General features: G+C 55.3%; 48 protein-coding genes and 1 tRNA gene. 29 read left to right on the top strand and 20 right to left on the bottom strand.

All coding sequences use genetic code 11. The annotated features are described in order from the left end of the window. Positions 1-108: 108 nt before the first annotated feature. Positions 109-1,368 (top strand): MFS transporter, encoded by a 1,260-nt coding sequence (locus B7444_RS03440; protein WP_007284299.1) that lies wholly within the window; start codon positions 109-111, stop codon positions 1,366-1,368. Between the two features lie 80 nt (positions 1,369-1,448). On the opposite strand, the gene B7444_RS03435 is transcribed toward B7444_RS03440, so the two are convergent. The 3 genes from B7444_RS03435 to B7444_RS03425 form a co-directional block, all read right to left on the bottom strand. After that, entirely contained in the window at positions 1,449-3,920 is a 2,472-nt protein-coding gene (locus B7444_RS03435) for a TonB-dependent receptor (protein ID WP_007284298.1), read from the bottom strand. Positions 3,921-4,057: 137 nt separating this feature from the next. Further along, positions 4,058-5,326, bottom strand: coding sequence for an MFS transporter (locus B7444_RS03430; RefSeq protein ID WP_007284297.1), 1,269 nt, complete (start codon positions 5,324-5,326; stop codon positions 4,058-4,060). Further along, positions 5,323-6,219 carry a LysR family transcriptional regulator gene (locus B7444_RS03425; protein WP_231136117.1) on the bottom strand — a complete coding sequence of 299 codons (897 nt, stop codon included), beginning with the start codon at positions 6,217-6,219 and terminating at the stop codon, positions 5,323-5,325. Before B7444_RS03425 ends, B7444_RS03430 begins: the two co-directional genes overlap by 4 nt. A 132-nt stretch (positions 6,220-6,351) precedes the next feature. Between B7444_RS03425 and ggt the strand changes: the two genes are divergently transcribed. Genes ggt through B7444_RS03410 form a run of 3 tightly spaced genes read left to right on the top strand, consistent with a single transcriptional unit; the run spans position 6,352 to position 10,227 of the window. Continuing rightward, on the top strand, positions 6,352-8,109 hold the full coding sequence (gene ggt / locus B7444_RS03420; protein WP_035729221.1) for a gamma-glutamyltransferase: 1,758 nt from the start codon (positions 6,352-6,354) through the stop codon (positions 8,107-8,109). A 28-nt stretch (positions 8,110-8,137) separates the two neighbouring features. Continuing rightward, positions 8,138-9,445 (top strand): lipase family protein, encoded by a 1,308-nt coding sequence (locus B7444_RS03415; protein WP_186810579.1) that lies wholly within the window; start codon positions 8,138-8,140, stop codon positions 9,443-9,445. Between the two features lie 47 nt (positions 9,446-9,492). Further along, positions 9,493-10,227 carry a copper homeostasis protein CutC gene (locus B7444_RS03410; RefSeq protein ID WP_231502784.1) on the top strand — a complete coding sequence of 245 codons (735 nt, stop codon included), beginning with the start codon at positions 9,493-9,495 and terminating at the stop codon, positions 10,225-10,227. 7 nt (positions 10,228-10,234) lie between these two features. Here B7444_RS03410 and B7444_RS03405 read toward each other — a convergent pair whose 3' ends face one another. After that, the gene (locus tag B7444_RS03405; RefSeq protein ID WP_231502783.1) at positions 10,235-11,074 is read right to left on the bottom strand and encodes a glycerophosphodiester phosphodiesterase family protein; all 840 of its coding nucleotides are present in this window, start codon (positions 11,072-11,074) and stop codon (positions 10,235-10,237) included. Between the two features lie 149 nt (positions 11,075-11,223). Between B7444_RS03405 and B7444_RS03400 the strand changes: the two genes are divergently transcribed. Beyond that, complete coding sequence (locus tag B7444_RS03400) at positions 11,224-11,583, top strand: ArsC family reductase (protein ID WP_007284291.1); 360 nt, start codon at positions 11,224-11,226, stop codon at positions 11,581-11,583. Between the two features lie 11 nt (positions 11,584-11,594). On the opposite strand, the gene B7444_RS03395 is transcribed toward B7444_RS03400, so the two are convergent. Continuing rightward, positions 11,595-12,500 (bottom strand): helix-turn-helix domain-containing protein, encoded by a 906-nt coding sequence (locus B7444_RS03395; RefSeq protein WP_007284290.1) that lies wholly within the window; start codon positions 12,498-12,500, stop codon positions 11,595-11,597. Between the two features lie 406 nt (positions 12,501-12,906). Between B7444_RS03395 and B7444_RS03390 the strand changes: the two genes are divergently transcribed. Further along, positions 12,907-15,378 carry a membrane-bound PQQ-dependent dehydrogenase, glucose/quinate/shikimate family gene (locus B7444_RS03390; RefSeq protein ID WP_035729215.1) on the top strand — a complete coding sequence of 824 codons (2,472 nt, stop codon included), beginning with the start codon at positions 12,907-12,909 and terminating at the stop codon, positions 15,376-15,378. Positions 15,379-15,457: 79 nt separating this feature from the next. Beyond that, positions 15,458-16,348, top strand: a complete 891-nt coding sequence (locus B7444_RS03385) for a transporter (RefSeq protein WP_035729212.1) — start codon at positions 15,458-15,460, stop codon at positions 16,346-16,348. 46 nt (positions 16,349-16,394) lie between these two features. Here the strand turns inward: B7444_RS03385 and B7444_RS03380 are convergent, their stop codons facing one another. Both B7444_RS03380 and B7444_RS03375 read right to left on the bottom strand, forming a co-directional pair. Next, positions 16,395-17,297 (bottom strand): delta(1)-pyrroline-2-carboxylate reductase family protein, encoded by a 903-nt coding sequence (locus B7444_RS03380; protein WP_007284135.1) that lies wholly within the window; start codon positions 17,295-17,297, stop codon positions 16,395-16,397. Positions 17,298-17,381: 84 nt separating this feature from the next. After that, a complete protein-coding gene (locus B7444_RS03375; RefSeq protein WP_007284134.1) occupies positions 17,382-18,857 on the bottom strand; it encodes an aminotransferase class V-fold PLP-dependent enzyme in 1,476 nt (491 codons plus the stop codon). Positions 18,858-18,967: 110 nt separating this feature from the next. Between B7444_RS03375 and B7444_RS03370 the strand changes: the two genes are divergently transcribed. Beyond that, a complete protein-coding gene (locus B7444_RS03370; RefSeq protein WP_007284133.1) occupies positions 18,968-19,429 on the top strand; it encodes an Lrp/AsnC family transcriptional regulator in 462 nt (153 codons plus the stop codon). A 23-nt stretch (positions 19,430-19,452) separates the two neighbouring features. Beyond that, complete coding sequence (locus B7444_RS03365) at positions 19,453-20,766, top strand: amino acid permease (protein WP_007284132.1); 1,314 nt, start codon at positions 19,453-19,455, stop codon at positions 20,764-20,766. Here the strand turns inward: B7444_RS03365 and B7444_RS03360 are convergent. Continuing rightward, positions 20,748-21,146 (bottom strand): DUF4186 domain-containing protein, encoded by a 399-nt coding sequence (locus B7444_RS03360; protein ID WP_007284131.1) that lies wholly within the window; start codon positions 21,144-21,146, stop codon positions 20,748-20,750. The two genes, B7444_RS03365 and B7444_RS03360, sit on opposite strands and share 19 nt — an antisense overlap. Before the next feature lie 141 nt (positions 21,147-21,287). Here B7444_RS03360 and B7444_RS03355 point away from each other — a divergent pair, with 141 nt between their 5' ends. Then, positions 21,288-22,277 (top strand): exodeoxyribonuclease VII large subunit, encoded by a 990-nt coding sequence (locus tag B7444_RS03355; RefSeq protein ID WP_007284130.1) that lies wholly within the window; start codon positions 21,288-21,290, stop codon positions 22,275-22,277. A 2-nt stretch (positions 22,278-22,279) separates the two neighbouring features. On the opposite strand, the gene B7444_RS03350 is transcribed toward B7444_RS03355, so the two are convergent. Together B7444_RS03350 and B7444_RS03345 are read right to left on the bottom strand one after the other, a co-directional pair. After that, complete coding sequence (locus tag B7444_RS03350) at positions 22,280-23,719, bottom strand: glycosyltransferase family 2 protein (protein WP_007284129.1); 1,440 nt, start codon at positions 23,717-23,719, stop codon at positions 22,280-22,282. A gap of 24 nt (positions 23,720-23,743) precedes the next feature. Next, positions 23,744-24,199, bottom strand: coding sequence for a hypothetical protein (locus B7444_RS03345; RefSeq protein ID WP_016737819.1), 456 nt, complete (start codon positions 24,197-24,199; stop codon positions 23,744-23,746). Positions 24,200-24,385: 186 nt separating this feature from the next. Between B7444_RS03345 and gap the strand changes: the two genes are divergently transcribed. Beyond that, positions 24,386-25,405: a type I glyceraldehyde-3-phosphate dehydrogenase gene (gap, locus tag B7444_RS03340; protein WP_007284127.1), complete on the top strand. Its 1,020-nt coding sequence runs from the start codon at positions 24,386-24,388 to the stop codon at positions 25,403-25,405. A 3-nt stretch (positions 25,406-25,408) separates the two neighbouring features. Next, the gene (locus B7444_RS03335) at positions 25,409-26,623 is read left to right on the top strand and encodes a phosphoglycerate kinase (protein ID WP_007284126.1); all 1,215 of its coding nucleotides are present in this window, start codon (positions 25,409-25,411) and stop codon (positions 26,621-26,623) included. A gap of 46 nt (positions 26,624-26,669) precedes the next feature. On the opposite strand, the gene B7444_RS03330 is transcribed toward B7444_RS03335, so the two are convergent. Further along, on the bottom strand, positions 26,670-26,858 hold the full coding sequence (locus B7444_RS03330) for a helix-turn-helix transcriptional regulator (RefSeq protein ID WP_007284125.1): 189 nt from the start codon (positions 26,856-26,858) through the stop codon (positions 26,670-26,672). Further along, the gene (locus B7444_RS03325) at positions 26,855-27,235 is read right to left on the bottom strand and encodes a hypothetical protein (RefSeq protein WP_007284124.1); all 381 of its coding nucleotides are present in this window, start codon (positions 27,233-27,235) and stop codon (positions 26,855-26,857) included. The genes B7444_RS03330 and B7444_RS03325 overlap by 4 nt, the downstream gene beginning before the upstream one ends. A 199-nt stretch (positions 27,236-27,434) precedes the next feature. On the opposite strand from B7444_RS03325, the gene B7444_RS03320 reads away from it, so the two are divergent. Beyond that, on the top strand, positions 27,435-27,887 hold the full coding sequence (locus tag B7444_RS03320) for a hypothetical protein (protein WP_007284123.1): 453 nt from the start codon (positions 27,435-27,437) through the stop codon (positions 27,885-27,887). 12 nt (positions 27,888-27,899) lie between these two features. Here the strand turns inward: B7444_RS03320 and B7444_RS03315 are convergent, their stop codons facing one another. From B7444_RS03315 to B7444_RS03305, 3 genes are all read right to left on the bottom strand, one after another. Next, entirely contained in the window at positions 27,900-29,336 is a 1,437-nt protein-coding gene (locus B7444_RS03315; protein ID WP_007284122.1) for a glycosyltransferase family 39 protein, read from the bottom strand. Between the two features lie 201 nt (positions 29,337-29,537). Further along, the gene (gene rpoH, locus B7444_RS03310) at positions 29,538-30,431 is read right to left on the bottom strand and encodes an RNA polymerase sigma factor RpoH (RefSeq protein ID WP_016737817.1); all 894 of its coding nucleotides are present in this window, start codon (positions 30,429-30,431) and stop codon (positions 29,538-29,540) included. A 225-nt stretch (positions 30,432-30,656) separates the two neighbouring features. Beyond that, positions 30,657-31,643 (bottom strand): RluA family pseudouridine synthase, encoded by a 987-nt coding sequence (locus tag B7444_RS03305; protein WP_007284120.1) that lies wholly within the window; start codon positions 31,641-31,643, stop codon positions 30,657-30,659. Between B7444_RS03305 and B7444_RS03300 the strand changes: the two genes are divergently transcribed. Together B7444_RS03300 and B7444_RS03295 are read left to right on the top strand one after the other, a co-directional pair. After that, positions 31,642-32,010 carry a hypothetical protein gene (locus tag B7444_RS03300; RefSeq protein WP_016737816.1) on the top strand — a complete coding sequence of 123 codons (369 nt, stop codon included), beginning with the start codon at positions 31,642-31,644 and terminating at the stop codon, positions 32,008-32,010. The two genes, B7444_RS03305 and B7444_RS03300, sit on opposite strands and share 2 nt — an antisense overlap. 54 nt (positions 32,011-32,064) lie before the next feature. Then, positions 32,065-32,541, top strand: a complete 477-nt coding sequence (locus tag B7444_RS03295; protein WP_007284118.1) for a TspO/MBR family protein — start codon at positions 32,065-32,067, stop codon at positions 32,539-32,541. On the opposite strand, the gene B7444_RS03290 is transcribed toward B7444_RS03295, so the two are convergent. Further along, complete coding sequence (locus B7444_RS03290) at positions 32,514-32,846, bottom strand: ArsR/SmtB family transcription factor (RefSeq protein ID WP_007284117.1); 333 nt, start codon at positions 32,844-32,846, stop codon at positions 32,514-32,516. The genes B7444_RS03295 and B7444_RS03290 overlap by 28 nt on opposite strands. A gap of 95 nt (positions 32,847-32,941) precedes the next feature. Between B7444_RS03290 and B7444_RS03285 the strand changes: the two genes are divergently transcribed. Continuing rightward, positions 32,942-34,015: an alkene reductase gene (locus B7444_RS03285; RefSeq protein WP_035729207.1), complete on the top strand. Its 1,074-nt coding sequence runs from the start codon at positions 32,942-32,944 to the stop codon at positions 34,013-34,015. A 57-nt stretch (positions 34,016-34,072) separates the two neighbouring features. Here the strand turns inward: B7444_RS03285 and B7444_RS03280 are convergent, their stop codons facing one another. Beyond that, positions 34,073-35,794 carry a Hint domain-containing protein gene (locus B7444_RS03280; protein ID WP_231502782.1) on the bottom strand — a complete coding sequence of 574 codons (1,722 nt, stop codon included), beginning with the start codon at positions 35,792-35,794 and terminating at the stop codon, positions 34,073-34,075. A 668-nt stretch (positions 35,795-36,462) separates the two neighbouring features. Beyond that, entirely contained in the window at positions 36,463-37,305 is an 843-nt protein-coding gene (gene rlmB / locus B7444_RS03275; RefSeq protein ID WP_186810578.1) for a 23S rRNA (guanosine(2251)-2'-O)-methyltransferase RlmB, read from the bottom strand. A gap of 34 nt (positions 37,306-37,339) precedes the next feature. Between rlmB and B7444_RS03265 the strand changes: the two genes are divergently transcribed. Together B7444_RS03265 and B7444_RS17335 are read left to right on the top strand one after the other, a co-directional pair. Next, positions 37,340-37,425 (top strand) — tRNA-Tyr (locus tag B7444_RS03265). Positions 37,426-37,560: 135 nt separating this feature from the next. Continuing rightward, positions 37,561-37,695, top strand: a complete 135-nt coding sequence (locus tag B7444_RS17335) for a hypothetical protein (protein ID WP_261766715.1) — start codon at positions 37,561-37,563, stop codon at positions 37,693-37,695. A gap of 235 nt (positions 37,696-37,930) precedes the next feature. Here the strand turns inward: B7444_RS17335 and B7444_RS03255 are convergent, their stop codons facing one another. Beyond that, a complete protein-coding gene (locus B7444_RS03255) occupies positions 37,931-39,004 on the bottom strand; it encodes a bifunctional transcriptional activator/DNA repair enzyme AdaA (RefSeq protein ID WP_007284108.1) in 1,074 nt (357 codons plus the stop codon). A 285-nt stretch (positions 39,005-39,289) separates the two neighbouring features. On the opposite strand from B7444_RS03255, the gene B7444_RS03250 reads away from it, so the two are divergent. The 4 genes from B7444_RS03250 to B7444_RS03235 all read left to right on the top strand — a co-directional run bounded on the left by B7444_RS03250 (position 39,290) and on the right by B7444_RS03235 (position 44,007). Next, complete coding sequence (locus tag B7444_RS03250) at positions 39,290-40,648, top strand: NAD(P)-dependent oxidoreductase (RefSeq protein WP_007284107.1); 1,359 nt, start codon at positions 39,290-39,292, stop codon at positions 40,646-40,648. Further along, positions 40,641-41,909 (top strand): NAD-dependent dihydropyrimidine dehydrogenase subunit PreA, encoded by a 1,269-nt coding sequence (gene preA, locus B7444_RS03245; RefSeq protein ID WP_007284106.1) that lies wholly within the window; start codon positions 40,641-40,643, stop codon positions 41,907-41,909. The genes B7444_RS03250 and preA overlap by 8 nt, the downstream gene beginning before the upstream one ends. A gap of 62 nt (positions 41,910-41,971) precedes the next feature. Further along, entirely contained in the window at positions 41,972-43,213 is a 1,242-nt protein-coding gene (locus tag B7444_RS03240) for a M20 family metallo-hydrolase (protein ID WP_007284105.1), read from the top strand. Positions 43,214-43,296: 83 nt separating this feature from the next. Next, positions 43,297-44,007 carry a TetR family transcriptional regulator C-terminal domain-containing protein gene (locus B7444_RS03235; RefSeq protein WP_231502779.1) on the top strand — a complete coding sequence of 237 codons (711 nt, stop codon included), beginning with the start codon at positions 43,297-43,299 and terminating at the stop codon, positions 44,005-44,007. On the opposite strand, the gene B7444_RS03230 is transcribed toward B7444_RS03235, so the two are convergent. Then, on the bottom strand, positions 43,919-45,373 hold the full coding sequence (locus B7444_RS03230) for an NCS1 family nucleobase:cation symporter-1 (protein ID WP_007284103.1): 1,455 nt from the start codon (positions 45,371-45,373) through the stop codon (positions 43,919-43,921). The two genes, B7444_RS03235 and B7444_RS03230, sit on opposite strands and share 89 nt — an antisense overlap. Positions 45,374-45,507: 134 nt before the next feature. On the opposite strand from B7444_RS03230, the gene hydA reads away from it, so the two are divergent. The 7 genes from hydA (at position 45,508) to B7444_RS03190 (ending at position 57,623) form a co-directional block, all read left to right on the top strand. Beyond that, positions 45,508-46,920, top strand: coding sequence for a dihydropyrimidinase (gene hydA / locus B7444_RS03225; RefSeq protein ID WP_007284102.1), 1,413 nt, complete (start codon positions 45,508-45,510; stop codon positions 46,918-46,920). Then, positions 46,917-48,275: an aspartate aminotransferase family protein gene (locus B7444_RS03220; RefSeq protein ID WP_007284101.1), complete on the top strand. Its 1,359-nt coding sequence runs from the start codon at positions 46,917-46,919 to the stop codon at positions 48,273-48,275. Before hydA ends, B7444_RS03220 begins: the two co-directional genes overlap by 4 nt. A 214-nt stretch (positions 48,276-48,489) precedes the next feature. Then, on the top strand, positions 48,490-50,829 hold the full coding sequence (locus B7444_RS03215) for a TonB-dependent receptor (RefSeq protein WP_035729206.1): 2,340 nt from the start codon (positions 48,490-48,492) through the stop codon (positions 50,827-50,829). Between the two features lie 330 nt (positions 50,830-51,159). Beyond that, entirely contained in the window at positions 51,160-53,718 is a 2,559-nt protein-coding gene (locus tag B7444_RS03210; RefSeq protein WP_035729204.1) for a TonB-dependent receptor plug domain-containing protein, read from the top strand. Then, positions 53,693-54,673 carry an ABC transporter substrate-binding protein gene (locus tag B7444_RS03205; protein WP_231502778.1) on the top strand — a complete coding sequence of 327 codons (981 nt, stop codon included), beginning with the start codon at positions 53,693-53,695 and terminating at the stop codon, positions 54,671-54,673. The genes B7444_RS03210 and B7444_RS03205 overlap by 26 nt, the downstream gene beginning before the upstream one ends. A gap of 14 nt (positions 54,674-54,687) precedes the next feature. Next, positions 54,688-56,004 carry an LLM class flavin-dependent oxidoreductase gene (locus tag B7444_RS03200; RefSeq protein ID WP_007284096.1) on the top strand — a complete coding sequence of 439 codons (1,317 nt, stop codon included), beginning with the start codon at positions 54,688-54,690 and terminating at the stop codon, positions 56,002-56,004. A 503-nt stretch (positions 56,005-56,507) separates the two neighbouring features. Next, positions 56,508-57,623, top strand: coding sequence for a Fic family protein (locus tag B7444_RS03190; RefSeq protein ID WP_007284094.1), 1,116 nt, complete (start codon positions 56,508-56,510; stop codon positions 57,621-57,623). The last annotated feature ends 48 nt before the right edge of the window (positions 57,624-57,671 follow it).

Raw genomic sequence — 57,671 nt, 5'->3', positions numbered from 1 at the left:
GTGGAAGAGGCGTTCCTGGGCCCAACGGCAGATTTTTCAATGTCTGGGATATGACAAAAAGAAACCAGTCACGAGCATTGCTTCTTTCGTTTTATTCTTGCGGGAAGCATGGCAGAAGGCGATTTCGCCCCGCGTGATAGCTTCATCACAGTGGTCAGGGAAATTATGCTTTTCAAAACTCTTCCCACACAGACCGTTATTGGACTGTGTGCACTATTCGCGTGTACTTTTACCGCACTGACCAGTGAAGTCGCGCCCGTTGGTCTGCTGATCGACATGGCGCAGGCCTTTCATATTGCCGAGGGTCAGGCAGGACTGGCCGTCAGTGCGTTCGCCCTGATGGTTGCTTTCGGGGCCGTGCCTTTGACCATTCTGACAGCCGCGATCGATCGAAAGAGACTGATGCTGCTTTCCCTGGGCGGCTATGTTCTTTCCAATCTGATCGTCGCTCTTGCCCCGACATTCCTGGTCTTGTGTGCAGGGCGGGCGCTCGGTGGAATCGCACATGCGCTGCTGATGTCGATTGTCTCAGCCTACGCCGCGCGGCTGGTGCCGCCGAAGATGACCGGACGAGCCATCTCGTTTGTTTATGGTGGAACGTCTCTGGGCTCTATTCTGGGCGTGCCTGGCGCGGCCGCTATCGGGCACTTTGCAAGCTGGCGTGTTGCGATGCTGGTGATGACAGGTATTGCCGTGCTGCTGACGGCCTGCATTGCTTTTTTCCTGCCCCCAGTCGCGACGTCCGGAGACGCGAGCACCAACCTGCCCGCCATGGGATCCCGAAAGGCCATGCGGATCTTCCTGATGGTTGTGGCTATTGATGCGATCTTCTTCGTTGCTCACAACATGCTCTACACATACGTCACGCCTCTGCTGCTGGCTCATGGCCTTCCCAAAGGGGTTCTCAGTATTGCGCTTCTTCTGACCGGCGCTGTGAGTATTCTTGGACTGTGGGGCGCGGGTCAGATTGTTGATCGCTGGCCTGCCGCAGGAATGTTCGCAGGGGGAATGGCCATGCTGATCGGCATGGGCCTCATGTATGGGCACATTCTCTCTGGATGGTGGTCTGTAGCGTCAGTCGCTCTTTGGTGTAGCGGCTATTCGGCCATCATTCCTTTTGTCATGTCAGGCGCAATTCGCGCGCGGGCAACGCGACCGGACGTGGCTGGAGCGGCCATCAATGGGGGTAGTAATCTTGGTATTCTTCTGGGGTCCGCGCTGGGAGGTCAGATTCTGACCTGGAGCGGTTTCAACACGCTTACCCCCATTGCGATCGTCATCACGCTGACTGCCATTCTGCTGGCAGTTCTCAATCCTGGATCGTTTCCTCGTACCCTTCACTCCTCTGAGGATGAAGCGGTGTCCTGAAAACGAAAAAGGGGCCGGATGGAAATCCGGCCCCTTTTTTAATGCGGTGATCCAGTCTTGTCGGACTGAATTTCCCGTTATCAGAACGAGGTGGACAGTGTGCCCATCATCGCGAACGGCGGCATGATGTAATAGCTCGGTGCCGTGTCAGCACTGATCTTGTGGCCATACACACCTGTTGTGGCTCTGGCATTGTTGGAGAAGTAGTAAACGCCACCCAGCTTGTACTGGCCTGTCAGGTTGGTGAAGTTCAGCTTGAACACCGGGGACTGGGCGATGAAGAATTTCGGCAGATGATAGCCAAGCGTCAGAGAATCCGAGAAGTAGGATGGCATGTACTGATCGTTCATGAAGGACGATGCCTGCTTGGACGTGTAATGCACGCTGGCGTTCAGGAAGAACGGGCCTTCGTTATAGGTCAGACCAACGCTGCCTGAGAACTTCGGCGACATAACAGCCGTTTTGCCCTTGGTCCGCATATAGTCGACGGAACCATCATCGGCCGTTGTCTGCAGATTGTTATCCATCGTCGTGTGCAGGTATTCAAACGCGAAATACGGGCTGAAACGATGGAAGAGCGGTCGGGTAGACAGCATGACGTCCACACCGCGGATTGTTTCGCCGCCTGCGTTGATGGTCTGGCTGACCTGAACGTCGTTGCTGAACATGTTGACCGACAGCAGACGGTTGGAGACGTTCATGTTGAAGAGGCTGATATCCGCCAGGAACAGATCATCGTTATAGCGGTAACCCAGTTCTTCCTTGATGGAATACTGGGGCTTTGCCCCTGCGCCGGATGTCGTCATGACGCCGGTGCTCGTGCTGTAGCGTGAGATCATGTTGATCGGGGAAGGCGCGCGGAAATCACCCTCAGCATTGATGTAAAGCTGATGATGAGGGGCGAAGTTGTATGACCATGAGAAACGCGGCGTTGGCGAGACATAGGTGTGATTGGTGCGCCCTGCCGTGCTGGGAAGGTAATCCTGTCCCTCCAGCGTCATGGACGTCACCTTGATGCCGCCTGTGATGGACATCTTGCGATCCAGAAGATGAACAGTGTCTTCCAGGAAGCCCGAGTTCAGACTGTAGGAGCCCAGGTAATCTACGGAATAGTAGATGCTGCCGCTTGTGGTTCGGTAATAGGATGACTTGTCTGTATCAGCTGGCTGTGCGCCAGTTGTCTGGTTCATTCTCGACAGGGGGGTGCGCAGGGAATAGCGATATTCCTCGTGCCAGTAACCGATCTGTCCGTCGTTGTTCTCGGAATGCCAGCCCAGTGCCGCAACCACGCCTCCCTGCTGGGTCACGGACATGGAGTTGGTGGAGACCGCTGCACGTGTTGAGGTGCTGATTCTGCCGTCGCCGTTCAAATCAACGCGCTGGAGGGCTGTTCCTGCGTACGTGCGGCCTTCCTGAAGGCGGGATGCACTGTTCAGCGTGATGTCGGAGCGCTCGTAGTAGGGGGAAATGTTCAGCGTGAAGGTGTTGTTCAGCGCGAACTTCATGGGCATGGACAGATAGAACTGGTCTTTGTCCGTACCGCGTACGCCATAGTAATTGCCCGGAGATACCGCGTTGAATTCAGCTGTATAGCTCAACGGGGTCGAGACCGGCCGCCCATGCTTGTCATTCTGGAAGTTGGCCAGTGTCGGGTAGCGATTCAGGTAGTAATGTGAATGGTTGTAGCCTGCAAACAGGTCAATGGAACTGCGTGTGCCAATCTGTTTCTGGGCACGGAAATCCATATGCTTGCGATCACTGTCGCCCGAACCGCGCCATGCATCGGAATGGGTGTTGGAAAACGAGGCATAGCTGGTGATGCCGGTGTGGCCAATCTCGCCTGAGTCCAGACGGATGAAACCGCGTGTCCGGTTGAAGGAACCATAGCTTCCGGAGATCAGGCCACCAAACTTCTTGGAAGGCGCGCGCGTGGTGATGCTCAGAGCGCCAGCACCAGCGGAGGTCAGTGGATCTTCAACGGAAATGGAGCCGGGGCTCATGCTTTCGGCGGCAATATTGTTGCTGTCGATATAGTTCTGCACGAAATTGGATGCGGAGGACGTGCCGCCGTTTGCGATTGGCATGCCGTTCAGCATGATGCCGATGTCGTTGTCATACAGACCACGGCTCTGCATGGAGCCACCTTCGTTCCCGCTCGGGTCCGGCGTTGTGATGTTCACGCTTGGCAGATTGGCGATCAGGTCGAGCGGGCTGCTCGTGGGGCTTTGCATCTCGATATAGTTCTGCGTCACGGTCTGTACGGCGCGGGAGGCTGTTTCGACACGCATCATGCCGCCACCTGGCTGATGGCGCGTTCCCGTCACACTGATGGACTCCTTGCCAGCCTCAACGGTGGGCGCGGGGTGAGCACGGTGCTTGGCAGGCTCGGTCGTGGGGGAGGTTGCCGCATAGGCGGTGGGGACAGTGATGGACAGACCGCTCAGAAATGTCGCTGCCGCAAGAGTTTTCTTTCCCTGCCCGAAAAGAGCGTTAAGCGGAACGGAGAGTCCGGAACGGCTGGAGCGGCTGGGCGGGAAAGAACAGGATGACATGTCGAGGACTCGTTTTGCAGAATGACAACGCTTCGATAGCGTTATGAAGTGGGTAAACTAAGATAAAGGAGACAATTATAAGAACATTCCAAAGAAAAAATTGATAGTTTCAATTTCTGTCAAGGAAATGCTGTCGTTCAGGACGCACGTCGATCCAGAAGGGACCGGGCTGAAAAGACGCTGATGAACGAAATGACCGCTGTCAGGATCATGTAGAGGGCGGGGGCGTGAGAAAGACCGGTCCAGGAAATCAGGGCTGCATTTGTCAGAGGCGCAAGACCGCCGAACAGAACCACTCCGAAAGAATATCCCATGGTAAGCCCACGCCCTCTGCGTTCACTGGGGAAAATCTGGCCGATGAAGCCGTCGAGGGCAGCGAAATAGAACAGTCCGCTCAGATTGAACAGAAGGGGCATGAGCAGAACTGCTTCCGGCACCGTCTTGATCAGTTCGAAGGCAGGAATAGGCAGAAGGGTCAGAAACGCGCAGGACCAGAGCATCGGCGCTACGCTGTGGGTCCTGTCAAAACGGTCTGCCAGTTTCCATCTCAGCGGGGTGAACAGGAGCTGGCCACCATAGGTCAGAAGAGGGGCCAGCGATGTGCTGAGGCCGGAGAGACTGTACTGGCTGCGCGCATAATGAGGCATGTAAAGCCCCAGATAGGTGATGCCACTGCCAAGAGCGACGGAGCCCATGATGAGGGCCGTCCGGAGAACCGTATCGGGTTGCAGGAATGGCGCCGGGGCTGAAAGGGCACGGGTTGCTGTCTCGGCGCTTTCCGGGGGCAGCATCATGCGCAGGATCAATCCACTGATGCCTGCCGCAGCTCCCAGACCGGTTGCAATACGGAAGCCATAGGTCTCGAATGTTGTTGCAGGAAGCGCGAGACCGAGAATTAGCACGACCGTTGCGGCACACAGGGAGGCGGTGATCTGCCCAATAGCCTGCCAGCTTGCTGCCCGGGCCTCATGCCTTGGGGCGTGTTCGATCAGATAGGATGTGGCGCTTCCAAATTCTCCGCCCAGTGAAAAGCCATGAAGAAGTCTGGCCAGAATGACCAGCCCAGGCGCAGCAATGCCAATCTCCTGATAGGACGGTGTGAGGGTAATCAGCAGACTGCCCAGGGCCATCAGCAGGATGCAGACCATCATTGTGGAGACGCGGCCACGCCTGTCTGCATAGTTTCCCAGAACGACGGCGCCGAGCGGTCTTGCCAGAAGTGTCAGGCCAAAAGTCGCGAGGGAGAGGCCGAGTTGGGACAGTGGCCAGTTGGCGGGGAAAAACGTACGGCCTATCGACGCTGAAAAATACGCGTAAATGACGAAATCATAATACTCGACGATATTGCCAATGATGGAGGCAATCACCGCCTGATTAGGTTTGTGGAACGGCCATACGCCCATCATCCGGCTTGTGTGTTGCCAAGAGACTGGATCAGGAACTGGATGAATGATCGCAGTGTCGGAGCGCTATAGCGCTCCTTGTGGTAGAGCAGATAGATCGGGCGGGAAGGAAGGGTGTAATCCGGCAGCAGTGCCGAGAGTTTTCCTTCCCGGATGTCTTCCCGCACCAGATCGGACGGCAGCATGGCAATCCCCATGCCCGAAAGGGCTGCACGACGCATGGCCTGCGTGTTGTTGAACAACCCTTTACGCTGCATTTCGACAGAGATGTGTCCCTGTGGCCCTTCAAAACGCCATTCACGCCGGGCCCAGTGCCAGGGAGATGCGGGCGTGTAGGAGAAGGCAAGGGCATCGTGCATGGCGAGCTGATGGGGAGACAGGAGTTCTTCCCGCTGGGACAGATAGGCCGGGGAGGCGCAGAGCGTCATGGTGTAGTCGGACAGACGGCGGCAGATCAGGGAAGATGGCTCTGGAACGCCCAGTCGGATGGCAATGTCGAATTTCTCATGCGTCAGATCGACGCTGCGTTCCGTCAGGACAAGATCTACGTCCACGGCGGGGTGTTCTTTGAGATAAGCCGCGATGCAGGGGGTGATGCTCTGGGTGCCGTAAGTAACAGGAGCTGTAATGCGGAGAGTTCCTGCAGGAAGGCTCTGGGCGGCTTCGGCCATACGCTCGGTTTCATCGAGCATGCTGAGGATTTTCTGGCATTTGGCGAAGTAGAGGGAGCCGAAGGCCGTGAGGCTTTGGCGTCTGGTGGTGCGACGCAGCAGACTGGTGCCCAGCCGCTCTTCAAGCAGGCGCACGTAGTTTCCCACCATTGTGGGTGAGATGCCGCAACGCTCTGCAGCGGCTGTCATGCTTCCTGTTTCGACGACGGCAATAAAGGTCGTCATGGCCTGAAAAACGTTCATTGCAAACCGAAGGTTGATAATTATCGCACCATAACAGCATTTATCGCGAAGATCGAAGACCGTAACGGTTTGATGTAGATGCTCCCTGTCAGGAACTGAAAGTTGATATTGTCCATGCGTATCAGAAGTGCGGCTCTCCCCCAACGAAAGGTTTACGCCCGGACCCCCGTTCTTGTGGGCCTGTTGGGAGCAACCGCACTTGGTCTGAGCGCCTGTGCGCATTATTTGCCACCTGCGGCACCTGTCTCGCAGCCCTCTGGTGCCAGTACGTTCATGGCGGCAACAGCCAATCCCATGGCTTCCAAAGCGGCTTCGGATGTTCTCGCGAAAGGTGGAAGCGCAGTGGATGCTGCCATCGCTGCGCAGATGGTTCTGGCCGTGGTGGAGCCTCAGGCATCTGGTCTGGGTGGGGGGTCAACCATCCTGTACTGGGACCGCGCCGCTGATCATCTGAGTTTCTTTGACGGTCTGGCCAGTGCTCCAATGGGCATGCAGCGGGACTTCATGCATGACCAGAATGGCGTTCGTATTCCGGAAGCGAAGCTCCAGCGGAGTGGGCGCGTCGTTGGCGTTCCTGGCACTTTGCGAACGCTGGCCCTTCTGCATGACCGCTATGGCAAGCTCCCATGGGCGGATCTGTTCCAGCCTGCGATTGCTGCAGCCCGCGATGGCTTTCCACTGGCAGGGTATCTCCATCTTGTCCTGACGGAACGCCCAGAGCTGGCTCACGAATCTCAGTTCTCCGCCTATTTCGATGCAGAGGGCCAGCCGCTTCCCAAGGGTACGATTCTGCATAACGCCGCCCTTGCTGGCACACTGGAGCAGGTGTCGAAGCAGGGAGCTGAGTATTTCTACACGGGCGACTTTGCGAAAAAGCTTTCAGCCGCCGTGGCCAGTGGCACGTATCCGGGCAAGCTCACACCTGCGGATCTGAAGGCTTACAAGGTTCATGAACGCACCCCACTGTGTGTGACGGCTTTCAATCGCCGGATCTGTTCTTCTGCCCCGCCTGTGGCGGGCGGCCTGTCCGTATTGCAGCAACTGGTCATTCTGGATCGGTTGAAGATCGGTCAGTATGCGCCAGGCAGCGTTGAGGCAGCACATCTGCTGCTGGAAGCGTCACGTCTGGCTGAGGCCGACCGCCGGAAATATGCAGCTGATCCAGACTATACCCGCGTTGATACAGCGGCTCTTCTTGACCCGGCTTATCTGGATCGGCGCGCGGCGCTGGTCGCTAAGGGCGAAGCCGCAAATCGTGTGACGGCGGGGCAGCTCAAGGGAAAACTGGCTCTTCTGCCGTCCTCCGATCCGATGACAGTACCGGCCACAACGCATCTTTCCATTCGTGATGCGTCTGGCAATGCGCTGTCTTTCACGACGACGATCAATCTGAATTTTGGTTCGGATATCGTGGTGGACGGTGTGGTGCTGAACAATGCCATCACGAATTTTGCCAGCCATCCTTTCGTGAATGGCTGCCCTGCCGCCAATATCGCAGCTCCAGGGAAACGCCCGATAACAACCATGTCTCCGACAATCGTGTTCGGCCAGAATGGTCAGCCTGAGGTGATAGTGGGTGCTGGCGGTGGCGCGCGGATTATTGACTCCGTTGTGCAGACACTGGTGGGATATCTGGCCTGGGGACAGAATATCCGCACAGCGATTGAGCAGCCGCGCATTGGCGCCCAGAACCATGCTGAAGAGCTGGAACAGGGAACATCTGCCGCCGGGCTGGCTTCGGCGCTGAGTGCCATGGGGCATCATCCGAAAATCGACGTCATGAACGCAGCCGTTCAGGGCATCACCATTGGGCCAGATGGCCTCAAGGGGTGGGGCGATCCGCACCGTGACGGCGTTGCCGTCGGTCAGTAATATCCGCCTCGATCTGCTGGAGACATTCATGAAGCTTTCATTCCGTTCGGTGCTTTGCGCTGCCACCCTCCTGTCCCTCTCGGCCTGCGCGACACCGTCCCAGCCGGAAAAGCCTCAGGTCGCGGCGGAGGTTGATCGTAATCTGGGCGATGGGGGAGTTAGTGACTTCTACACGCCTCCAGCGCAGGTTCCCGCAACGGTTGGCCAGATGATCCGCACGCAGGACATCACCGACCGTCCTCTGCCGGAAAACGCCGCCACGGCTGTGCGGACGCTCTATACGTCCATTAGTGGCGTGAATGCGCCCGATCCGGTCACGGTCTCCGGGCAGATCATTTTCCCAAAAGGGACGCCGCCGAAAGGTGGCTGGCCGGTTGTGGCTTGGGAGCATGGCACGACGGGTATTGCAGATATTTGTGCTCCTTCATGGAGAGGCTACCTGTCGCGTGACCGCGCCTATCTGGATCACTGGCTGAAAGCTGGTTTCGCGGTCGTCGCCAGTGACTATCAGGGATTGGGCACGCCGGGTCCGCATCCGTATCTGATGTACCGTCCAGAAGGATACAGTGTTCTGAATGGCCTGCGGGCTGCGCTGACGCAGTACAAGGGAACGCTTCAGAACCGCATTATTTTGGTCGGCCAGTCTCAGGGTGGCGGTGCAGCACTCGGAACGGCCTGGCTTGCTCCGCAATATGCGCCGGATCTGCATGTGCTTGGGACGGTTGCGACCGGTGTCGTGACGCAGTTCAAGCTGCCTGAGCATCCGAAGCACACGCCTCTTCCGCGCCTGAATGTGGAGCCGCCTCACATGGCTGCGGCGTTCGGGATCCTGACGATCGAAGGGTCGCGCAAGAGCCTGCATCCGGACGTCGATGTCCGAGCAAATATGACAGAGAAGGGGAAGGACCTGTCCCATCAGGCCCGTCAGTCCTGCCTTGGAGATCTGTTTCGCTACACGGAAGCGCACGATATTACGGAAGAGAATGCCTATGCGGGGGATACATCCCGGCTTGAGGCAGATTTCCAGGATGCCTTCACGATCCCTGATGCTCACATGACCATGCCGGTGTTTGTGGGAACGGGTCTTGCAGATAACGAAGCAGGCGTGGCTCAGCAGTATAATGCCGTTGCTGCCATGTGTGATGCGGGTACGAACGTGACGTGGAAGACCTATCCCGGGCTGACTCACAACGGGGCCGTCAACGGCTCTGTGGAAGATTCCGTGCCGTTTGCATTGGCGCTCCTGAAAGGACATCATCCGAAAGGAAACTGCGGGACTATTAAACCCGTTTCCGCAGTGGAGAAGGCGCTGCCGGGAATTCGTTGGAACAACTAAGAACTCTGTCGGCATATGCGCTTTCGCCGAACAGGATGGAGACGGGTATGCCGACGATTGAAATCTGTGTTGAAGATGCTGTCGGCCTGCGGACAGCGCAGCGCCCAGGCGTCACGCGCATTGAGCTGTGTTCGGCTCTCGCCCTTGGTGGTCTGACGCCTTCAGCCGGGCTGATGCGTCTGGCTGGGCAGTCCAGGGTGCCGGTCTATGCCATGATCCGTCCACGGGAAGGCGGCTTCGTGTTTACCGCTGAAGAAGTCGACCAGATGCTGGCGGACATTGACGCGGCCCGCGCTGCGGGGCTGGCAGGTGTCGTTCTCGGTGCAGCCCTGAACGACCGTACGCTCGATATGCATACCCTGAAGCTGTTGTCTGACGCGTGTGGTGACATGGGGCGGACGCTGCACCGTGTTTTTGACCTTACGCCCAATCCGCTGACAGCGGTTGATCAGGCTGTCGAGCTAGGGTTCGAGCGCATTCTGACGTCGGGTCAGGCCGTCATTGCCCCAAAGGGTCAGTCTGTTCTGAAGAACATCGTGAATCATGCGGCTGGCCGGATTGAGATCATGGCTGGAAGCGGCGTGCGGGTCGGGAATGTTCGCGAGCTTGTGCAGGAAACAGGCGTTACGGCCATTCATGCGTCATGCCGCGGGCCGTCGGTGGGACAGGCCTGTCGCGTTTGGGAGTTGGGCTTCGGGCGACTGGCCTCGCGAACCAGTGGCCGGATCATTGATCAGATGCTTGCCATCCTTGCAGAAGACGCCACGCTGCCGGTGGCATGACGCCGTTTCAGAGCCTTTTTCTTAAGGCGGACTGAAGCTGGAGTGGCGTATTGGTCACCAGGATATCAATGGGGAGGGCTTTTGCACGCTGGGCACCCTCGTCAGGGGACACAGCATCAACAATGGCAGTCGGGCCAAGAAGATCCGTTATGACGACGGCTCCCGCCTCATATGCTGCTCTGAACAGGGCGGGGTCTGAATTTTGGGGAACATAGGCTGCAAAGCGCCGCGTCCCTGAGATCTTGCGATAGGTTGCAAGGTCATCTGGTTTTGTAACCAGTACAGAAACCAAGGCATTCGGATCAGCCTCGAAAGCCTCGCGGGCCTGCTTTTCGTGGAATGTGAGAACTACGACGCGGCCTGAAAGACTCTGGTGCCGGACAGGTTTCAGGGCATCTGTAGGCGGCACATCCTTGATGTCGAGCATTAGTAGAACGTCAGGTCTTCTGGCAGCCCAATCAAGCACATCGCTGTATGCTGGAATGTGTTCTCCCGTTGGACCAGAGGAATTTCTCAGGCGCAGTTTCTGAACGGCCTTCTGATTGAGTTCAGCGAGAGGACCGTGACCAGTCGTTGTTCGGTCAACGTCCAGATCATGCAGCAGAACAATCTGGCCAGTTTTGTCCTTTGCGAGATCGATTTCCATCATGAATGGGCCGGCCTTATGGGTGCGACGCATTTCGGCAAGGCTGTTTTCTGTACCGGACGGGCTGGTCCAGCCTCGATGTGCACAAATCAGCGGATGTGACATCATGGGGGCCGTCAAAGACTGTGCCAGCACAGAAGATGTGCATGACAAATCCATCAGCGCCGACAGCCCGTAAACGATGAAAATCCGGCGCTTCATGATCAGTTCCGCCTGTGGGAAGTAGGATGGAAAGACCGTAGGCCTTCTGTTGTTGAAATAGAAGACTGGCTTCTGTTTCGACATCTGCTGGTGAAACGGGACTGGAGCCGCTACAGAATTTTCAGATTATGAGAAGAGGAACACCCGTAATGACTGCGTCCGTCGTGATGTATGGCATCAAGGCCTGCGACACTATGAAAAAGGCCCGTGCATGGCTGGAGGAACGGGGTGTTTCGTACATTTTTCATGATTACAAAAAGGACGGAATTTCTGAGGAGATTCTGAAGACCTGGATCAGTCAGATTGGCTGGGACGTTCTCCTCAACAAGGCTGGCACGACATTCCGAAAATTGCCTCCCGAGCAGAAAGAGGGGCTGACAGAAGAGCGTGCTGTAACCCTGATGCTGGCTCAACCTTCCATGATCAAGAGACCTGTCCTGACGCGTGACGGTACGGTTCTGCGTGTTGGCTTTCGCCCGGCAGACTATGAAGAGACGTTTCCGGCCTGAGCCGGAAACTGTCAGATCGGCAGGTTCAGGGCTTTGATTTTGCGGTGAAGGGTCGAGCGGCTGACTCCCAGCGTGCGGGCTGCTGCACTCACATTGCCCTGTGTTGTCGCCAGAGCAGACCGGATGACGTGAACTTCCGCCTTGCGGAAGCTCAGTTCGTCTTCTGAATCCAGAAAATTCATGAGTGCGGGCAGGTGTTCCAGTTCGCCATCTGGCCAGTGCATTCGCATACGGCTGGAATGCGTCGCGCCCCTGACGTGTCCGTCCGGGTCCAGAGCAACCAGAGGCGTAGAGCTTTCCGTTGCCAGACCTAATGTGATGATGGTTTCGTTCGGGAAGAATTGCCGGAACAGCCGCTCTTCAATCTGGCGCGCTGTAGAGATCATGGTCTCCATCAGCAGGCTGGAGAAAGGCATGATGTCATTGCCGGCGAAGGAGCAGATGTTCAGAACGCCTGCCAGCTTCCCGTTTGCATTGTAAAGTGGGGCAGCAATTCCGGTCAGATTCCGAAAGCAGAGGCGCCAGTGCTGACTTTGCAGCACCATGACGGGCTTTTTCTCCTGCAGACAGGTGCCGATGCTGTTCGTTCCGGCATTCTCCTCGTCCCATAAGGCTCCTGCCTGAAAGCCCCAGCGACGACACCCCGTCAGATCTTCCCGGCTGGTCTGGCGTGAGAGCACCACACCATTGGCATCGGCCAGCATGACCGTGAATCCCAAGGCCATGACCAGTGAATGAAGCCGCTCCATCTCCGGGAGGGCGTGCTGGATCAGCAAGCGCGTCCGGTTGCTGACAAAGCGTAGTTCCGGGGCACTCAGCAGGCGCGTTTCCCAACGCTCTGCCGGGTCCAGATTGTAGTTGGCCGAGCACCGCGTCCATGAGTCGGACAGTCCAGCCTGTGGCGTTATCCTGTTCATGCCCGTCCTCCGGCCTGCGCACCTGTCGCAGGATTGCGACAGGTGGTGATGCTGCAGTCACATTCGGGTGAATGTTGTGTGATTAAGGATGGTCGCCAGGGGGATGCGGCGTGAACAAAGCAGCGAAAGCGCAGAGCTGAACGGATCTGGCTATTTCCTCCGGATATCCCGGACCTGAAAGGGCTCTCACCTTTCTTACGGAACGCTTTTGTCGGGAGGTTGGATTCATGGATGAGGAAAAAGCTTTTCAAGGCAGTCATCCGGTCAGCGGGGTCAAGCCTGCGAGCCAGTCTTTCACTCTCGCACAGCCATATGGGGCCGGGACCATATCCTGCCTCCAGAGCAATTAAGAGAGACAAAATATTTCAGAAAAGATGGTTTCCATTTTTTGAAGAACAGAGGTGTCATGTCTTCTTCTCTCCAGAGGGTGCTCTCGCCAGTAACCTCTATCCTGCTCGCACTTGTCGGGCTTTTCCTGCTGGGCGGGGGCGGTTATCTGCTCGTGCTCGGCGGATCGTGGTTCTACGCGCTGATGGGCGTTGTCATGCTCGTGGCGGCGGCAGTCGGACTGAAAAGCCCGGCTCAGGCAGGACGCATTTTCGCAGGCCTGCTGCTGGTTGCGACGATCTGGTCCGTCATTGAAGTCGGTTTCAACATCTGGGGCCTTGAAGTCCGTCTGTTCACGCTGATCGGCATCGCCTGCTGGATGATGCTGCCGTGGGTCTGGCGTTCGGGTGCATCCTGGATGTCGGACAAGCGTGAACTCCTCGGTTCTGCCGTCATTGCCGGTGTGGCTCTCGTTGCAAGCTGCTTCACGTCCTATTCCATTGACGGTACGCTGCCTGCTGACCGTATGGCTGCCGCCAATCAGGTTGATGAGACGGGCAAGAACACTCCGGCTTCCGACTGGCCTGCGTATGGCCGCACTGTCGGTGGTGATCGTTACAGCCCGCTGGATCAGATCACACCAGCCAATATCAGCAACCTGAAGCGCGCCTGGATTACCCGCACGGGTGATGTCCAGAAGGCTGACGAAGGCACTGTCGCTGGCCCGGATCAGGGACATGAATTCAACCTTGAAGTCACGCCGATCAAGGTGGATGACACCCTGTATCTTTGCACGCCGCACAACTGGGTCATGGCCCTTGATGCTGCAACCGGCAAGGTGAAGTGGAAGTTCGATCCGAAGCCTGCGGCTGAAGATCTGGCTGCCAACGTCTATCTCGCCTGCCGTGGCGTCTCCTACTACAAAGCTCCGGAAGACTATACCGCTCCTGATGGCTCCAAGGCCTGTCAGAAGCGTATCTTCTCTCCTGTTGGGGACGTTCGTCTCCTTGCTGTCGATGCGGAAACAGGCAAGCCCTGTGAAGACTTCGGTGAGCATGGCTTCATCTCCCTGCGCCAGTATCTCGGTCATGTGCCGCATGGCTTCCACTTCGTGACGTCTCCGCCATTGGTGGTGAAGGATCGTGTGGTTCTCGGCGGCTGGATCTTTGACAACCAGGCAAACTTCGAGCCGTCTGGTGCCATCCGTGCGTTCAACCCGATCTCTGGTGAAATCGAGTGGGCCTGGGACGCTGGTCACAACCCGGAAAACTGGAAGCCTGGCCCGAATGACGAGCTGACGCGTGACACCCCGAATGCCTGGGGCGTTTACACGGCAGATCCGGACCTCGGCCTGCTGTATATCCCGACGGGTAACTCTCCGCCGGATAACTGGGGTGGCACACGTCGTCCGTTCGACGATGCAACATCAAGCGCAACCATTGCTCTCGATATCGAGACGGGTGAGCGTCGTTGGACCTTCCAGACCGTGCATCACGACCTGTGGGACATGGATCTTCCAATCGGTCCGTCCATGGTTGATCTGCCTGGCCAGAATGGTGAGTCCGTACCGGCTCTGATCCAGAGCACGAAGCGTGGCGAGTTCTTCGTTCTGGATCGTCGTACCGGCAAGCCGGTTCCGGGTTATCCGGTTGAGGAACGTCCGGTTCCGACCGCTGGCGTTGCCGCAGATGACCATGTTTCTCCGACGCAGCCTTTCGCTGTCGGTCTGCCGTCTCTGACGCCGCCTGACCTGAAGGAAAGCGACATGTGGGGCGCGACGCTGCTGGATCAGATGATCTGCCGCATCCAGTTCCGTCAGTCCGCTTACGAAGGTCAGTTCACGCCGCCGCATGTTGGCAAGACGACCATCGTCTATCCGGCATTCTATGGTGTGGTTGACTGGCAGGGTGCGTCCATCGACCCGCAGCGTAAGCTGCTGATTGCCAATGCCAGCTACCTGCCGTTCCGGATCCGTCTGGAAAAGCGTAACCATGCTGAAGCCTCCGGTATCCTGCCGAAGTGGGACGGCAAGGGGGACAAGCCGGAAGCCAAGGGCGATGCACTCAGCGTTTCCCCTGACTACGGTACGCCTTACATCGCTTACACCAGCCCATGGCTGAACCCGCTTCAGATCCCCTGCAAGGGACCGGTCTGGGGTACGATCACTGCCATCGATCTGGTGACGAAGAAGATCGTCTGGCAGCACCCTGTCGGTACGACGCGCGACACGGGTCCTTTCCGGACGCATAACAACCTTCCGCTTCCGACCGGCATGTACAATATCGGCGGCAGTGTGATCACAAAGGGTGGCGTGTCCTTCATGGGTGCGACGGCTGATGATTACCTGCGTGCCTTTGACGTCTCGACCGGTAAGGTCATCTGGCGTGACCGTCTGCCGGCTGGTGGGCAGGCAACCCCGATGTCCTATCAAATGGGTGGGAAGCAGTATGTTGTGATCGCCGCTGGTGGTCATGGGGGCCTTGGCACCCGAAGTGGCGATTATATCATCGCTTACACGATTGACGGACAGCAGGGTGCAGCCGCGCACTGATCTGACCGGGTTACTGGTGGGGCGTGTCTCTTAGGGGAGACGCTCCACACTCAATACTTCTCCAGCGGAAATAAATGTCATGGTTCGCACGATCTGGTCCGGAGGGTGTCTCCGGGCCCTGAGTCTCCTATTGCCCGCATCCTCCCTTCTGCCAGCCGTTACGGCCCATGCTGCTGATATTCCGCTGGCTATTATTGGCCCGCATGAATATGACCTGCCGGTCGATTTCAAACCCTTCAACGTGCTCGTACAGTACGGAGACGGGAACGCTGCCGGCAGCACTTACGATAGCGGTGGCCGACGTCAGCCGACTGGCGGGAGTCACACCTGGGCTGGCATGACCAAATATGTGCACTTCCGTAGCTTTGACGCCATTCCACATGTTGGATTTGCGTTTGAGGTCATTCAGTCGGAGAGCTTTGTGCTTTCACAAGGCACGAATTACGGCGGCCTTGGCCCGACGATTGTCGGCCCTGCCGTCTGGTTCAAACCGAATGCGCACAGCACCTTTGGTATCCAGACGTTCATGCAGACGCCTGTTGGCACGCGGGATGCGTTGTCCCCGAATTACTGGTCAAATCTTTCCAGCTTCATGTTCGATTACGAGTGGAAGCATTTCAGCTTTGATGGTGATCTGGGTGCGATCGTAGCTTCGACCAAGCACAAAACCGGTGAACACAGCTATTCGCCAGGAACAGTCTTTCATTCCAACCTTCGTTTCAGTTGGAAGGCAAGTAAGATCGTCGAACCGTTCTTTGCGTTTGACTGGCAGAATACGGCAGGAATGCGGGATAATACGGCCAATAGCTGGGTGAGCGAGTCTAGCGGCCGTGAAGTTGCTCTTGGCGTTGGTGCCATGGTTAACATTTCCAAGCGCGTGTCCCTGACCGGGCGGTATTCTCATTCCGTCGATGGCAGAAACGTGCCTGAGACGAACGCCTATTACATGAAGCTTGTCTATCTCTGGTAAAATTGGCTCCGGTAAGACTGGCTTTTCCCTGCCGGGCGTTGGGCTGCTAGAGACCTAACGTTCGTCGGGCAAGGCGACAGGCGGCCAGATCCCAGGCGGCACAGCCGACACTCTTGAAGAAAACCGGACCTTCCGGCTTCTCGCTACCTGACAGATAAGCGGCCAGAGGTTTGACCTCCCTCCAGTCTTTCCTTGCCTGAATAATATCGCCTGCTTCTGAGGGTGCACCGATCGGGTCATCCACAATACAGGTACTGCCATTGACGATAGTCGGACCGATTTCAATCATCTCAGGCCGATAAGCCCCAACACCAATGATCAGCCGTGTAGAAACCGGGGGCTCATCATAAAGGGTGCTTTGACTACTGGTAACGGTGATGACCACATCTGGGTCAAAGTATTCCCGATCGGCATTGCGCAGTTGCAGGGCACGGTATGCAGGGCTTTCTATGAGGGCGATGACGCGCTCGGCGGAGCGGCCTCGAATATAAACCGTGATCCCGGGATAAAGCGCGTTTAGTGCTTCGAGATGGGCTTTGGCCTGTACGCCAGTGCCAATAAGAAGAACGGTTTTCAGGCCAGCTGGACGGAAACGTTCCAGCCCAAGCATGGATATGGCGGCGGTCCGTCGTTCTGTCGTGGCAACGCCATTCAATGAGAAAAGAAAACGTCCGTCGATGGCGTCCATGCAAGTGACCTGTCCCTGAATGGCAGGAAGGTCTCGCGCCGTGTTGCCGTTATAGAGCGTCAGCAGTTTGGTAGTGAGGATATCGGGCGCACAAGCGATCATGGACATGACTGTTCCGGTACGATCAATCGTTGGAACGACCATGCGTTCAGGGCAGGATATTTGACCGTTGTGATAATCCCGGACCGCGCTACGCAGCGTTTCCACAAGATCAGGAAACGGAAGCAGCTTTCGTGTTTCGGCGGCGGTCAAAGTCTTCACGGGGCACCTTTCTGCTATTAGCCAGGAAGATGCCCCGTATGAGTTTGGAAATGAAGGGATCGCAGAAGATCGACCTTGTCTGAATCAGGCGGCAGCCTTGGGGCGGAAGCGGGCCGTCGAAACATCGCACTCGTACGCGTCGGCGACGGAATGGGGATCAAGCGCCAGTTCATCCACAGCATCCAGGATACGGTCTACTTTCGCATCATCCATCAGCACGCTGAAGTTGAGGCGCGTCCAGCCTGGTTTCTCGATTTCCTGACCGGAGAGAATGGCCTGACGGATCGTATCGGAGGCAGTCTCGTCAATATCAAGCAGGCGATGGGCGTAGGGGCCGGCACAGGCACAGCCACCACGAACCTGAATGCCATAACGGTCCGAAAGCATACGCGTGAAAAGCTGCTGATGGATGAGACCACCCGTAGCGGTATCACGAATCTGGAACGAAAAGATCGGCAGGGCTTTTGCCGTGGCATGGCCCAGAATTCTGATATTCGGGTTTTTGCTCCAGCGTGCAACGGCCCGTGCGCGAAGCTCGGCATTCCGTTTATCCATGAAGCTCTGACCGATTACGTCCTTGACGATGAATGCCAGCGCCGCACGGATGTCGCCAATGACGTCCGGAGTTCCGCTTTCTTCAAGGGCGGCGAGGTTGGTGGAGTAATCATGATTCCACGGAGAAACGAATTTGACCGTGCCACCGCCGGGGAGCACTGGACCACAGCGCGTGACAGCGTCATTGCGAACAATCAGAACGCCGGATGCTGCTGGTCCACCGATGAATTTGTGGCAGGACACAACAACCGCATCCTTTTCCACGGTCGTTCCCGGCTTCATGTCGATGGGCAGATACGGGGCAGCGCCTGCATAGTCCCAGATCGAGAGCGCACCGTGTGTCTTCAGAAGGGCCGTGACGGCGTCCACGTCCGTCATGATGCCGGTGACATTGGAGGCAGCTGAGAACGAGCCGACTTTCAGGCGGCCTTCATCGCAGGACGTCAGAGCTTTTTCAAGAATGGCCAGATCCGGACCGCCATCGGCGGCTTCCGGGATTTCGATAATTTCCGCACCGCTTTCCCGCCAGGGAAGAATGTTGGAATGGTGCTCGTAAGGGCCGATGAAAATGACCGGGCGATTGCCAGCCGCACAGCGGGCAGGAATTTCCAGCAGGTGTACGAGACGGTTCAGCCCTGCCGTTGCACCGTTGCCCATGAAGATGGTCGTGAAACGATCTTCTGGCGCATGACACAGCCGTGCGATCGTGGCACGGGCCGAATTACGCATCCGGGTCATGTAGGCACCACACAGGGAAGCTTCCGTGTGGCTGTTGGCGTAGTAGGGGAGAACCTCGTTCATCACGAAGGTCTCGACCTGAACCAGGGCGCGGCCGGATGCGACGTAATCCGCATAGAGCATCGACTGTACGCCAAATGGGCTCATGAACTTCGTGCCGTCTCCAAGAACACCTTTGCGCAGGGCATTACGTCCCGTGGCACGCAGGGCCTGCTCAAACTGCGCGAGTGCCGTTGCGCTGTTCTCAAGACTGCCGATCGTTTCCATGCTGCCTGGTCCTTCCCTGATCCGATGGACAGAAAATATCTCACTAAAATGGGAAAAGCCGCACCTTTCTTGTAGACGAAATCTGGTTTCTTGTTGTCATTTACACCATTATGAGCAGAATCATCGATCAAACAGACCGCGCCATCCTCCGCATCCTCCAGAAGCAGGGAACGCCATCCCAGCGTGAACTGGCCGAACAGGTCGGTCTGTCGCAGAATGCCTGCTGGCGGCGCCTGAATGCCCTGAGAGAGAGCGGAATTATCAGCCACGATACCGTCAGGCTTAATGCACAGGCTCTGGGGCTGACGCTGACGGTGTTTGTTCTGATGCGAACGCGCCATCATTCACGCGAATGGTTCGAAACGTTCCGCAACGTGGTCGTTTCGATTCCAAACATCGTTGATTTTTACCGGATTGCCGGTGAGTATGATTACCTTCTCAAGGTCGTGGCCTGTGACATGAACGATTTCGATCGTGTCTATCAGCAGATCATCAGCAAGGTCGAGCTGGACGCCATTACCTCTTACATGACCATGGAAACCCTGGCGGACAACAGGGATCTTCCGGTCTGACGGACCACTGACAGGGACATTTCATGACTGAACCAGACCAACTCGCCCACAGTCTGAGAACACGGCACATTGTCATGATTGCTCTGGGTGGCGTGATCGGTGCTGGTTTCTTCATCGGCTCATCTGCTGCTCTCTCAATGGGTGGCCCGGCGGTCATTGTGTCTTACGTTCTGGCAGGACTTCTGGTCTGGCTGGTCAACAGCATGATGCGGGATCTGTCCTCCCTGACGCCGGGACGGGCGTCCTTTCTGGGGCAGATCCGTTATGCCCTCGGGGATCGTTTTGGCTTTGTGGCGGGCTGGACGTACTGGCTGACCTGGGTGACGGTTATCGGTGTTGAAGCGATTGCCGTCACGTCCATGCTTACACCCTATATTCCCGTTCCTTATGCAGTTCTGGAACTGCTGGTGCTGGGTGCCATGACAGCCGTCAATCTGCTCTCCGTCAGAGGCTACGGTGAGTTCGAGTACTGGTTTTCAGCCATCAAGGTCCTGGCCATCATTGTATTCAGCGGAATTTGTTTCTGGGCACTCGGTGCTCATTCCATTCCGGTGAAAGAGAATCTGTTTAGTCATGGAGGTGTTCTGCCGCATGGCCTCCTCGCGCTCCTGGCTGTCATTCCGACAGTCCTGTTTTCCATGGGAGGAAGCGAAATTGCGACCGTCGCTGCCGTTGAGTCCGACAATACGGAACGGAATATCGCGCGCGCGACCCGCACCATTCCCTTGCGCATTGGTGTTTTCTATCTCGTCACCATTTCGCTGATCCTGTGTCTTGTTCCATGGAGCGATATTGTGCCGGGGCAGTCACCCTTCCTGCTGGTTCTGAACCGTTTCCATGTGCCTTTTGCCGGGCTGGCGATGGGGATCGTCATTCTTGTTGCTGCTCTGTCGAGCCTGAATTCCGGGATCTATGTGACGTCCCGTATTCTGTATGAACTTGCGGAAACAGGCGATGCGCCATCCACTTTCCTTGTGGTCGAGCCTAAAACGCAGCTTCCCCGTCGCGCCCTTCTGGCCAGCGTTGGAGCATCCATCTTTGTTGCAGCGACGGCTGTTTTGTCGCCGGGTCTGATCTTTGCTGTTCTGGTTAGCCTGACGGGCGGTTTTATGCTGTTCAACAATGCGCTTCTTGTTTTCGGGCGGCTGAAAATCATGCCGCAGAAGGCTACCGGGGCCTATGTGGCTCTGGCCCTGATTGGCATGGCGATTATTGCCATGATGATCCAGCCTGAGACGCGCTCACAGATCGAAATGGGCGCATTTGCGATTGTGGTAATCCTGCTGGCCGAGCGTTTTCTGCCGCGAGCCAAGCGGCTTCAGAACAACGCACCCTGAGCGGGCGATAATGGAACGTTCGCGCCCATATCCCTTAGGATCCAGGCGCGGAGAACAGCCAGGATTGCCTGTTGGTCTTTCTCCGTCAGGGGCTTTCCGGCGCTGAGACCGTGCCATTTTGACAGGCATCCACGACAGCAGGAGCCGGTAGCGTGCTGGGCAATGAACACCGGATGGCCGCGCATGGGGGTCTGCTTTCCGTCCTGTGGAGGATGGGCCGGAGCCAGCCGATCCCGAATGAACGCCGCGCCGTGTTCCATGACGGCGTCCAATCCCCGGTTTTCCAGATACTGTCGCGCCTGTTCGTCCAGATGGAAGCGGGCTCTGAAACGGGATTTCTGAAGTCGCAGGAGAAGCTCTTCGGGGGAAGAAACGCTCAAGACGGATCAACCTTCTGAAAATACGCAAAAAAATGCTCTGAGGGCGCTTTCACCCTCTGTGAGAACATCTGTTCTTACTCCATATGGTGCGGGATGGACGCTTTTCCGAGACGCACCCGAACTGATTCTGCATCAGGTGACATGGCCAACCTGCCAGTTCTGACCCCTCTTCAGGTTCAGGATCTGTTCACGGCCCGTCTGGATGAGATCTGTGCCCGGTTTGAAGAATGGGGGTTCCCGCTCGTTGTCGCCGGGCAACTGGGCGATGTCGCGCCTAATGCTTACCGAAAATATTATCAGCTTCCCCTGACGGACCCACAGCTTGGAACGTCGATTTCGCTTGAGGCCACCAAGACCATCCTGGCGGCGGCAGATGTTCGGGCGGGTGATTATGTACGGGTGACGGGTTTTCTGAGGGCGCGACATCTGCGGGGGCAGGTTGCGCTTCGTTTTGAGGCACTGGCCGTTGAACCTTACGATCCCGGAAGGCAGAAGGTGGATCGGGCGGAAAAATCGCTTCTTGATGTTCTTCGGGGACTGAGTTGGGAATTCCATCCTTATCCTGAGCGGCGGGAAGTAAGGCTTCTGCTGATCCATTCTGCCTCTTCCAATGCTCTTGTGACGGAAGATTTTCTTCAGGGGCTGGGGGGGGGATGGCGGTCAGACCGCATTCGGGCACTCCCTGTCGCGATGACAGACCCGCATCGTATTGCCGATGCTATCGGGACGTGTCGGGAAGACATTATTGTTCTGATCCGCGGCGGTGGGGATGCGTCGGAATTTGCGGTGTTCGAACATCCGGCTGTTCTTGAGGCCCTTGCGAACTGTCAGGCGCATCGCGTCCTTGGCGTAGGGCATACAGCCAATCGGACACTGGCCGAGCGTCTCGTTGACCACGCTGCCACTACACCAGCCGATGCCGGGCATTATATCCGCCGAATGAGCGGGCGCCTCTGGCAGCAGCAGGAGGAAGCGCGGGCGCAGCAGGAAGAAATTGTTGCGCTCCGGGAAAGCGCGACGTCCATGGCGGTTATGCCGCCTGGCCCGGCCTGGGGAACAAAGCTCAGAAATGGCCTTGTCCTCCTCGGGTTTGGTTTGCTTCTGGGATGGTTGCTGCCGCGCTTTCTCTGATCCTAGAGGAGCGTCCCGATTTCGGGGGCAGCCTGGCCCAGCGCGGCACGACCCTCTTCAGACAATGTGGTTGCAACCCGGGCGACGTCCAGAAGTGAGCGGTTCGGATGGAAAAAGAGCCATGTGCAGAAGCCCGGAAGAGACAGGCCTTCTGGCGTATCCGAGGCGGGCAACGAAAGTGGAGCAGGTGAAAGCGCCAGCTTTGCCGGTATTTTCTTGAAGGCCTGATCCCCAACAGCATCATTGACGAAGAAATGCACGGTATCGTCGGAGGCCATCTGTATGCGGAGTACCGGCTGCTGCAAAGCGCCTGTTGCGTAGCGGACTGGGCGTCCATCCAGAGACAGTAGCGTCAGGATATCGGGATGACTGTCCTGATACACAGCGATCAGTTTCTTGTCTGGTTCGAGACCTTCTTCATCAGAACGGGTTGTTAGTGTTCCGGATTCTGTCAGCGTTAAAAAGCGGCCTGACATATCCTGCAGGAAGCATGTTCTTGTCCGGCTCGGCAGTGGCGCGGCCTGAGGTGTCAGGAGGAGCCGCTCACGCTCGGAAGGGCGGACGCGGTGGAACGAGAATGAGGCATGATGCCCTTCGTCCGGAATGGTTGCGACGCTCTCGGGAGTGGGAGCAAGCATCGTACGCAGGCTTTCTCCCAAACCGGCCAACAGTGTTTCCAGACCCTGTTGGGTCACGGCTCCTGTCAGCGCGTCCCGTATTGGAAGCATCCCGTCTAATCTCCGTTCTGGGGAGCGGTCTTCCTGATCCTGGCAAAGATAATGGGCGGCAAGATGAGATGGCATATGAGGATCACCGGCCCAGACATAATGGAGAATACGGGCACCATTCCACCGGGCGGGTGTGGAAAAATGCGTGAAATCCTGCCCATCGGCGTGGACAAGGTTATCCATGGGGAGGCCAGAAAAGACAGCGTCTGAAACGGTTTCCAGAGCTGATGTGCGGGCAAGAATACGGACAAAACCATTGTCAGAAAATGCCGGCGTGCTCCGATAGTGGAAGCGGCTGATCAGGCACGATCCGGTCACCGATTGAACTGGCTGGCCGTAGACGCACCAGTTGATGGCAATTCCGTCCGCGGTGCGGCCTGTGTTCAGAAGGTCATCCAGCGTTGACGATGGATCAAGAAACTCATCCGCATCGAGGATCAGAAGCCAGTCCTGATCCTGTCGTGCAAGACGAATGGCCTCCGCGGTCAAGGCCTCGCGACGCTCTGTTGATGACAGGGTGTCGGGAAGTACGCAGTCCAGCAGTTCTACGGGGCCAACCTTGCCGGCAGCTCGGGCAATGGCCTGTGTGCCGTCTGTCGAACCCGCATCCACGACAAGAATCCGCTCGAATCCGAGGGACAGATGCCAGGCCAGCCACTCTCCAAGAAGGGGAGCGGCATTTCGTGTCAGAACTGCGCAGATCGCATTTGCCATAAGGAGGTTTCTTTTTCCATTTGGTTAGCGAACGTCCACCCGGACCACGGGATGCTTGACGGAACCGTCTGCTACGGCATGCATCTCAATCTGGATAGGCTGTGCACCGGCCGTGTTGATGCGTCGGGCCACAGGCTCCAGGTCAGCCTGGGTTGCATCCGTCATGGCCTTGGCCTGCGCTGCGGGATCATCCTGCAGCGGGACCAGAAGCTGCACAATGAACAGGACGTTCTCCTTGCGGGCAAGCGCGGCTTTGACAGCCTTGTCTACGATGGGTCCGTAATCGGATTCCGGTGTTCCGTCCTCGATCTGCAGGAAAGGTGGTTTTGGCTTTGGTGCAGGAGGGGCCGGCGGAACGTATGGCTTGGGCGGCTTGCCGGCCTGTGGGTTGAACGTGCGCTGATCAATCAGCTTGCAGCCAGCCAGCAGGGGAGTCACCAGCAGGATGCTTCCCGCCAGAAGAAGGGCACGTGGAGCCATGATGCCTCGGAAGGAACAAAAATTGCGGATAATTGCAGCCATATTGTGCGGGACCGTCGCAGGAACGGAGGGTTTCGGCAAGATTAAGCGCACCAAGTTCATGAAAAACTGTGCCGACCCCCTGTTGCTTCCCTGTAGCGATGCTATGGATGATGCCCTTTCGTCAGAATAGCGGAGTAGGCAGGCATGGCGGTAAAAATCGCGATCAACGGTTTCGGACGTATCGGACGTCTCGTTCTGCGCGGCATCATTGAGAGCGGCCGTACGGACGTTGAAGTCGTGGCCATCAACGATCTGGGATCGGTAGAGGCGAACGCGCATCTCCTGGGCCATGACAGTGTTCACGGCCGCCTGCCGGGCAAGGTTCGCGCTGAAGGCAATGCGCTCATCATTGAAGCCAATGGTCGCACCTATGGGCCGATCAAGGTGTCTGCCGAGCGTGACCCGTCCAAAGTGCCGTTTGAAGGCATTGACGTTGCCATGGAGTGCACGGGCCTGTTCACGACCCGTGAAAAGGCTGCTGCCCTTCTGGAAGCCGGCGCAAAGCGCGTGATCGTCTCGGCTCCGGCAACGGGTGTCGATGCGACCATCGTCTTCGGCGTGAACGATGATGTTCTGACACCAGATATGAAGGTGATTTCCAACGCCTCCTGCACCACGAACTGCCTTGCACCTGTTGCGTCTGTTCTGGACGAAGCATTCGGCATCGAGCGTGGCTACATGGTCACAATCCATTCTTACACGGGTGACCAGCGTACGGTGGACACGCTCCACAAGGATCCGCGTCGTGCCCGTGCCGCTGCCCTGAACATGATCCCGACGTCCACGGGTGCTGCGAAGGCTGTTGGCCTGGTTCTGCCGCACCTGAAGGGCAAGCTGGACGGTACAGCCATCCGTGTTCCAACACCGAACGTGTCTCTCGTGTCCCTCGACTTCGTGCCGACGACCGCTCCGGCTTCCGTTGAGGCCGTGAACGAAGTCATGCGTGTTGCATCCGAAGGCAAGCTCAAGGGCGTGCTGGATTACAATACGCATCCGCTGGTGAGCACGGACTTCAACCACTCCTCTGCATCCTCCACGTTCGATGCCACGCAGACGGCTCTGGTCGATGGCGGCCAGCTTGTTCGCATCTGCGCCTGGTATGACAACGAGTGGGGTTTCTCCAACCGTATGGCGGATACGGCCGCCGTTTTCGGGAGCCTCTGAACCATGGTGTTCCGCACGCTCGATAACCTGGAGGCACGTGGTAAGCGCGTGCTCGTCCGGGCTGATCTGAACGTGCCGATGCATGACGGCGTCATCACTGACGCCACGCGCATCGAGCGCGTTGCCCCGACCATCAGCGAACTCGCCGACAAGGGCGCACGTGTTGTGGTCCTGAGCCATTTCGACCGCCCGAAGGGCAAGGTCGTTCCGAGCATGTCCCTGCACCCAATCGCCGAGAAGCTCGGCGAAGTGCTGGGTAAGCCCGTGACCTTTGTTCCTGAGTGCGTTGGTCCAACCGTTGAGGCGGCTGTTGCCGCTCTCAAGGATGGGGACGTGCTGGTTCTGGAAAACACGCGCTTCCATGCGGGTGAGGAAGCCAACGATCCGGCTTTCGCCAAGGCTCTCGCAGAGAATGGCGATATTTTCGTCAATGATGCGTTCTCGGCGGCTCATCGCGCTCATGCCTCGACCGAAGGCGTCGCGCACGATCTGCCGTCCTTCGCCGGGCGTCTGATGCAGGCTGAACTGTCTGCTCTGTCGGCCGCGCTGGAAAATCCGGAGCGTCCGGTTGGTGCCATCATCGGTGGATCCAAGATTTCCACGAAGCTGGATCTGATTGGCAACGTCATCGAGAAGGTGGACACGCTGTTCATCACCGGTGCGATGGCCAACACCTTCCTGGCAGCGGAAGGTATTGCTGTGGGCAAGTCCCTGCAGGAAGCCGACATGCACGAAACGGCTCGCAAGATTGCGCATCTTGCGCAGGAAAAGGGCTGTGAGATCGTGCTGCCGGTCGATGCTGTTGTGGCGCGCGAGTTCAAGGCTGGTGCCGAGAGTTCGGTCTGCCTGATCGGTGAGGTTCCGGCTGATGCCATGATACTCGATGCTGGTCCGCGTACGGTCGAGCTGATCAACGAGCGTCTGGCAACTCTGAAGACGCTGGTCTGGAATGGCCCGCTTGGTGCTTTCGAGATTGAGCCCTTTGACCGTGCAACGGTTGAAGTCGCACAGGAAGCGGCCCGCCTGACGCAGGAAGGCAAGTTGCGGACTGTGGCTGGCGGTGGCGACACGGTCTCCGCTCTGCGCCATGCCGGTGTGGCCGGCAAGATGAGCTACGTCTCAACGGCTGGCGGTGCGTTCCTTGAATGGCTTGAAGGCAAGATCCTTCCGGGCATTGAAGTGCTCCGTACGACAGGCCAGCAACTCGGTCTGGACTGAATTTCAAAAGCGGGGAGGGTAACCTTCCCGCTTTTTTTGGATGACCTTACGGAAAGAAAATTTCCTCAATTCTACGCCCGAAAAGTTGCGAAATCGTGAAAGCTAAAGGGAGGCTCGGATCATAGCGTCCTTTTTCGATGGCGTTGACCGTTTGTCTTGAAACAGCCAGCGCTGCGGCCAGATCAGCCTGACTCCAGCTGCGTTCTGCCCGAAGTTCCTTGAGGCAATTGTTCACCGATAACGTCTTTGGGCGACAATGCCACTGATCCACCAGAGAGCGCCCATAATCGGCCAGACCGCAAAAGCTCTGAGCTGAGGCAGACCAGCACTTTCAGCGAAGCCCCAGGCAAAAGTCAGTAGGGCAGTTCCCAGGAATGACATTGCGATCGCATCCAGCTGAATGCGCCGTTGCAATTCATCCATTCGCCAGATTGCGCGCATGATGGCCCATGCCGCAGCTAGAGCTCCCAGCATGGGGGTGAGCGCCAGAGCTATTTTTACTGGGAATGGGGGGTGGAGTGCGCGTTCCAGGTAATTGGCTCCGAACAGCAACACAACATACAGGGTCACAGCACTGCCAAGTTCAATGAGATATTGTCGACCATACAGCATCTCTTATCTCTCTTTTTGTAAAGGATACTTTACTTTTTGAATAAGAATGTCAAGCAGGCTTTACATGTAGAATCCAAACTTGGCGTATGCACCGATCACGTTTTGTGACGTCATGAAACTTTCTAATTTTTCTAATTGTAATTAGGAGCTGCGACTCAGCACACTGCTTTCAGCCTTCCGTTCTGCTGGAATCCGCCTGATGCGCCTTATGCCTGCTTTGTTGAGGTCCTTTCCCCTGTTCGTTCTGGCGACAGGCTCGTGTAACGCACTGGCTGCTGAGGCGGTGCCGTCGGGTTTGTCCGACAAGAAGCCGTTTGCCGCTTTTACGCATCCTTTTGACGTGTCGCTGTCTCAGGCGGCCTCGGCTGATCCAAGGCAGGGAGCCGCACTGATGCATAGTCTGGAGCACCAGAGGGTGAGCGTGGCAGCAAAGCAGATGGCGGCCGGGTTCGGGGCGGCACCTTTGCCAGACGAAAATATTGAGGGGCCCAGGGATGCGACCCAGTCAGATGTCTATCTCAAACCAGACTTCTTTTCGAACAAGGTTGGCACGATAGACGACGCTGCTGCGGAAAATCATGCAGACCAGCACCGAAAAGGGGCGGGTACGGTGGCAGGCGGTCTGGCGCTCGCGGTCCCGCTTTCGCAGTAAGTAGGGCTTACGTCAGATGTGGCGGTAGATGTAAATTGAATGGTTCCGGCCCTGGAATCTATAAACTGATGTGTAGCTCGCTCTGATTTCTCGGAAAATTTCATTTCGGATAGAAAAATTTTCCAGCAGCGGAAGAGGGTCTTCCGTCACAATATAGGCTGGCTTTTCCGCGAGAACCCTTCGGGTTTCCTGCATGACGTCCATGCCCGTTGCATGTGCTTCGATTTTTTCGTGGAAATGCCCAGGAAAAGGATGGTTTGTCAGAGGGCACCAGTAAGGTGTGTCATAGAGCGCTGGCGGACCCTGATAAATAAAGACGCAACCGGGCTTCTGGCTTATGACCTTCAGCATCGCCTGAAAAGTCTGTTGGTCTCCATTTTCAAGCCGATGTTTTCGAAGACTGTACTGGCCCGTGAGTGAAACAGCGCAAAGCAGGGCAAGCACCCATGCCCGACCTGCTCTCCAGTACCACAAAGGAGCGCAGGTCAGAGCCAGAGGAGCGGCAAGAGGGAGCGCGTAATGCGGATACCAGCCCCCAAAAGTGAGAATGCCCAGACATGCGGCGCAGGACCAGAGCGTAAGATAGAGATATTGAGGTTGGGATATTTTTTGATACGCGAGGGCTGCTGTCGCGATGAGCCCTACCATGAGAGGGAGGATAGCTCTCAGCATGCGCAACTGTAGGTGACGGGTTTCCTCGTCAGGTGCGTGGCCTCGCAGGAAAATGGATTCAAGATTGGCAAAGATCCATGCTGAGCCATGCCCGATCGCCACATAGAAGCAGAAGACAGCAAGGGTTGGCAGGAGGCCTGCAATCGCAAACAGAGCGGCCTTCTGAATGGCTTTGGACGTAGAGCGGTATGTGAGCCCGATGCGAGCGACGCTATACAGCCCGACAAAAATACCTTCAAACACCACGGTATATTTTAGCTGCATGGCAAGGCCGAACAGGAGCATAGCCAGAAGAAGCCGACTGTCCTGATGCTTCCTCTCTGGGTGGGTGAGGGCCTGAAGAACGAGAGCGACTGCTGCGGCTACAGGAAGGTTGTAAAAAACGGGTGTCTGCCCGCCTTCACCCTGTGAGAGGTTCAGAAGTGCCACATAGAGAAGGGCTGACATGAAAGCGCCTGCCGCAGGAGCAATGGTCTGACCCATGCGAAACAGAAGCCATGCGGTTCCCCATACGGCTGCCATTGCGCCTGTTTGATAGGCGAGAATTCTGTAAGAGCCGAAGAGATGGAAGAAAGCGTAAAGGAGAAAGATCCCGAACGGCTTTCTGTCCCAGACCTGCAGGTAGGGTAGATCGCCGTGGAGGAGGCGCCCTCCACCGAAAAGGTAAAATTCTTCATCAACATGGATGAGAGGATTGCCAAAGGTCTGAAACCTGCTGACAAAAATAAACGAGAGCAGAACAAAATTCAGTACAAGTGTTTTGTGACGCTCAAACATAAATCGGAATTGCCAATACGATGTCTGGCTACAAGTTTATCAGCGATATCATTTCTTTATATATTTATTTGTAATCGTCAGGAAAGCGTATCTTGTTCCGGTTTGAGAAAACATTTTGTTAGGGAACTTCAGAAAGCCGTCTACAAAAAAGGCTGCCAAGCATCATGCTGGCAGCCCCCTTTTGTTGGAAAAAATGGATGATCAGTTCTGAAGGCCGTTCTCACGGCGGCGATGTTCAACTTCAGAAGCCATTGCTTTCTGCAGCTTTTCCATCGCACGGGCTTCAATCTGACGGATCCGCTCACGGGAGACATTGTAGTGGTGAGACAGATCCTCGAGCGTTGATGGTTCTTCCTTCAGGCGACGTTCTGCCAGAATGTGACGTTCGCGTTCATTCAGGGTCATCATGGCCTGATCGAGCAGTGCTTTCCGTCCACTGAATTCCTCGGAAGCAGCATAGGTCTGCTCCTGGTTTTCGGTGTCGTCTACCAGCCAGTCCTGCCACTCACCTTCGCCATCAATGCGGAGGGGAGCATTCAGACTGTGATCCGGTGCGGCAAGACGCTGGTTCATGGACACCACATCCTGCTCGGGAACACCGAGAGTCGTGGCGATGGAATTGACCTGCTCAGGTTTCAGATCACCGTCGTCAATGGCCTGCATCTGCCCTTTCAGGCGACGCAGATTGAAGAACAGTTTCTTCTGCGAGGCGGTCGTGCCCATTTTCACCAGTGACCAGCTATGCAGGATGTATTCCTGCATGGCGGCGCGGATCCACCACATGGCGTAGGTTGCAAGTCGGAAGCCGCGCTCCGGATCGAAGCGGCGGACGGCCTGCATCATGCCGATGTTGCCTTCGCTGATCAGTTCATTCACAGGGAGACCGTAGCCGCGATAGCCCATGGCAATCTTGGCAACGAGACGGAGGTGAGAGGTGACCAGTCGGTGTGCGGCACTGGTGTCTTCGTTCTTGCGCCAGGCACGGGAGAGATCAAGCTCTTCCTGTGGCGTCAGAAGGGGGAATTTGCGGATTTCCTGAAGGTAACGGGTAAGGTTGCTTTCGGGACCCACTGAGATGACAGCTGGAGATGCCATGGTCTTCGACTCCTTTCGCCCGGGGTGTTGCCTTGCCCGATGAGGATGAAGACTCATACGAACTGGCGGCAGGAAGGTTCCTCACACCCAGGTGACGCATTGGGAAGGACTATCACGTCCCCAGCCGCTTACCCCCAAACTGGGCAGTGCACGGTGGTACGATCCGTTCCGGCGGCGCGTCAGCTCGTCGGATAGGAGTGTTTATGACAGGCTGAGCCGAAAAGGTCAAGAACTTTTAGAGGTTGAGCCTGTCAGGCGCATTTTCAAGTCCTGAAAATCCTGAGGAGGCGCAGTTTCGAAGGAAAGCGGCTTTTTTGTCCGTGGGTGGATGAAGCCGAGTCGAGCTGCATGGAGCGCCTGCCGAGGGAAATCAAGAGCAGCATCCTTTGCATCCTGTGGCAACCCACGCGCTGCTGCAGGGATTCGACGCAGGTAAACCGGGTCTCCCAAAAGCGGATGTCCTGCCTGAGACAGATGGACGCGAATCTGGTGTGTTCGGCCGGTAGCCAGTTTGCATTCAATCAGGGAGACACTGGCGTGAATGGGCTCCAGCAGTTTGAAGCGTGTCAGCGCAGGCTTCCCACCCGACTGTACGACCGTCATGCGCTTGCGATCTTTCTTGTCCCGACCAATGGCACCGTCGAATTCGCCTGAAGCCGGGAGTAGTCCCCATGCCAGAGCCATATAAGCCCGGTCGATGTCTCTCGCAGCGAAAGCTTCGGACAGGGCGTTATGGGCCATGGCGTTCTTCGCCACGACCATCAGCCCAGACGTGTCCTTGTCCAGCCGATGCACGATTCCTGGCCGTTTTTCACCGCCGATGCCTTCAAAACCCTCCCCGCAATGTCCGAGTAGGGCGTTCACGAGGGTCCCGGTTTCATTGCCGGGAGCCGGGTGCGTGACGAGGCCGGCCTGTTTGTCCAGAACGATCAGATCCCGGTCTTCATAGAGAATGGTAAGGGGCAGGTCCTCTGCCATCGGGCGTGCCGGCAGGGGGGCGGGAAAGGAAAGGACCAGATCCATTCCTTCGCGCAGAATATCGGCCGGTTCACGGACAGCCTGCCCGTTCCGGGTCAGATGGCCCTCTTCGATAAGGGTCTTGACCCGGGAGCGGGAAATCGTGCCGATGGCGTCAGCGAGGGCGCGATCTACGCGCTGGCCTGCCAGACTGGCATCAACAACAAGGCGGAACGGGGTTTCAGGATCTGACATGAATCAGGGTTTAGCCGAGGATCGGACGGGCAGCGAGTCAGGGACGTCAAAAGCGTTGTTTGCAGCCGTCATCATTATGGGTGTCATGATTGTTGCAGGCGTGGCGGTCATGATCGGTGTGATCGCGCATCGGATGATGCATCCTCATCATGGTGTCACCGTGGAAACCTCATTGACAAACGGTTTTACCCGTCTGGCTCTGCCGTTGGCTGAAGGGGAGCATATCACCAACGTGACAGCGCGTGGTGACGGGATGATGGCCGTGACACTTGGTCGACCGGGCTCTGAGCGGGTTCTGTTGTGGAATCCGGATGCCGGAAAAGTGGTGGCCGAACTGGATTTCGGGTCTGCTGCCAGCGCACCCTGAACATTCCAGACGCTGATGCGTTTCCATGGGTGAGATCATATCAGGACAGAGATCATGGGACGCATCATTGACGCCGCTCTGGCAACGGCAACCGTTTTCGGCGCACAGTATTTTGGGCGGGAAGTTAGCCCTGCCGAAGAGGGTTCAACGCGGCGCTGGTTTCACCATCTGAACAAACCCGCGTTTTCGCCCCCGGCTCCCGTCTATGCTGTCGTCTGGACATTGCTTGACGGTCTTCTGGCATGGTCGGGGTATCGTCTGTTACGGGCAGAGTCGTCCTTTAAGCGGACGCTTGCGCTGTCCCTCTGGGCTATCTGTGTCGCCGGTGTAGCAGGATTTCCGTTCGCCGTTTTCCGCAAGCGACGGCTTGATGCCGGGCTGGCTATCTGCATCGGGCTGGTTGTGACGTCTGGTGCGTCAATCTGCACCGCCAAGAAGGTGGATCGCTGTGCGGCAAAGCTTCAGATCCCCTTCTTTGTCTGGCTGACGTTCGCCGTATTCGTTCAGGAAGAAGTCTGGCGCCGTAACTGACCGGCTTCAATGTTGCCCAGGATGGAGGCCATAAGGCCTGGGAACCGGGCCTCCAGTTCCTGCAGGCGCAGTGAGTTATGATGCTGCACACCCTCGATCCGGGTGTGCAGAATGCCGCTTTCCCGCAAGACCTGAAAATGATGGGACATGCTGGATTTGGGGCGAGATCCGATCAGGGCCGCACAATTTGCCTCTCCCAGACCATAAAGCCGCTGAACGATGTCCAGCCGTATGGGATCGGCCAAAGCCCGAAGGACCGTGATCAGATCAAGTTTCTCAAGATCGGGCGAGTCATGGCAGGGCATATGGCGTCTTATCCCTTCCTTGTAGAATTGACGCAACACTTCTATGGTTCGATCGTTGTCGAACTATGGAAGTTTCGATCAAGGAGTACCCTTTCATGGCCGATCTTTTCGATCCTATTGAAATAGGTGACTTTTCAGCCAAAAATCGCATTTTCATGTCTCCCCTTACGCGTGCCCGTGCTGGTCGTGACGCGGTTCCGACGCCGATCATGGCAAAGTATTACGAGCAGCGCGCAGGCGCGGGACTCATCATCACGGAAGCGACTGGTATTTCTCGGGAAGGATTAGGGTGGCCCTATGCACCGGGGATCTGGTCCGATGAACAGGTTGAAGCCTGGAAGCCAATTACAAAGGCTGTTCATGACAAGGGCGGGCGCATTGTCTGTCAGCTCTGGCATATGGGCCGGATGGTTCATTCGTCAGTGACGGGGCTACAACCGGTTGCTCCGTCCGCCACGACGGCTCCCGGTCAAGCACACACCTATGACGGGAAGGTGCCATATGAGCAGGCAAGGGCACTACAACTCGATGAAATTCCGCGGATATTGGCCGATTATGAAACGGCATCCCGGAATGCGATCAAAGCGGGTTTTGATGGCATTCAGCTTCATGCTGCCAATGGGTATCTGATCGATGAATTCCTGAAAGATGGAACGAACCACCGCACAGACGAGTATGGTGGCTCTCCCGAAAACAGAATTCGGTTTCTCTCGCAGGTGGTGGAGCGTATTATTGCGACCATTGGTGCAGAAAAGACCGGTGTTAGGCTCTCTCCGAATGGAGACACTCAGGGCTGCATGGACTCTGCTCCCGAAACGGTATTCATTCCCGCTGCATCCGAACTGGAGCGTCAAGGTGTGGCGTGGCTGGAACTCCGTGAGCCGGGTTTGAATGGAACTTTTGGGAGCACGGATCAGCCGAAGCTTTCTCCGGAAATCCGCAAGGTGTTCCGTCGACCGCTAATTCTTAATCAGGACTACACGTTCGAAGCTGCGCAGGAAGCGGTTCAGCAGCACCACGCGGATGCAATTGCCTTCGGCCGTAAATTCATTTCGAATCCTGACCTTCCAACGCGCTTTGCAAAAAACCTGCCTTTGCAGCCTGACGAGATGGCAACCTGGTATAGCCGGGGAGAGCACGGGTATACGGATTATCCGTTTGCAGAATGATTGAAAACAATTGCCGGAGGACAGGAACCTCCGGCAATTTTGAATGGCAATGCCAGATTAAGCAGACAGTGTGATCCGTTCTTCTGTCTGCGCGGTGTCGGGCAGGTAAGGTCCTCCCGCCACAACTTCGATGGCGAGCATACCCAGGCTGTTTGGCAGCCTGTTGTCGAGGACGAGCAATGCGTCACCATTTGTCCATCTGAAGCCACCGGCTTCCCGGGCATACCAACCATTCTGGGCGCGCTCATCGTTCTGTGCTGTCAGGCAGAGTGAACGTCCTGAGTCGTAGAATGTAATATCCCCCACATAGATCCCAAGTTTGCGCCTGTCATTCATAAAGGGCCCGATTGTCTCATGGGGGGAGTTTGCCCGGGACACCAGACGGACGGATCTGACGGACGCAGGAATCATGAACATGCTGCGCCCACCTGCTTCGCGGGTTTTTTGCAGGATCAGACCGGTATCAGTGATGAGATGGAAGTCAGGGTCTGTGATGAGGGATGGGGGGTGCTCATCCATGGAACAGCCCAGAAGACCCAGTCGTTCGCAGATCTGATGGTACAGCGGCTGAACGTCATCCTGCGCCACAGCAAGCGGGGCTGCTGCATCCGTATCCCAACTCCGAACTTTGCCGCCTAGCCTGACCACTGTTCCTTCCTGGCGGAAGCTGTACCGGTTTCCAGTGTCCAAATATGTTTCCGTCAGCAGGCCATTTGCCATAATGATGGAATGATTTTTGGTCTCGATGTGGAAGTAATCGTAGTTGGTAATACTGCGGTCATAGAAAATAGATTTTCCATTGACGAGCATACGCACAGGAGTGAAGGCGCCGTTCAGGAAAAGGCAGTGTTCTGCCGTAACAAGAAGGTCCTGAGAAGGAACGCCAGTTGCAATGGCGTCCTTGATAATCCGGACCGGATAGCCGGCTGCATCATCTGGAAGGGCTGGATTAACGGTGACATGTGCCGTGCCCGCCCACACCAGAGAAGCCGCACTTTCCTGCCCGTTTACGTAGGTTTTGACCAGATCACCGATCTTAAGGGTTTCGACGGCTTTTTCTCCGTCGGGTGTCTGGATCATGCTGCCTGCGAGATAACAGGTGATGACACCACCGCTCCCGTCAGATTGGGTGAAAGTCTTGGTGTATCCGCCCGCTAATAAATTGTATGTTCCTGTGGATTTAAGATTGAAAGGGTCTCCACTCAGGGTTATTTCGCGGCCTACCCCGACAATTCCCAGTAAGCTTACACCATCACCGATTGTTGTCTGATTTGTTATTGAGTTATAAACAGCCGGAATGGATGTAGCACTTGGGAAATCCATTACAAAATTACTTGGAATTGTTGTCGTAGTATTTCCACTCACATCTACAAAATTGATAGGAAGATTAAGTACACCTACGCTCAGGCCGGTAGTTTCAATTTTAACTTCGCCGCCTGCGGGTCCTACCGTAATGCCATTCAGAACCTTGGCGCCAATGAGGCCGCCCTGAACATCAAGAATACCACCATTCACGGTGACTGACGTTCCGACGCCAGCGTTCAGTAGTCCACCACCGATCTTGGCTGTGGCGCCATTCTGGACAGTAACGGATGAGAGAGCCTGAACTCCTGCGAGGCCAGTTGTCAGATCAACGACAACATTATCCCCGGAAGGGGTACTATTATTTTTTGTTATAACAATAGAACTAAGTGCAGAAAGACCAGCCAAAGAAGAGAGGTCGCCAGAGCTATAGACCGTAGCGACTCCTGCATTTACGCTTACTAATGAGGCTGTCATTTTTGATCTCCATGGCATTTTCATTAACGGAAATGGCGATCACAATAACGATCTTTCCCGAAAATATAATTTTCAACCTATGCCCTGTAACGATTCTTGTGCAAGGAAAAAATTAACATCAAAATTGATAGAAAATTAACAATTTAATTATGTTAACTTATTGAAAGAACATCATTATTTTGTGTCTTAAGATGTCTTTGGTTTTCAGGATGAGTTCACGATTTTGTTATAATCAGTGATTGGTTCATTATTTTTGTTTCGAAATCAGGCAATTCCGTTAAGAGGAATGCAGGTTTTTATTACCGTTATGCCTGAATTTTTTATTGCGATTTGATAGTCGCCTGAGGGCTGCTCAGGCGGCGTTCTGATGTCATGCGCATCCGCTATGCGCATCCGCTATGCGCTGATGCTGTTGCGCTGTGATAGAATAACAGGATGGCATCCGGGGACCATGAGGCAACCTTCAAAATAGGGCCGTATTTCCGGAAAATATGAGGCTGTTGTCCGCAGTTCTGTCAGAAAATGGAAAGCCTTGCGCCGTCATTGAGAAAGATGATGCCGCAAGGCTGGATCGCTTTTGCTGTGGATACAGAAGGATCTTGCTGCATGGCGGCTAGACAACCGCCTCTGCACAAGTGTCGAAACGCTCTGTTAGCGTGTTATATGTTTCATTCAGTTGGTCGTGCCAGTTCATACAGGGCCACTGCCGCAGCGTTGGAAACATTGAGGCTCTCCATGTTTCCAGGCATATAGACACTCGAAATTTCATCGCATGTTTCGCGCGTCAGTCGACGTAGTCCCGCACCTTCGGCGCCAAGCACCAATGCGACGCGGCGTTTCCCAAAACTTGCTCCGTCAAGGCGTGTGCCTCCGGCATCAAGACCCACAACCCAGACATCCTGGGATTGAAGAGTAGCAAGCGCACGTGACAGATTGACTTCGCGAATGATGGGAACGAGGTCCAGTGCGCCAGAAGCGGCCTTGGCCATGGCACCACTTTCCTGCGGTGTGTTGCGATCCTGAACGAGAAGGGCACACGCACCAAAAGCCGCGGCAGAGCGAAGAATGGCGCCGATGTTACGCGGATCTGTGACCTGATCCAGGACCAGCATCGGGCCCGGGCGTTCAAGGGCCTCATGAATGGTTGGTGGTTCAAGCGGCTCTACGCGTAGGCAGACACCCTGGTGAACGGCATCCCGCTCACAGAGGCGATCCAGTCGTTCACGATCGACGGTTTGTGGTCGGGCACGGGAAGATTGGCTGAATGCAGCCCCTGCCTCTTGTGTGGCAAGAAACTCAAGAATCACCCGGTCTGGATTGTTCAATGCAGCTTCCACTGCATGATGACCATATATCCAATAACCTGACGCAGGTTTTCCTGAGCGTGAGGGGCGGTCGGCATTGCCGGAGCGTTGTGGACCTTTGTCCGCATGGCGGGACGAGGGGGCGGAACGGGGGGAGGGGCGTCTGGACATGAAAAAATCATATAATCGACGATAGGCAATTGACATAGCCGTCTATCCGCCATATTCCAACCGCCGACCCGGAGAGGTGCCCGAGTGGCTAAAGGGGGCGGACTGTAAATCCGCTGGCGTACGCCTACGTTGGTTCGAATCCAACTCTCTCCACCAGGTCCTCTTTTTTCCTAAAAAAACAAACGCTTAGCCAAAGTCAGCGTCACTTCAGGTTAACGCTGCGTCACTGGTCTAGCGTCACCTTGATGCTATGGCTCGGTCCTGCCTTCGTTGATAGAAGGCGGCATGGATATGGCTAATCTGACCAACTGGGATGGACTCTATGATGTCCGCTTCATCATCCCGAAAGACCGCTGGCAGGATGCTGGCAAGGTGCTTGGTTCCCAGACGGGAATCCTAAAAGACATCCTCGAAAAGATGCCCTGAGGCTTCGTGATGCCGCTCTTGCGGCAAGCGGGAAGCAACTGAACAGGAAGCTGATAGATGCAGGACTTCATACTCTTGAGTTGCGGTCCGGGGCTCAGCTAATTGTTGCGATTGCTTTTGCTTCCGCATTTTCGGCGGTTATGGCAGCTGCCTGCATTTCAGAAATTGCAAAGAACAAGTGGGTCGGCGGCCGTGTGCAGCTTACGAAAATTCTGTGCCATTTGGTGTGAAGGCATCACGTGTTCTGATCTTTCTTCAGTGTTTTGAGTTGCCTTTCGATCTCGATGAGACGTTGCTTCCGCCAGAGACCTCCTCCGTATCCGGTCAGAGACCCATCTGAGCCGATCACGCGGTGGCAGGGAATCATCAGTGCGATCTGGTTGGCGCCATTGGCACGTGCAACAGCCCTCACGGCTGAAGGGCGACCAATTTGCCGTGCAATGTCAGAATAGCTTCGTGTTTCACCTGCCGGGATTGTCTGCAAAGCACTCCAAACCTGGCGTGTGAAGGGGGTGGCGTTCAAGGCGAGCGGGGTCTGAAAGCTATCAGAACGGGCGGAAAAATATGCTTCCAGTTCACTCGCGGCCTGCTCTGAAGGTGGGAGCCGTCCGATCCCAATGCCCCCATCTGAAGTCTTGTGAAGACGCTTGAGTTCTGTAGGGAGTGCCTTGCGATCCAGAAACTCCAGAAGATGCAGGTGGCTTCGACTGCTGACAGCAATCATGTCCCCCAGAGGGGTCGGTATCCAGGTCGCCTGAAGAAGCTTGTTGGGGCGTAGTTCGGCGGGAGTGCAGCCCAGCAGCCGGGCAAAAGCGGAGCGGAACGCGCTGGCGGACTCAAAACTGGCCTCATGTTGCGCCGTAATGACCTTGCCGCCGCCTGCTAATGTTTCGAAGCCTTCGCGGAGGCGACGTTGACGTGCCATTTCCAGAAAAGTCATTCCAAACTGTCGCTTGAAACTGCGCCGTATTGTCGAAGGGTCGTAACCCATTTTGACGATATGATCTTCTGACCAGCGAGTATCAGGATGTGTTTCGAGGTTTTGTAAAAGCACAGAAATCGCAGGATCGGCGAGTGCGGCAGCTTGAAGGGGATGGCAGCGCTTGCAGGGGCGAAAACCTGCTTCCATGCATTCCCCGATGGTTTGGTAGAACGTGCAGTGCTCACGCTTTGGCTTTCGCGCGGGGCACGTCAGGCGACAAAAAACACCTGTTGAAGAGACGCATACAAAAGCCTGTCCATCGAAACATTCGTCGCGGGAGAGCAGTGCAGCATAAAGTGTTTCTGGGTCTGGAAGATCGAATAGCATTCTGAAACTCTAAAACCGTATGACGTGTCATGTCGCCGGTTTTCAGGCGTGGATTTTTTTCAGTCAAATATCGTCTGATGGTCTGAATTTTGATGGCCTCCGGGGATGAGGGGGCAGGTGTCATACGAGCATTTTTGCGCGTGGCTTGAGGTCCGGTGTCCGAGATTTATTCGAAAAAACCACAAACCGTAGATTCAAATAAATTGAACGTTTGGTCAGAAAATTCTTGCATCCAAGCGTTCCGAACTCATACCGTTCTGTTTACGAACCAATCAGGGGCATGAGATGGGTACACGATTCGACATTGCCTGCGGCCGGTTGCCAGAGGCCGTTCTGGATCTCAATTTCGCCGACGCTCATCCCGGCTTGAGCCATGAGCAGGCTGCGTTGGAAGCAGATCGATGTTTTTACTGCTACGATGCGCCATGTGTTGAGGCATGCCCGACGGGCATCGACATTCCGCGCTTCATCAAGGCGATCGCCTCAGACAATCTGGCAGGCGCATCGCGAACCATTCTTCAGTCCAACATTCTTGGTGGGTCGTGTGCCCGAGTTTGCCCGACCGAAATCCTGTGTGAGCAAAAATGCGTTCATACCGCGATCGAAGCCAACCATGCCGTCCGGATTGGCGCGCTTCAGCGATTTGCAACAGACTGGCAGATGAACCAGACAGCCCATCCGTTCCAACGTGAGAAAAGTACGGGGCGGCGTGTGGCGGTCGTGGGCGCGGGGCCGGCAGGTCTGGCTTGTGCGCATCGTTTGGCCATGCATGGTCATGACGTGACGATCTTTGATCGGCACGATGCGCCTGGCGGTCTCAACCAATATGGCGTGGCCGCCTACAAACTGGCTGATAATTTTGCCCAGAAAGAAATCGATTTCCTTATGTCTATTGGGGGGATTCGTTTTCAGGGCGGTGCCGTGCTCGGGCAAACAGTGACACTGGCTGACCTGCGGCAGAGCTATCATGCCGTTTTCCTTGGGATCGGTTTGTCCGGGGTGCGGGCACTCGGATTTGAGAATGAGTGCGTTGAAGGGGTTCTGGATGCGGTAGCGTTCATCGAAACGCTCAGATCCAGCACTTTGTCTGAAGTTCCCGTGGGGCGGCGGGTTGTCGTGATCGGTGGCGGTAATACGGCTGTTGACGCGGCAGTGCAGGCAAAGCGCCTGGGGGCTGAAGAGGTAACGCTTGTCTATCGGCGGGGCGCCGAGCACATGTCCGCTACACCCGTTGAGCGGGAATGGGCGCAGACCAACGGCGTTACGGTACGTTTCTGGGCGTCTCCCCTTCATCTTCTGACGGATCAGGGGGCCGTACAGGGCATTCGCTTTGCCCGTGGGGCGCCTGAAGGGGGCTATGACCCTCAGGACAGCTTTACGCTTGAGGCTGACATGGTTCTGAAAGCAATCGGGCAGGTATTTGTGCCTGATCCGATCCAGAATGATCAGATCCTCGTAGAAAATGGTCGCATTGTTGTGGACGCTAACGGGCGGACATCAATGCCAGGCGTTTATGCCGGAGGAGACTGCACGGCAGGCGAAGATCTAACTGTTGCCGCCGTTCGGGATGGGCGTGATGCTGCCGAAGCCATTCATACGGAATTGATGACCACCAGCGTTGAAAAGGACGCGAACAATGGCTGATTTACGGACCGTTTTTGCCGGTATCAAATCTCCCAATCCGTTCTGGCTGGCTTCCGCTCCTCCCACAGATAAGGAATATAACGTCCGTCGCGCTTTTCAGGCCGGCTGGGGTGGCGTTGTGTGGAAAACACTTGGTGAAGATCCGCCTGTCGTCAATTTGAGCTCCCGCTATGGAGCCTTGGGGTTTGAAGGACGCAGATTAATTGGTCTCAATAATATCGAGCTGATTTCAGATCGTCCGCTTGCGACCAATATTGCGGAAATCAAACGCGTCAAACGGGAGTTTCCAGACCGGGCCGTGATAGTCAGCCTGATGGTTCCCTGTGAGGAAGACAAATGGAAAGCCATTCTTCCCATTGTGGAAGAAACGGGCGCGGATGGGATCGAACTGAATTTCGGATGCCCGCATGGCATGTCTGAGCGCAACATGGGCGCGGCAGTCGGGCAGGTTCCGGAATATGTGGAAATGGTTACGCGGTGGTGCAAGCAGAACACCCGCATGCCGGTGATCGTCAAATTAACGCCGAACGTGACCAATATCCTGATGCCAGCAAGGGCAGCACGGGCAGGGGGGGCGGATGCCGTATCGCTGATCAACACGATCCAGTCCGTCATTGGTGTTGATCTCGATGCCATGGCGCCGATGCCGGTCGTGGGCGGCAAAGGGACACACGGTGGATATTGTGGTCCTGCCGTCAAGCCGATTGCCCTGCGCATGATTGGGGAGATCGCCCGGGATCCGACCATGGCCGGTATTCCGATTTCCGGCATCGGTGGTATCAGTAACTGGCGGGATTCTGCGGAATTCCTGGCGATGGGTGCCGGATCTCTCCAGGTCTGCACTGCTGCCATGCATTATGGTTTCCGTATCGTCGAAGACATGATCGATGGTCTGTCCAACTGGATGGACGGAAAGGGTTATGCGCGGCTGGACGATGTGACAGGGCGGGCGGTCTCGCGGTTCGTGCCCTGGAACCAGCTCAACATGAAATTCCGGACCATTGCTGACATTGATCAGGATGCCTGTATCGGGTGCGGGCTCTGTCACATCGCCTGTGAAGATACGTCGCATCAGGCCATTTCAAAACGGAATGGGCCGGATCGCCGCCATTATGAGGTGATTGATGATGAGTGTGTCGGATGCAATCTCTGCGCCCATGTCTGCCCGGTCGATGACTGCATCACGATGGTTCCGCAGCCTGTCGATGGTGAACTGACATGGCCTGAACATCCTTCAAACCCTCACCGGATTACAGCCTGAAACGCAGGAGCCGCCCAGCCAGGGCAGGGCGTATCCCTACGAACTGACGAAGGACAACCGGCATGATTCAAAGCAACATCCGCATTGATGGGGACGCTCTCTGGGCAGATCTGATGGATACCGCCCGGTTTGGTGGGACGCCCAAAGGTGGTATTCGTCGCCTGACACTGACGCAGGAGGACAGGCAGGTTCGGGAATGGTTTGCATCGACCTGCGAAAAGCTGGGCTGCACCATTACTGTTGATACGATGGGGAACATGTTTGCCCGACGTCCGGGCCAGGATGCCAGCCTGCCTCCCATCACCATGGGTAGTCATCTTGATACCCAGCCGACGGGTGGAAAATTTGACGGTATTCTCGGTGTTCTGGGTGGTCTGGCAGTGCTACGCGCACTTCATGAGGCCGGGCATGTCACGCGACATCCCATTGAACTGATCAACTGGACGAACGAGGAAGGCTCCCGTTTTACGCCTCCGATGATGTGCTCTGGCGTTTTTGCAGGGGTGTTCACTGAGCAGGAAGTCCTGGACAAGCGCGATCGAGCCGGCGCGCGATTTGGGGACGAACTGGTAGCAATTGGTTACCGGGGGGAAGAAAACTGTGGAGACCATCCAATAACCGCATATTTTGAACTTCATATCGAACAGGGGCCTATTCTCGAAGTGGAGAACCGGGTCATCGGAGCTGTCTCGGGCGTGCAGGGTATGCGCTGGTATGAAGTGACGGTAAAAGGCAAGGACGCGCATGCGGGATCGACCCCGATGCCGATGCGGCATGATGCTCTGTTGGCGGCCTCAAAAATGATCGTTGCCCTCTCGGACGTGGCTCTTGCAAATGCCCCGGGAGCGGTAGGGACGGTCGGCCTGATCGAGAACAGACCCAACAGCAACAATGTGGTGCCGGGTGAGACGTTCTTTACCGTTGATATTCGGCACCGTGATGACGCTGTGGTTGCGGCGATGGAGCAGGACTTTATGTCCCGCTTTCGCCAGATTGCAGAGGTGGCTGGCGTGACGCTGGATATTGTTCCGATCTGGGATGCTCCGGCTGTTCATTTCGATGCCCGTTGCGTGGACATGGTTGCGGAGTCCGCGCGGCAGATGGGGTATGAGCCACTCCCGATCGTTTCTGGTCCGGGCCACGATGCAGCCTATCTGGCCAAAGTTGCTCCGACGGCCATGATTTTCGTTCCGTGCAGGGATGGCCTGAGCCATAACGAGGAAGAAAGCATTACCGAAAGCGAAGCCGAGGCAGGGGCCAATGTTCTTCTCGGAGCTGTTCTGCGCGCCGATAGCACCTTCTAGATCCTCGCGAGAGGCAGGGGCTTGTCGTTCGGCCGGAGAACTGTCAAAAATCTGCTCCCGCATAGCAGGCCGGGAGCAATACGGTGCCAAAAGACAGTCTGGAGGCAGCTCCGAGCCCCAGAAAGAGAGCAAAAGCCGGGGCACCTCGACGTGCCACCATTCCGCAGATTCTCAACGCGGCAGAATGGACGTTCGGTACGCGCGGCCTGAAAGGGACTCGCCTGGAGGATATTGCGAAGGTCTGCGATATCCCCAAAGCGAATATCCTTTACTATTTTGGCTCCAAAGAAGAGCTCTACAACGCCACATTGACCCGGCTTCTGGATGTCTGGCTGACGGACGCTGATACCTGGCTGTCTCCTGAGCGAGATCCACTGGAGGGGCTGCGTGGCTACATTGAAGCCAAAATAGTATTCTCCCGCACGCGCCCAGAAGGTTCGCGCCTGTTTGCACAGGAGCTTCTTTCGGGAGGGCTCATGGTGCAGGACTTCCTGAAAGGAGAATTACGCGCTCATGTGGCTCGTCATGTGGCGATTTTCCTCGACTGGCAAGCAAGGGGTATCATGGCCCCCATCGACCCAACACATTTTCTCTTCCTGCTCTGGTCAGGTACGCAAGCCTATGCGGACATGCAGGTTCAATACGAGGCCGTTCTGGACCGCGCGCCCCTGACTGATGCGGACTACGAAACCGGTATTGCCACGATCATGACGCTTGTTGGCCCGCTTTTCCGCCCGTTGGCGCCAGACGTGTCAGCAGAAGGTGGAAAGCCAGGCCAGAGAAAAATCCCGTAAACCAGGCGAAGTTCTGAAATGCGGCCAGCGCAGGCACGAACACGTTAGCCAATCCCACAAGGACAGCAAGCACCAGCGCCCAGACCGCTACTGGATTGACGCCTCTGCGATACCAGTATCGGGCTGCGGGATCGGTACTATAGAGCGCGTTCACGTCCAGCGTCTGTCGCTGAACGAGGTAGTAATCTGCCAGTAGAATACCCGTGACCGGCGCAATAAACAGTCCCAGAACATCAAGGGTGAGATGGATCAGGGCGGGCTGAGCGTAAAGATTCCATGGGGTGAGGATGATGGCGCCAATGGACGCGATAATCCCGCCGCCTCTCCACGAAATCGAAGCAGGCGCGATATTGGAAAAATCGAAGGCAGCAGAGACAAAATTGGCGGAAATATTGATGCCGATGGTTGCCACAACGAATGTCAGAATCCCTACAAGCATGATGGTCTGATTATCAAGTCTGGTCACCGTTTCGACAGGATCAATCAGGATTGTTCCAAAGACAGGCTGAGTTAGCGTAACTGTCGTCAAGGCAAGGGCGGAGAACGCCATGAAATTGATGGGCAGGCCCCAGAAATTTCCGCGTCGTACAGCCTCGATACTGACGCCATATCGCGAAAAATCACCGAAATTCAAAACAATGGGAGAGAAGAAAGCAATTGTCAGGGAGATGACGTTCAGGAGCCCGGTCAGGTGTTGGCTCAGGGTAAGATCTGAACGCGGGAGAGCGGAAAAGCTGATTTGCCCACGGGTTTTCCAGAGCAGAATGCCGTCCAGAAGAACCATCATGATATAAATCGCCGGGCCGGACCAGTCGATGAAGTGACGGATGGACTCCATGCCACGCCAGAACACGGCCAGTTGCAGGGACCAGATCAGCAGGAATGCGAGCCATCCCATCATGGATAGTCCAAGCAGGCCGTGCTGATGCACATCACTGTAAGCCGTCAGAGAGGGCATCACGCGTAACAGAAACAGGACAACGGCATTCGATGCCAGCCAGGTCTGAATTCCGTACCAGCCAATTGCGATAATCCCCCGTACAAGGGCAGGAATGATGGCCCCATAAACACCAAAGACACTCCGGATAATAACCGGGAAGGGGGCACCAGAACGCAGACTCGGCACGGCGATCAGGTTGCACAGAACCTGTACGGCAATGATTGCGACCAGAAGGGCGAAAAGGACACTGCTGACCGGGAGTCCCATGGCGAAGAATGTACCGACTGTCATGTATCCAGCGACGCTGTGAACATCCGACATCCAGAGGAAAAGATAGTCTTTCCAGGCCCAGTGTCTGTCCTGAACAGGCGCCAGGTCGGCATTTGTCAAACGACTTGAGGCGTGCACGTCCGGCAGTTGTGTCATGACTGATGATCCCTGTTCTCGAAAAAAAATCCGGCAGTGCAATCGTTATGTTGACCGAATGGTCAGATTAGCCATACAGTTTCGGTAAGACAACGACATTGTGCCAATCGCTTTTCCTGAATGGAAGGGATGTCATGCTCCTGATCAAGGGTGGAACAGTTGTTACGTCGGAAAGGCGGTTTCGCGCAGACGTCCTGTGTGATGACGACGGACGGATTGCAGACGTTCAGCCGGACATGGATGCGCCGATCGGCAGTACGATTGTCGAGGCTGACGGACTGCTTGTCATGCCGGGCGGGATAGACCCACATACCCATATGGAAATGCCCTTCATGGGCACGACAGCCAGTGACGATTTTTATACCGGCACCGCCGCCGGGCTGGCTGGTGGAAACACCAGCATTATCGACTTCGTTATTCCTGATCAAAAGCAGTCCCTGCATGATGCCTGGAAAGCATGGCGGGACAAGGCTGAGAAAGCGGCTTCCGATTATGGCTTTCATGTCGCGGTAACGCACTGGGATGAGCAGGTTCATGACGACATGGGCACGCTTGTACGGGAGTGTGGGGTCAATTCCTTCAAGCATTTCATGGCCTACAAGAATGCCTTGATGGTGGATGATGAAACGTTTCTCAACTCCATGCGTCGTGCGGGCGAACTGGGCGCTTTGTGTACCGTGCACGCTGAAAACGGAGACGCTGTTTCATTCCTTCAGGACTCATTGTTGAAGGAAGGCAGAACCGGTCCGGATGCTCATCCGCTTTCCCGTCCGGCCAGTGTCGAAGGGGAAGCGACCCAACGGGCTATCACACTGGCATCCGTCAGCAACACGCCACTTTACATCGTGCATGTCTCTACCCGGGAGGCGACCGACGCCATTGCCGCGGCGCGACTGCGGGGCATGAAGGTCTATGGAGAGGTGCTTCCCCAGCATCTGGTTTTTGATGACAGCGTTTATCAGTCCTCAGACTGGTTGCAGGCGTCCCGGTACGTCATGAGTCCGCCCTTCCGGGAAAAATCCCATCAGCAGGCGCTCTGGGGTGGCCTTTCATCGGGCCAGTTGCAGACAACGGCTACAGATCACTGCTGCTTCTGTCGATCCCAGAAGGAAACGGGGCTGACAAATTTCACGCGTATTCCCAATGGCGTTCCCGGCATTGAAGATCGTATGAGCGTTCTGTGGCATCACGGGGTCGCAAGCGGAAAGCTTACCCCGGAGCAGTTCGTTGCAGTGACGTCCACCAATACGGCGAGCATCTTCAATCTTCATGCCCGTAAAGGGCTGATTGCTACCGGTGCGGATGCAGATATCGTCTTGTGGGACCCTTTGGCCACACGAACCATTTCGTCCGGTACGCATCACCAGAACGTCGACTACAACATTTATGAAGGCATGACGGTCACTGGGGTGGCAAAAAAAACCATCAGCCAGGGGCGTGTGGTCTGGGATGATGGCACGTTGCGCGCCGAGCGTGGACAGGGCCGATACGTGGAGCGCAAGCCATTCAGGAGCACTGCTCTGAATGGCACAGAGAGAGTCCAATGAACGAATTGAAAAATGAAAGCCTGTGCGCGCTCGCGATGAGTGAAGGCCGCAACTGGATGCCTTTTACCGCCAACAGGCTGGTGAATGGTCGGGGCGATCATCGTGTCGTGGCTTTGGCCAAGGGGCCTTATTATACAATGGCTGACGGTCGCACCGTTTTTGATAGCCTGTCCGGGCTATGGTGTACGCCGCTTGGGCATGGACATCCCCGTATTGTAGAGGCCCTCCGTCAGCAGGCAGAGACCCTGGATTTTGCTCCAGGGTTCCAAATGACACATGCGCCAGCGGTCACGCTGGCAGCGCGCATTGCCAGGATGGCTCCAGACGGACTGGAACATGTCTTTTTTGCAAATTCAGGATCAGAAGCTGTTGATACAGCGCTGAAAATTGCCATCGGGTTTCATAAATTGCGTGGAGACGGTGGGCGTTTCCGTCTGATTGGGCGGGAACGCGGCTATCATGGTGTCGGGTTCGGCGGAATGTCTGTTGGCGGCATCGTTTCCAACCGGAAGATGTTTGCGACGGTCATGATGCCGGGCGTTGATCATCTTCGTCATCCCTATGACCACGCTCATGTCGCCTTTTCAAAAGGGCAGCCGGAATGGGGAGCTTGTCTGGCCGATGATCTTGAAAGACTGGTAGCCCTCCATGACGCCTCCACGATTGCTGCGGTAATTGTGGAGCCCGTGCAGGGATCTACAGGTGTTTTGGTGCCTCCCATTGGGTATCTTCAGAAGCTCAGGGAAATCTGCACGAAGCACGGCATTCTTCTTATTTTTGATGAAGTAATTACCGGATTTGGCCGCATGGGAGAGAACTTTGCCTCCCAGAGATTTGGCGTCACACCTGACATGATTACGTTTGCCAAAGCCGTCACGAACGGGATCGTGCCGATGGGAGGTGTCATTGTCACATCTGAAATTTACAAGACATTCATGAGCGGTCCGGAAAGCGCGATAGAGTTTGCGCACGGCTACACTTATTCTGGGCATCCTCTGGCAGCAGCCGTCGCTCATACTGTCCTTGATATTATGGAAGAGGAAGATACGAATGCGCGGGTGAGGGCACTTGAACCAGTGCTGGAAGAGGAAGTCCATTCACTTCGGGGTCTGAGTTCCGTAAAGGATTTACGAAATATCGGATTTACAGCAGCTATCGAACTTTCTCCGCTGCCTGAAAAATCTGCCCTCCGAAGTGTTCAGCTTTTCGAATACGGCTTGCAAGAAGGTGTACTTTTGAGAGTAACGGGAGACACGATTTCCTTTGGGCCGCCATTTATTTCGACCCCAGACCAAATCAGGGAGATGATCCAGAAGGTCCGGAATGTTCTTCTGAGGTGTGAAGAAGACTTCTGATCTGTTTGACGTAGAACCTCAAATTCCGGTCAATAATTTTCGAAAGCCGAATGATGCACTATCATTCGGCTAACGCTGTTTGTGGGTATTTTATTTATATTATTTGAATAATTTTTCAGATTTTCGTTGACTAGAAAATACATAATATTTCATTATCATATCGTAATATATACAGAGCGACTTTCCTGACTGCCCTGAATGTCGGAGAAAAAAAGTGAAAGCACTGGTTTCTCGTTTGCTTCTCAGTACCATTTTGGGTTCGACGATCATTGTATTGGAGACTGACAGTCTTAAAGCGGCACCGTTATCACGGGCGCGACATGTCCCGACCAAACATTCTGTCGCACCTCCATCCGCAAAAACCCGTCCTCACAGAACATCCATGACGGCGACCAGTGAAGAAAATGTCGGGGTCAGGGGGTCAAGACGTGCACGCGATTCCGGCGGCGGCATGATGCGCGTGGAGACCGCTCCGTATGCAGTGCAATCTGTCGGGAAGCAATATATCGAGATGAGAAGTCCCACATCCACCGGGCTGGATGTCGTGCAAAATCTGCCGAGTGTCAGTATCGCGATGCCGGATACATCGGGGATAAAAGGCGGCGCTCTTTATATGCGGGGCTTCACAGATGCTGATACGGCGCTCCTTCTTGATGGCGCCCCAGCATCTTTGGCTGCGTATCTCCAGCAGAATGTGGATGCAGAAAATATCGAAACTGTCACTATGACACCTGGCAGTTCTCCCATTGATGCTCCGGCGTCTAATGCGACAGCCGGCACACTCGATGAGCGGACTTACACACCGGGCAAGAAAGCCGGTGGGAGCATGGATTTCTCCTATGGCACTAATAATATGTCGCGTGAGTTTGTGCGACTAGAATCCGGAGAAATAGGAAATTCAGGAATTCGGTCTTACATTTCGGTTTCAAATACACATTCGCGCCAATGGATGGGGGCGGGAACGAACCGGCGAACACATGTCGATGTCGGATTATTCAAGGAATTTACGAACGGCTCGACCGTAAAGTTTTTTGGTTCCTGGAATAATTCAATGTTCACGATTGATGCCTATCCAGATGCCAAGACGTTCTACGATTACAAGCACACTGGAAACGGATATAATCGTACAAATATCTGGGACAGAAATTCCACCTCGGCCGGGAATTACTGGCAGGGAAATATTGATTCCTGGAACCAGTTTTTTGTCACGACGCAAGCTCACATCATCATCAATAAACGCCTAAGTTTCGACCTGTCGCCTTATTTTGCTACCGGTTTTGGATGGGACGGCTCTTCAGCCGGTACGCCATCTTCCACAGGGGCAACTTATTATTATGGAAACGGACAAAAAGTAGATGCCTCCGCGCCACTCAGCACATACTGGGCCCAGCACTGGTCTCCTCAGGTAGGGCTTGTGGCCAAGCTCGGATATGACATTGATCGCCATAATCATCTTTCTTTTGGCTACTGGTATGAAAATAATGCCGTCGATTATTTCTTCCCAACGATGGCCACGAAGGAAAATGGCCGCAACGCCAAGACCAATGATGCTGCCTATAAACTTTACACGGCGGATGGTCAGGAGGCGATTTACCGGTACAACGCTGGTTACGAACTGAATTCGTTCTTCATTGAAGATACAGCAAAATATTTCGACGATCGATTGCTCGTAAATGCAGGTTTCAAGTATGTTATGTCCAACTACTGGGACAGGGCTTCAGGATTAAGCCAATTTACGATTGGTGCGAATTCGACAGCGCCGTTGCCGCATCTGTCAGTTTCATACAAGCTTGATACACACAGTCAGATCTACCTGAATGCAGAAGGGGATTTCCGTCAGCCATCGCCGTCCCAGCTTTCGGCATCGACATCTCTGCCCAAAAACCAGTATTCAATCACCGAGCAAATTGGGTATCGCTATAATAACCGCTATCTGACGCTCGATATCGCGGCGTTTAATTCGAATATTACAAACCGACTTTTAACAACATATCTTCCCAATACAGCCTATGCGGTTTCAAACGCGGGAAACCAGACAATTCGAGGCTTTGATGCCATGATTGCAGGACGCGAATTCCATCATTTCAGCCCCTATGCCTCTATTGAGTACCTGCACGGCACATTTGATTCCAACATTCCTTATGGAGACACCTATCTCCCGACAAAAGGAAAGCAGTCCATTCTGACGCCTAGGGTTCTGGCGAATTTTGGTCTTACGTATAGCAATGCAGGATTTTTCGGAAACTTCAGTCTCCACTATACGGGGCCTCAGTCTGTTACGCTCGTGAATGATCAGAGAATGCCTGGGTTCGTCACGAATACTCTGGCACTTGGATATCATTTCAAGCCACTTTATTTCCTGAAAACACCGACATTCCGTCTGAATTTTTCAAATCTGACAGGGTCAGTTATTCGCGTCGGGACAACCGGAATTACCGATAACTATCGCAACGTCACTCTGCTTGACGGTAGCACTCTTGCAGGGGGAAGTGGTGCGTCTTTTTATGTGCTGCCCCGGTTTTCAATGACCGGAACCATTTCTTCAGATTTTTGATATTAAAGTTGTGAGATGCATCGCTGTTGCGTGCAAATTTCAGGCGCAGCAGCCGTTACTGAGAACGTATTGCTTTGCCTTCCCGGCAGGCAAAAACCAGAGCCGATTTTGTTTGTGCATCCCGCCCGTTCCTTAAGCTGGACCTCTCCTGAACATGCCCCCAGAATTCCACGTAAAGAGGACCTGATTTCTTGCGTCCTGGCTCAATCCGATACAGGCAAGTTCTATATTATCTTTAGTCATACGTGAGATAATAATATTTCGTTTTTATTTACGCGGACAATTTTTTACCCCCTGTACCTCAATCAGAGTGCAGGAAAGCAACCTTTCATGTTCAGAACGGCTTCTTATCGTTGGCGTTTTCTATATGGCACGATGCTTGGGGCCTGCTGCACGTCGTTGATTTCCTTTCCCGCTGAGGCACGGGAAGGGACTGACACAGATCATGACACCAGTGTTTCGGCAGAAAATGTCATTGTAACGGGCACCCGTACGGCAGTTAAAGCTTCCCGAAGCATGGCGCCCATCGCCATTTTTACGGCAAATGATTTGAAAAAAACCGGGCAGACCAGTCTGCGGAACGCCCTGACAGCGCTTGATCCATCCATCAATAATACGCCTGGATATCCCGGTCAGCTCGGCTTCACGACGAAAACCATGTCTCTGCGTGGGCTTCCCGCTAACGAAACGCTGGTTCTCGTAAATGGCAAGCGCCGTCATACGATGTCCTCCGTGTTTTATGGAGGCGCCATGCAGGGGCAGTCACCGGTCGATCTGGATATGATTCCGTTTTCCGCAGTGGATCATGTCGAAATTCTCAAGGACGGTGCCGCTGCCCAATACGGATCGGACGCCATTGCCGGGGTGATCAACATTATCCTCAAATCCGCCAATCACGGAGGGAGTGCCGAGCTGGGGTATAATCAGTATGGCTGGACGGTTGGCACTCTGGGGGATTACGGACGTGGGGGAAACCTGAATTACAATCAGGGTTTCAAGATCGGTCGCAGCGGATTTCTGAATATCACGGCTGAATTCGTTGGAAATCAGGCGACCAATAACGCCGGATATGTTCCCAGAACGCAAGGAGGAAAGCCGGTTCTCCTCTATCCGCTTCTGGCCAATGGTGAACAGGACCCGCGAGAGAGCGGAAATCGTTACCGCCAGATCTCGGGACAGCCAGAATCACAGCGACAGAGTATCGCCTACAACATGGAGGTTCCTCTCTCGGACGCAGCAACATTCTATTCTTATGGAACGTACAGCCATCGCACGATTTTCGCATCTGCCTGGTACCGGCCGTCCAATTCCCAGCAGAACATCATGAGCGTCTACCCCGAGGGATACTTGCCAACGGATACGACGGAAGATCATGATTTTCAGATCACCAGCGGTGTTCGTGGTCGCGATTTCTTCGGCTGGCAGTGGGATGCAGGCGTCAATTACGGGCGTAATCTCAGCAGTATCGGTATTCAGAATACCCTCAACAATTCCCTCGGGCCAGACAGCCAGCACAAATTCCATCTTCAATCGCTGGATAATTCTGAACTGACAGCAGATTTCGATATCAAACGCAGCTTTCGCACTGGTCTTTTTTCCAGCCCCCTTCAGGTCGCGGGAGGAATTGAATACCGGTACAATGAATATGGTGTTTCGGCAGGTGAACCCGCCTCCTATGCTGATGGTGGGTACGTTTTTCCAGCCAGTTATGTCTTTCCAAGTGCCAGCCCGGCATTGCCCGGAGCCTCAGGGCTGGGCTTTACGTCACCTTCGCAGGCTGGAACACACTCTCGCATGAACGGGGCGTTCTATCTGGACCTGACTCAGAAACTGACCAAGGATCTGACTGTCAATCTTTCCGGGCGTGACGAACAGTATAGCGATTTTGGAAACACACTGAGCGGAAAGGCTTCAGTGCGGTATCAGGTCACGCCCTGGCTGGCTCTGAGAGGGTCTGCCAGTAATGGCTTTCATGCCCCGACACTTCAGCAGCAGTATTTTCAGAGTACTGCACTCTATTACTCGGTACTCCCAAGTACCAACCAGCTTGTGCAGTCTTATACGACCTATGCTTCCGTGGATAATCCGGGTGCGCGCGCTTTAGGGGCAACAACTCTGAAGCCGGAGACGTCTCATAATTTCAACGTTGGCTTTGTTCTGACACCTGTAAAGAACTTGGACATCTCGCTGGATGCCTATCGAATTGATATTTTCAACCAGATTGTTCCGATTTCTGTGGCGGGTTCAGGGGTTGCAGGCGCTCGCGTGCTGGAGATCCTGCATTCGGCAGGCGTGGTTCCTAATGATGGGCGTTATTACGGCTATACCTATGAACGGAACGCTGCACATACGAGAGCGACAGGTCTGGATCTTCAGGCTCATTACCTGACGCGTTTTGGTCGTGCGGGCTCCGTGACATGGAGCCTGATGATGAATCAGCAGCAGCATCAGATCATTCGGGTCAATCCACTTAACGTCAATCTTGGGTCTGGTATTACGGCTCTGTTCCGCAGCCAGATCGGAAACATCACGACGCTTTATCCGCGCAATACCATCCGCCTGAATGCGACATGGAATATCCAGCGCTGGTCCACCACGCTTCGCCTCTCACGCTACTCTGCAACCAAGCTGCTGAGTGATCGAGGGGCTGCCTACGACGAGACTGTTGCTCCTGCGTGGCTGGTAGATTTCGATCTGACCTATCGCTTCCCGAACCGTATCAAAGTGTCTGTTGGCGGAAATAACGTTTTCAATCATCGCCCACAGACCCTGAGTGCAACAGCCCAGAGTGCTGCATCTCTTCTTCAGGTGAACCCGAATTACAGTTCCGCCGCCATCTACGGTGCGGAGGGAGGATATTACTATGGCAAAGTCGCCTGGAGCTGGTGAACTCATGACACTGACACGTCGACGCAGCCTTATGCTCGGGCTGGGAGGTCTTTTGTTCGCTGCGGTCCACCGGCATGGCATTTCGGGTGCTTACGCCGCGGAACCTTTGCGCATCGGGGATCAGAAGGGAGGGGCACGCTCTCTTCTGAAAGCAGCAGGAATAGGAGATAACGCTTCGTCACCCCTTCATTGGAGCCTGTTTGCCGGGGCTCCGATGCTGATACAGGCGTTGACGGCAAAAGCCATTGATGCCGGGGTTATCGGGGATGCGCCGCTGGTCTTTGCCCAGAGTGGATCTGATGAAATCAGGGCGATCGCAGGCGTGCAGACGGATGGAACGACAACGGCTGTCGTCGTGCAGCCAGACAGTACCGTCCGATCTGTCGCGGATCTGAAAGGAAAGCGTATTGCGACCCTGAAGGGGCAGACCGGTCATTATCTCGTTCTGGCGGCACTGAAAGCAGCGGGGCTTCAAGCGACCGATGTTCGGTTTGTTTTCATTCCCCTTGTGGCGGCAAAACTGGCCTTACAAACGGGCGCCGTAGATGCATGGGCAACATGGGGGCCCTACATTTCGGACGCCAAGGTCTCCAATGGAGCACGCGAGATCGTGAACGGTGGTCAGCTCATGAGCGGCCTAAGCTATGTCGTGGCCACTCGGGAAGCGTTGGAAAAGAACCGGGAAGGGCTGGTGAGTTATGTGCAGCAGCTTAAGGCCGGGCATCAGTGGATGCAAACCCATACAGACGATTATGCTAAGGTGTGGGCAGAAGAAGTCGGCCTATCCCTTCCTGTAGCGAAGGATGTCGTACGCACGATGCGCGGGACGATTATTCCCCTAACGCCAGATATCGTTGCCAAGCAACAGCAGGTTTCCGACTTCATGGCCGAGACGGGAATGATCTCTGGAAAACTGAATGCGCAGGCCGTCATGGATGGCAGTTTCACGTTCTGACAAAAGGGTTGCAGATGTCTTATTCACCAGGCCGCAGCTTCGCACTTGGAGCGTATCTGACCGGTTCCGCCACGAACGGAGATGCCTGGCGGGCACCGGGCGAAGATGTGGACGCAGATATCAGTTTTGAGCGGTATCGCTCATATGTGGATCTGCTGGAGCAGGGGCGCTTTGATAGCATATTTCTGTACGACAACATGCTGCCCATTCCTGATCCTTCAGCGATCGCTGATACCCCTGTGCTGGCCCGGTGGGACACTTTTACCCTCCTGTCTGCACTGGCTGTCACTTCGCGGCATATCGGCCTGATTGGCACAGCCAGCACAACATTCAATGAGCCGTATAATGTGGCCCGGCGTGTCGCCACGCTGGATCGGTTGAGTAATGGACGCGCTGGCTGGAATGTCGTGACTGCGACGGGTGGAGGCGAAAACTTCAATCTGCCACGACATGTCGATCATCAGGAGCGTTATGAGCGCGCGCACGAGTTCGTGGATGTCGTGACTGGGCTATGGAAGAGCGTACAACCGGATGCGATCCTGCGGGACAAAGAAAGCGGTCGATGGCTCGATCCAGCCAAGGTTCACCCCCTTAATCACAAAGGGCACTTTTACAGTGTCGCGGGTCCGCTGAATGCGCCTCCTCCCGTTCAAAGCCGTCCCGTTCTGGCTCAGGCGGGGGCGTCAGGGGCAGGGAAGGAACTGGCGGCGCGCATTGGTGAAGTCATTTACACGGCAGAATATGACCCTGCTGCGGGACGGGATTACAGAGCAGATGTTCTGGATCGGGCACGGCGCTACGGCCGAACAGAAGCGCACTTGCGGATCCTTCCTGGGTTAGCGCCTTTTGTGGGACGCACGGAGGATGAGGCGCGTGGCAAATTCGAGACTTATCTGAGCTGCCTGAACGCGGGAGAAGTTCTGCGGAGCTTTTCGGCCTACGCCAGTCTGGGCATTGATCTGTCCCAGTGGCCAGACGGACAGCCTATCCGACTGAAAGACGTGGAAGAGACCAATAGCCACAAAAGTCGACAATCTCTTATTGTGGACTGGATCAGGCGCGAAGCTCCTACGACCAAGGATGTCCTCAGGACTTTTACCAAAGGTGGCCACCGAATTCTGGTAGGGACGCCTCAATCCATTGTGGATGATATGGAAGGCTGGTACCGGACGGGAGCTTCAGATGGCTTCAACATTATGTTCACGTCTGCACCTGACGGTATCCGGGATTTCGTGACGCTGGTTGTTCCCGAATTGCAAAAACGGGGGCTTCTGCGTCGGGAATACGCTGGACGCACCTTGCGTGAGAATTTAGGCCTGCCCCGTCTTTGAAATCAAAAAATAGAGTAAGATCTTTCCGCGCTTGAGCCGAGCGCGGAAACTGAACACCCAGTTCAGAACATCGTCGTGGGCCTACGAATCAAAGCAAAGCGTTTTGTCTGTGGCGGACAAAAACTTACACAGAATTCGGAAAGCGTATTTCGTCTTTTCAAAAAAAACTGGTGCGAGCTGCGGAACTCGAACCAGCTCCGCATCATTTTTGAGATGCTGGGAGTGTCTCAATTTCGGCAGAAAACGGCGGAATATGAAGCTCTTCTCAGTGAACGTTATGGAGTACAGGTTTGGAGAAAAACTTTGGTCCGTCAAGGGCTGCACGACACTACACATATCCGGATGAAAGGATGAGAAATCTTGTCATGAAATCGGTCTAGTCCGTTGCGGGTTATTCCGGGTTTATGTGCGGGAAAATTGGTCGTAAGGATGATTGATAGATTAAACTTCTATCAATCATAAAATACAGATAAAGTGATCGATATAACTCTGAGGTATCGATCATGCGTTGGAACTGGCAGCTTCCTGACTGGCCGCACTTTCAGTTTGAGAAAATCCGGTTGAGGGATGCTGAAACGCAGTTCCTAAAGGGAGCAGGCATTGTCGTAGGTGCCATGCAGCATCTCGACAAAGACGCCAGTCAGCAGCTTGTCGTTCAGATGATCTCTCAGGAAATGGTCGAGAGCTCGGCCATTGAAGGCGAGGTGCTTGATCGGGCCAGTGTTCAATCCTCGATTGCCCGACAGCTAGGCTTTGCAGCAGACAGGCGACGTTCCACGCCTGCCGAGGCAGGAGCCGCTGAACTGATGGCAGATCTGTATCGTCATTATGCCTCTCCTTTAACGGACCAAAGTCTGTTTGACTGGCATGCCATGCTCATGAACGGCCGTCGCGATCTGGACGTCATCGGTGGATATCGAACTCATGCTGAGGCCATGCAGATTATCTCCGGCCCCCTTCATGAACCGCACATCCATTTTGAGGCCCCGTCATCTCAAAGCGTGCCTTCCGAGATGACCCAGTTTATTGGCTGGTTCAACAGAACAGCTCCATATGGGACTGACCCCTTACCCGCGATTGAACGGGCTGCGATTGCGCATCTGTGGTTTGAGACCATCCATCCCTTCGAAGACGGGAACGGTCGCATCGGAAGGGCCATTGCTGAAAAAGCACTGGCGCAAAGTCTTGAAGCTCCGACGCTGACGGCTTTGGCTGCGACCATCAATACGCACAAGAAGGTGTATTATCTCGAACTGCACCGAGCCAGTGAGACAAACCGGATAGAAGGCTGGATGGTCTGGTTTTCCCAGATCGTACTGGAAGCTCAATCTCGCACGCTTCAGACCATTCGGTTCCTGATTGAGAAGACGAGGCTTCTGGACCGCCTTCGGGGAAAGCTGAACATTCGTCAGGAAAAGGCTTTGCTTCGGATGCTGGCTGAAGGGCCTGATGGATTTCAAGGTGGTCTGAGCGCCCAGAATTATCGGTCCATCACCGGGGCAACGTCTGCCACGGCAACTCGTGACCTGGCAGAGCTTGTCACGCTCGGAGCGCTCAACCGGACAGGAGAAAACCGGTATGCCCGATACAGTTTACTGATTGGGCAGCATCGACCCTAACAGCAAAAATTCAGGCTCCGACGGTAAGCATTCAGATTGGCTACATTG

Origin of the sequence: Gluconobacter thailandicus F149-1 = NBRC 100600 (assembly GCF_000964465.1) — a bacterium.
GTDB lineage: Bacteria > Pseudomonadota > Alphaproteobacteria > Acetobacterales > Acetobacteraceae > Gluconobacter > Gluconobacter thailandicus.
This window is presented reverse-complemented; position numbering and strand designations above follow the sequence as displayed.

What these genes read in the sequence shown, in the direction of transcription:
- B7444_RS03440 (WP_007284299.1), top strand. Translation starts at nt 109, where the DNA reads ATGGCAGAAGGCGATTTCGCCCCGCGTGATAGCTTCATCACAGTGGTC.
- B7444_RS03435 (WP_007284298.1), bottom strand. Translation starts at nt 3,920, where the DNA reads ATGTCATCCTGTTCTTTCCCGCCCAGCCGCTCCAGCCGTTCCGGACTC.
- B7444_RS03430 (WP_007284297.1), bottom strand. Translation starts at nt 5,326, where the DNA reads ATGATGGGCGTATGGCCGTTCCACAAACCTAATCAGGCGGTGATTGCC.
- B7444_RS03425 (WP_231136117.1), bottom strand. Translation starts at nt 6,219, where the DNA reads ATGACGACCTTTATTGCCGTCGTCGAAACAGGAAGCATGACAGCCGCT.
- ggt (WP_035729221.1), top strand. Translation starts at nt 6,352, where the DNA reads ATGCGTATCAGAAGTGCGGCTCTCCCCCAACGAAAGGTTTACGCCCGG.
- B7444_RS03415 (WP_186810579.1), top strand. Translation starts at nt 8,138, where the DNA reads ATGAAGCTTTCATTCCGTTCGGTGCTTTGCGCTGCCACCCTCCTGTCC.
- B7444_RS03410 (WP_231502784.1), top strand. Translation starts at nt 9,493, where the DNA reads ATGCCGACGATTGAAATCTGTGTTGAAGATGCTGTCGGCCTGCGGACA.
- B7444_RS03405 (WP_231502783.1), bottom strand. Translation starts at nt 11,074, where the DNA reads ATGAAGCGCCGGATTTTCATCGTTTACGGGCTGTCGGCGCTGATGGAT.
- B7444_RS03400 (WP_007284291.1), top strand. Translation starts at nt 11,224, where the DNA reads ATGACTGCGTCCGTCGTGATGTATGGCATCAAGGCCTGCGACACTATG.
- B7444_RS03395 (WP_007284290.1), bottom strand. Translation starts at nt 12,500, where the DNA reads ATGAACAGGATAACGCCACAGGCTGGACTGTCCGACTCATGGACGCGG.
- B7444_RS03390 (WP_035729215.1), top strand. Translation starts at nt 12,907, where the DNA reads ATGTCTTCTTCTCTCCAGAGGGTGCTCTCGCCAGTAACCTCTATCCTG.
- B7444_RS03385 (WP_035729212.1), top strand. Translation starts at nt 15,458, where the DNA reads ATGGTTCGCACGATCTGGTCCGGAGGGTGTCTCCGGGCCCTGAGTCTC.
- B7444_RS03375 (WP_007284134.1), bottom strand. Translation starts at nt 18,857, where the DNA reads ATGGAAACGATCGGCAGTCTTGAGAACAGCGCAACGGCACTCGCGCAG.
- B7444_RS03370 (WP_007284133.1), top strand. Translation starts at nt 18,968, where the DNA reads ATGAGCAGAATCATCGATCAAACAGACCGCGCCATCCTCCGCATCCTC.
- B7444_RS03365 (WP_007284132.1), top strand. Translation starts at nt 19,453, where the DNA reads ATGACTGAACCAGACCAACTCGCCCACAGTCTGAGAACACGGCACATT.
- B7444_RS03355 (WP_007284130.1), top strand. Translation starts at nt 21,288, where the DNA reads ATGGCCAACCTGCCAGTTCTGACCCCTCTTCAGGTTCAGGATCTGTTC.
- B7444_RS03350 (WP_007284129.1), bottom strand. Translation starts at nt 23,719, where the DNA reads ATGGCAAATGCGATCTGCGCAGTTCTGACACGAAATGCCGCTCCCCTT.
- B7444_RS03345 (WP_016737819.1), bottom strand. Translation starts at nt 24,199, where the DNA reads ATGGCTCCACGTGCCCTTCTTCTGGCGGGAAGCATCCTGCTGGTGACT.
- gap (WP_007284127.1), top strand. Translation starts at nt 24,386, where the DNA reads ATGGCGGTAAAAATCGCGATCAACGGTTTCGGACGTATCGGACGTCTC.
- B7444_RS03335 (WP_007284126.1), top strand. Translation starts at nt 25,409, where the DNA reads ATGGTGTTCCGCACGCTCGATAACCTGGAGGCACGTGGTAAGCGCGTG.
- B7444_RS03325 (WP_007284124.1), bottom strand. Translation starts at nt 27,235, where the DNA reads ATGCTGTATGGTCGACAATATCTCATTGAACTTGGCAGTGCTGTGACC.
- B7444_RS03320 (WP_007284123.1), top strand. Translation starts at nt 27,435, where the DNA reads ATGCGCCTTATGCCTGCTTTGTTGAGGTCCTTTCCCCTGTTCGTTCTG.
- B7444_RS03315 (WP_007284122.1), bottom strand. Translation starts at nt 29,336, where the DNA reads ATGTTTGAGCGTCACAAAACACTTGTACTGAATTTTGTTCTGCTCTCG.
- rpoH (WP_016737817.1), bottom strand. Translation starts at nt 30,431, where the DNA reads ATGGCATCTCCAGCTGTCATCTCAGTGGGTCCCGAAAGCAACCTTACC.
- B7444_RS03300 (WP_016737816.1), top strand. Translation starts at nt 31,642, where the DNA reads ATGAATCAGGGTTTAGCCGAGGATCGGACGGGCAGCGAGTCAGGGACG.
- B7444_RS03305 (WP_007284120.1), bottom strand. Translation starts at nt 31,643, where the DNA reads ATGTCAGATCCTGAAACCCCGTTCCGCCTTGTTGTTGATGCCAGTCTG.
- B7444_RS03295 (WP_007284118.1), top strand. Translation starts at nt 32,065, where the DNA reads ATGGGACGCATCATTGACGCCGCTCTGGCAACGGCAACCGTTTTCGGC.
- B7444_RS03290 (WP_007284117.1), bottom strand. Translation starts at nt 32,846, where the DNA reads ATGCCCTGCCATGACTCGCCCGATCTTGAGAAACTTGATCTGATCACG.
- B7444_RS03285 (WP_035729207.1), top strand. Translation starts at nt 32,942, where the DNA reads ATGGCCGATCTTTTCGATCCTATTGAAATAGGTGACTTTTCAGCCAAA.
- B7444_RS03280 (WP_231502782.1), bottom strand. Translation starts at nt 35,794, where the DNA reads ATGACAGCCTCATTAGTAAGCGTAAATGCAGGAGTCGCTACGGTCTAT.
- rlmB (WP_186810578.1), bottom strand. Translation starts at nt 37,305, where the DNA reads ATGTCAATTGCCTATCGTCGATTATATGATTTTTTCATGTCCAGACGC.
- B7444_RS17335 (WP_261766715.1), top strand. Translation starts at nt 37,561, where the DNA reads ATGGCTAATCTGACCAACTGGGATGGACTCTATGATGTCCGCTTCATC.
- B7444_RS03255 (WP_007284108.1), bottom strand. Translation starts at nt 39,004, where the DNA reads ATGCTATTCGATCTTCCAGACCCAGAAACACTTTATGCTGCACTGCTC.
- B7444_RS03250 (WP_007284107.1), top strand. Translation starts at nt 39,290, where the DNA reads ATGGGTACACGATTCGACATTGCCTGCGGCCGGTTGCCAGAGGCCGTT.
- preA (WP_007284106.1), top strand. Translation starts at nt 40,641, where the DNA reads ATGGCTGATTTACGGACCGTTTTTGCCGGTATCAAATCTCCCAATCCG.
- B7444_RS03240 (WP_007284105.1), top strand. Translation starts at nt 41,972, where the DNA reads ATGATTCAAAGCAACATCCGCATTGATGGGGACGCTCTCTGGGCAGAT.
- B7444_RS03230 (WP_007284103.1), bottom strand. Translation starts at nt 45,373, where the DNA reads ATGACACAACTGCCGGACGTGCACGCCTCAAGTCGTTTGACAAATGCC.
- hydA (WP_007284102.1), top strand. Translation starts at nt 45,508, where the DNA reads ATGCTCCTGATCAAGGGTGGAACAGTTGTTACGTCGGAAAGGCGGTTT.
- B7444_RS03220 (WP_007284101.1), top strand. Translation starts at nt 46,917, where the DNA reads ATGAACGAATTGAAAAATGAAAGCCTGTGCGCGCTCGCGATGAGTGAA.
- B7444_RS03210 (WP_035729204.1), top strand. Translation starts at nt 51,160, where the DNA reads ATGTTCAGAACGGCTTCTTATCGTTGGCGTTTTCTATATGGCACGATG.
- B7444_RS03205 (WP_231502778.1), top strand. Translation starts at nt 53,693, where the DNA reads ATGGCAAAGTCGCCTGGAGCTGGTGAACTCATGACACTGACACGTCGA.
- B7444_RS03200 (WP_007284096.1), top strand. Translation starts at nt 54,688, where the DNA reads ATGTCTTATTCACCAGGCCGCAGCTTCGCACTTGGAGCGTATCTGACC.
- B7444_RS03190 (WP_007284094.1), top strand. Translation starts at nt 56,508, where the DNA reads ATGCGTTGGAACTGGCAGCTTCCTGACTGGCCGCACTTTCAGTTTGAG.